The sequence below is a fragment of the Deltaproteobacteria bacterium genome (assembly GCA_026712905.1).
In the GTDB taxonomy this organism is placed as follows: Bacteria; Desulfobacterota; Binatia; order UBA9968; family JAJDTQ01; genus JAJDTQ01.
In genome coordinates, this window is the sequence record JAPOPM010000218.1 from 1 (window position 1) to 41,698 (window position 41,698).

Below are 41,698 nucleotides of genomic sequence, written 5' to 3' on the forward strand. Positions count from 1 at the left end.
AGGTGAACCTCAAGGGCGTGTTCATGTGCTGCCGCGCCGTCATCCCGGTCATGAAGGAGCAGAAGTCCGGGAAGATCATCAACATCGCGTCGGGGACCTTCCTGAACGGCACCAGCAACATGCCGCACTACACCAGCTCCAAGGGTGGCGTGGTGGCGCTGACCCGGGTCATGTCCCGCCAACTCGGCGACTGGAACATCAACGTGAACTGCATGACTCCCGGCTCCACCATGAGCGAGGACGTCATCACCGACGAGATCCGCAAACGCCGGTCGGACAGCGCCGGCCGCCGGGCCTTCAAGCGCATCCAGGTGCCCGAGGACGTCACCGGCACCGCGCTGTTCCTGGCCAGCGCCGACAGCGACTTCATGACCGGGCAACTGCTGGTGGTGGAGGGCGGCGGGATCATCCACTGACCAGGTGAATTCCCCGCGATTCGGCCGGTCAATGGGCGAATCCTGATGCGGCACAGGCAGGGGGCGTCAGCCGCCCTCAAGCTCCGTGTCCCACAACAGCTTGAGAGTCTCGCACGACTCACCGATCTCGCCGCGGGCCCGCTCCGGCGGATAGCCCAGGCAGTTCGAGACGTAGCGCACGCCGTCGATGAGCCGGTCACGGTTGCGGTGCTGGTGGCCGTGGACGTGGAGAACGGAGCCCAGCGCGCGGAGCTGGGCCTCGATCCGCGTGCAGCCGGCTACCCGGCTGAAATTGAACCGGACGGCGCGCGCAGGAAGCGCGGGGGGCGTGGTCGGCGAGCGGAACATCACCTCCTGTCTGGGGAGAAAGTGGCTGAAGGACAGGACCGGCGCGTCGTATTCACGGCCGAGATGCGGCTCGTTCATGTCGAGAAAATGATCGGCGACGGACAGACCCTCCGGCCATCGGGTCAGAACTTCATCGGCCCACATGGAGAGGCCCGCGTCGTCGCCGTCCCTGGGGACGTAAAGGCTGGCGGGGCCTTGCTCCGGCTTCACGTACCACGAGAACAGCGGCACCACCCAGGCTCCGGGGTCGGCCGGGCCACGGGACACCTTGGCAGGTTTCGTCTCCACCCCGAGCTCCGCGCACAACCTCAGGATCTTCTCGAACTTGGCCACCGAGTTGCCGGACTCGCCGCGCCGCACCCATAGCTCGTGGTTTCCCGGCACGAAGAACACGTGAGCGAACTTTTCGCGCACGCCCCCGAGCACCCGTGCCAGCCGGGAAAGATCGTCGGTCACGTCTCCGGGCAGCAGCAACGTGTCACGCTCATGGCCGTGGGCGCACAGCGCCTGGATCAGGGCCATGTTCTGCGGGTAGTCCGCGTGCACGTCGGATATGGCGAAAATGCGCATGGTGTGTCACGACCGCCCCCTCGTCCGACGGCCGTCCCTCGAAGCTCCCCGTAAAATATCGCACACCGGCGCTAAAGTCTCCCGCCTCCCGGACGATTCCTTCTTACAGGAGCCGGGAACGTGGTGGACCCGGCATGGTCGGACGGTTTGCGCGAAGGAGGTGCAATCATGCGCAAAGGTTTGGAAATCAGTTGGCGCCGCGTATTCGCCGCGATGGTATTCGGTCTGGTGCTGGGCACGGGATATCCCGCATGGGGACAGAGCGTGTTCATCAACGAGGTCCACTATGACAACGCCGGCACCGACGCGGAGGAAAGCCTGGAGATCGCTGGCCCGGCGGGCACGGACATGAACGGGTGGAAGCTGGTGCTCTACAACGGCAAGAACGGCCGGCCGTACCGCACCGTTTCCCTGGAGGGAGCCATCCCGGAACAACAGGGCGGCTACGGCGCCCTTTCGTTCCCGGTAAGTCGCATCGAGAACGGCTCCCCGGACGGAGTCGCCCTGGTCAACCCGGGCGGCGAAGTCATCCACTTCATGAGCTACGAGGGGGGCTTTACCGCTACCGCCGGACCAGCCGAGGGCCTCGCGGCCGCGGACATCGGTGTGCGCGAGTCCAATACCACGCGGATGGGCTATTCGCTTCAGCTCAAGGGCTCGGGCCATTCCCTGGCGGACTTCACCTGGCAGGGACCCGGACAGGCCACTCCCGGCGTCGTCAACGCCGAACAGACATTCGTCGCTCCGCCCGGGGAAACCACCGACGGCGGCCGCAACGGCGCCGCGCCGGTGGAGGTAGTGAAGGAGAGCCGCTGAGTCCCCGGCTTCTCCTCGCATAGCCGGAGGTCGGGCTTTCCCCACGACGGCGGACACGCCCGACCTCCGTGGCTTCCAACCCCCCGAAGCGGCATCGGGCGGGAGCCCCCGGTGTTCGGAAGCGCGTCGGTCGGACCGGAAAACGGTTTGACTCCACGAAGGACCGCGGTTAAGTGTTTCTTGACGGGTCGTGGAGACAGAGCCACGAAATCGAACGCAGGAGGTGATCAAGGGACATGGCCAAATTTCGCATACAGCCGCACGGCAGGCTCCAGGAATGGGTCGCGGAGGAGTTGGACTACTTCACGGACGAGGGACTCGACTACGAGTTTGTCTTCGGTATCGTTTCCCAGCAGTCCGACAAGCCCAAGGAAGTTCGTCACGGCGCCCTCGAGGACATGAAGGACGGACGATCCTGCGAAGTCAGCTCGGCTTGTCACTGGATGGTCAACGTGGCGGCCACGGGACAACACGGACGCATGTGGGGACACGCCTACTCGGTGACGCCCTCGGGCATCTTCGTGCCGCCGGAGTCCGAGATCCGCAAGCCCCGGGACCTCGCCAACGTCGACATCGCCGTGGGCTATCACTCGGGCAGCCATTTCTCGGCGCTGCAGGCGCTCGAACCGATCCTCGACGACTCCGAGGTCAAGCTGCAGTTCGCCGGCCGTCCGCTGGACCGCATGGCACGGTTGCTGGAACGCGACGTTCCCGCGGGCAACGTCTTCGGCGCACCGATGTACGTGCTGGAGCAGCAAGGGTTCCGCAGGATCGTCGATACCACGTTCATGATCGGTTTCCTGCTGGAGCCGGACGCGGACGAGGAGAACGCGAAGAAGTACTTCAACGCGCTGCAGCGCGCACAACGCGCCATCGACCTGGAGCCGGAGCGCTACCGGCACTACCTCTTGAAGGAGATTCCCGAACGCTACCACGAACTGGTGGACGTCCGTGCGATGGGCGTGGGCGAGCGCATGGTGTTCGAGCCCTACACGCAGGAAGTGTACGAGAAGACGCACCGCTGGATGGCCACGCGGAACCTCTTCGGCGCGGACACGCCTCTCGACGAGCCCTACGAGTCGGCGGTGGCGCTGTAGCGCACCGATTCCCGCCAACGGACGGCAGGCCGCGCCCGCGGGGCCTGCCGTCCACCGATCTCCTAGCAGTTGAAACCGTAAAACGTCTGCGGGTTCTGGGCCAGAATCTGCTTCTTGTCCGCGTCGCTCACATCTTCCCTCTCGGTGAAGGTGGCGACGCTGTTGGGCCAGCTCGTGTCCCAATGCGGATAGTCCGACGCGTACAGCAGCTTGTCGGTGCCCACGCGCTCCATCACGTAGGGAAGCGTGGTTTCTTCCAGCTCGAAGGCATAGTAGAACGCTCCGCTCTTCATGTATTCGCTGGGTTTCCCCTGGAGCAGCGGCGCTTCGCGCGAACCGCGGATCTCGAACTCCTCGTCCATCCGGTCCATGAGGAACGGCACCCATCCGCAGGAGGCCTCCATGGCCGCGACGCGCAGCTTGGGAAACATCGTCGGCACGCCCGCGAAGATGAGCCCGGTAAGGGCTGCCATGCACTCGAACGGGAAGGCCAGCGTGTGCACCGCGATGAACTGTCCGAAACGCCCGTGCATGCGCTGTGACGCGCGGATGCCGCCGTGGATGGCGAGGCCCACGCCCAGCCGCTCCACCTCCTCGTAGAACGGCCAGTAGCGCCGGTGGCCGATGTCCTCGTCCAGCACGTTGGTGGGCAGCATCACGCCCACGTGCCCCAACTCCTCCACCGCCCGGCGCGCCTCCTTGACCGCTTCGTCCACGTCCTGGAGCGCGACCAACGCGACGGGCTTCAGGCGCGCCGCGTCGGAGGAGCAGAAATCGCTGAGCCAGTCATTGTAGGCGCGGGCGATGTCCACGGCCAGGTCCACCTCGCGCATGGCGCTCAGCGAGATGCCGCGGGTGCTGAAAACCGCCTGCACGTCGATGCCGTCGGCGTCCATGTCGGCCAACTGGACCTTGGGGTCGTTGTTGTCCTTGCCCAGGGTGCCGCCGAAGCTCCGGTCCCACGCGTCCCGGCTCCACAAGAGGCGCCCGCGGTTCTCCGGCCTCAGGTACGGCTGCAGCATGTCCTGGGTCTCGGTCACGTGACCGTCGGAATCGATGACGAAATAGCCTTCTGCCATGTGTTCGCTCCTTTGATGCGATGTGCCAGAGCGGATGTTATTGCACCGTTCCACCCGATGCAACACGGCGGCTTCTCCTCTTGCACCGCATGATCGGGACGCAGTAGAGTCGCGTTCTCGGACCGTGCCTGCATCCGAGGGACACGACGGGCTTTTGGGAGGATCTCATGGCCATCAACGCCGACGCGATCGCCGTGCCGGACACGGACTACAGCCTTATCGACTCCGACGCACACGTGGTGGAGACGGAACGGACCTGGGAGTTCATGGACCCGGAGGATGAGAAGTACCGCCCGGTGCTGGCGCCCCATCCCACCGACCCGCACGTCCAGTGGTGGATCATCGACGGACAGGCCCGCGGCTTGCGGTTCGTCACCCTCACCGAGGAGGAGATGGCCGAGCGCTCCCGCGAGCAGGGTCGGGACCTCGTCACCCCCATGGGCTCGCGCGAGGACGACGTGGAGCGGCGCCTGCGGCACATGGACCGCCTGGGCATCGACGTCCAGGTGGTGTTCCACACCCTGTGGACGGTGCCCACCACCGACCGGCCCGAGGTGGAGCTGGCGCTGTGCAAGAGCTGGAACCGTTGGGTCGCGGACATGTGGGAACGGGGCAACGGACGGCTCCGGTGGTGCGCGGTGCTGCCCTTGATGAGCATGGACGCCTCGCTGGAGCTGCTCCACTGGGCCCACGAACACGGCGCCGTGGGCGTAGCCATCCCGCCCATCCTCGGCCGCCGGCTGCCCATCGATCCCTACTTCCACCCGCTCTACGAGGAGGCCCAGGGCCTCGGCATGGTCATTGCCACGCACATCGGCAACGGCAACCAGGACATCGTCGACATCACGCGGCCGGCCTACGACCCCAACGCCTTCGGCCTCATGCGCTTCCGCCTCCTGACGGCCGGCTCTTGCGAGGGCCTGCTGGAGAGCCAACTGCCGCTCAAGTTCCCCGACCTGCGCTGGGCCTTCATCGAGGCCGGTTCCATGTGGTTGCCCTGGATGCTCCACGAGGCCAAGCGCCGCAGCCTCCAGCGCGGGACGCCCCTGCCCGACGACGTGCTGAAGGAGTTCAACATCTTCGTCACCTGCCAGAACGACGATCAACTCGCCTACACGTACGACTGCGGGCCGGACAACATCGTCATCGGCAGCGACTACGGCCACTACGACGGCTCGAGCCAGATGGACGCCCTCCGCGTCATGCGCGCGCGCACGGACGTCGACGAGGAGGTGAAGCGCAAGATCCTGAACGAGAACCCCAGGAGGCTTTGGCGGTTGTAGGGAAGACCGAGTGCACGGCGATCAGAGGCGCGTCGTCTCGATCTCCAGTCCCAGGACGTGCTTGCCGGCCAGCTCGTAGTTGGTCAGGCGCACCTGCTGGTGCTGGCTGATGACGTGGAGGTCCTGGAAGATGCGCTGGATGGCGTTGCCCTCGAATACGGCGGTGGTACCGGAGAGATTGTAGAGGGTTTCCACCGCCTGGATCGCCTGCCGGATGCAATGGGTGGCGGCCAGGCGCAGGCCGAGGCGCCGGTCCAGGGTGAGGGGGTTCGGCGACACGGCCTCCGACCAGAGGGCGCCGGCGGCTTCCCTGATGTAGGCCCGCCCCGCCGCGAGCGACGCCTGGATCTGCCCCACCGCCACCTGTACCGGCGACTGGTCCCGCAGCATCGCCTGCATGGCGTGGGGCGTCTTGGCCCCGGCCAGTTCCAGGAACGCGTCCAGGCACGCCTGAGCCGCGCCCAGGGAGAGCGCGGCGTCACCCGAGGCGAACAGCAGCACCAAAGCGATCTTGTACAGCGGACCCGACTCGCGCACGGGACTTCCGAGCTGCCGGATCACCCGCTCCTCCGGGACGAAGGCGCCGTCCACGATGAAGTCGTTGGTGCCGGTGCCGCGCATGCCGCGCACGTTCCAGATGTCCACCACCTCCACTTCCGCGGCCGGCACGAACAGGAACTTCTGCACCCGCTCGCCGTTCGGCTCCGGAAGCCACGCGCGCGCGGCGAACCACGACGCGTGCAGGGAGCCGGAGCTGAAGCGATGGCGGCCGGTGACCCGGTACCCACCCGGCACCGGCACCGCCTCGGCCGTGGGCATGGACGTGTTGGCGACCACGCAGCGCGGCGTGTCGGTCCAGATTTGCCGGGCCACCTCGTGCTCCATGCGCGCCGCATAGGTGGCGAAGATCGAGCACTGGTTCACCAGCCACGCGGTGCTGGCGTCGGCCCTGCCCACCTCCTCCATCACGTCCACGTAGGCCGGCAGGTCGATCTCGACCCCCTCCAGGGACCGCGGCAGGCCGAGCTTGAACAGGCCGGCGTCCGACAGCGCGTCGAACAGCTCCCGCGGCAGTTCGCGCTCGGTCTCGATCCGGTCCGCACAGGCGCGGATTTGCGGCGCCAGCGACCTGGCCGCCTCCAGCATGGAATGGTTCCTGGATGACATCAGCGGTTGCCCTGCCCTGCAACTTGTTCCACCCGCGCACGGGTGTCAACTGAGCATGAGCCGGGGCAGGGTCAGCACCAGCGCGGGAAAGGCGATCATGACCGCCAGGTTCAGCATGTCGAGCAGCACGAAGGGAAAGCAGCTCTTGTAGATCTCCACCATGGAAGCGTCCGGCACCACCCCCTTGAGGACGAAGAGCTGCAGCCCGAAGGGCGGCGTCGTGTTGGCCACCTCCATGTTGAGCAGCATCAGTATGCCGAACCAGATGGGATCGAAGCCGAGCTGCGCGGCCAGCGGGAAATAGATGGGCACCGTGATCATCATGATGGAGATCTGGTCCACGAACATGCCCAGGACGAGCACGATGAACATCATGAACACCAGGATGACGACGGGCGACGCCTGAAACCCCGCCACCATCTCCACCAGTCCCCGGCTGGCCCCGGTGAACGCCAGCACCTGACTGAAGGCATTGGAGGCGAGGATGATCATGAGCACGATCACGGACACCCGCACGGTACTCATCACCGACTCCGCCAAGACCTTGAAGGTCAGGCTCCGGTACATGGCCGCCACCATGGCCGTCCCCAGCGTGCCCAGTGCCGCCGCCTCGGTGGGCGTGGCCACGCCGATGAAGATGACCCCCAGGACCATGAACACGATGATGCTCAGGGGCAGGAGGTGCAGCACACTGATGAGCTTCTCACGGGTGGACACGCGCGCGACGTCATAGACCGGCGCCGATTCGGGGCGCAGCTTGGCACGGACGACGATGTAGACCGCGTAGAGTCCCGCCATGAAGAGGCCGGGGGCGATACCGGCGATCAGGAGCTTGCCGATGGAGATCTCCGCGAGGCTGCCCAGCAGCACGCCCATGGCCGTGGGCGGAACGATGGCGGCGAGACCGCCGGCCGCGGATATCGGCCCCACCGACATCAGGTAGCTGTAGCCCCGGCGCCGCATCTCCGGCACCAGCGTCGTTCCCAGCATGGCGGTGGTGGCCATGCTCGAGCCGCTGAGGGTGGAGAACAGGGTGCCGCCGCTCACCGCCAGAAGACTCAGCCGTCCGGGGATGCCGCCGATCCACTTGTCCAGGGCATCGAGGGTGCGCACCGCGACCCCTGACCGGAACATGATCTCGCCCATGAGGATGAACAGCAGCACCGGCGCCAGCACGAAAGTGGCGAGGGTGGCGAAGGCGCTGGTCACGATGAGGCGCAACGCCGGAAAGCCGCCCATGAACAGGTACAGCCCGCCGATGTTGATCAGGAGGAAGGCGAACGCCACGGGCGTGCCGGCCACGAACAGGACCATCAGCACGCCGAGCATCAAGGCGAGGACTTCGTACCACTCCATGGCGCGCTCAAAGGGAATCCTGGCCCAGGGGACCCGATTCGTCCGGAACCGGCTCGCCGCGTCGCAGCACCCCGACGTTGTGCCACGCCTGACGCAGGAACTCGATCACGAGCATGAGGCTCCCGACGCAGATGGGAAGAATGAGCGGCCAGCGATAGACACGCCAGGCCCTCAACTCGGCGTGGCCGCCCAGATAGGAGTCCCAGGTCTCCAGCGCGCCTTCCCACGCCATCACGGCGGCCGTGGCGGCCGCCACCAGCGACACTAGAATGCCCAGTATCACGCGCACCCTGGGCCGGAGCCTTTCCACCACGATCTCCACGCGCGTGTGAGCGCGGTCGCGCAGCACCCAGGGCGCCCCCAGGAAGGTGATGTAAACCAAGGAATATTCGGTGAGATCCACCGCCCAAATGGTAGGGCTGTTAAAGAAGTAGCGCGCCACCACCTCGTACAGCACCGAGAAGGTCACCGTCGCCACCAAGAGCCCCGCCAGGTAGGCCGTGCCGTCCAGCAGCGAGTCCCAGGCCCGCTCCAGTGTCACTCCCGCACCTTCCTGCCGGCGCGCGCGTTACCGGTCTTCCAGGCCGCGGGCCAGTTCCCGGATCTGCTTGCCGTACTCCGGCGAGTTGGGCAGGTACTTCTTCCAGGAGGACTCGTACGCCATCGTGCGGAAGCGCTTGGCCTCGTCGCCCTTGAGCTCCGTGACCTTCATGCCGTGCTTGTTTACCAGCGCGTCGAGCTCGTTGTCGATGAGCTTCTGGAAGTATCCCGGCGTCCATTTCTCCACCGCGACGATGGAGTCCGTAATGACCTTCTGCTGGTCCGGCGCAAGCTTGTTCCAGGAGTCCAGGCTCATGTACAGCCACGTGCGCACCGTCCAGAAGTACGGCTTGAGCATGCAGCAGACTTGCTCGTAGAGCTTGTTTCCGAGGGTGCCGATGACCGGCGAGAAATACCCGTCCACGACCCCGCGTTCAAGCGCGTTGTAGACCTCCGGCCAAGGCACCTGGATCATGGTGGCGCCCAGGGCCTGTCCCAACGGCAGATAGGTCGGGGTGCTGCGCATCTTCTTGCCCTTGAAATCGTTGATGCTGCTCACGGGCTTCTTGGTGAAGATGGCGAAACCAACGGGTCCGGAGGTCAGCCCCAGGAACTTGACCCCCGCCCTTTTCTGGACGATGCCGTCGAAGAACTTGGTGACGCCCGCAGCGCGCAGCTCGGCCGTCTTGCCGACAAAGTATTCGAGAAAGACCCCTTCCGGAATCTTGGCCGAATCGTATGCGCCGGCACCGTTCAGGATGTCCAGCACCCCGCGCTGCACCAGACCCAGCATCTCGAAGGGTGAGGAGATCTCGGGACCGCCCTTCCAGTCCACGCGCATCTTGCCACCGGACCTCTTCACGACCTCCTTCTGAAACTGCCAGAAGCCATTGTTGAAGTCGTTGTGCTTCTTCCAGGCGGTGGCGCCCTTCAGCACGAGATCCGCCGCCGGAGCAGCCGTCGCAACGAAAAGACCGAGGGTGAGCAATACAACGGTACCGCCAAGTGCCCTTCTCATGGATATTACCTTCCTTTCGTCGAGTCCCAGGATACGTGCCTGGTGCGCGGCCAGACTAGTATCCCTGTCGAAAGGCTGTCAAGGCAAAATTGTGGTTGGTTGTACGGCGTCCCCGCCGGGACTCGGCGGCGGCGTGAGCCTTCCGGAGAGATCCGAGACGCCGCGGCACGGGACAAATCGATGAAAACGGGAAGGCCCGTGAAGGAAGGGAATGGTGGCCAGGGACAGAATCGAACTGCCGACACGAGGATTTTCAGTCCTCTGCTCTACCGACTGAGCTACCTGGCCAACGTAAGAAAATATGGCCGAAATCGCGGGAGGCGTCAACCGAGGCGGCGCCGGACGGGGGTTTGCGAGGCCGGGCGGGCATCAGCGGCAATTCATGGTCGGCGCCGAGTCTTTTGTCCAGGCGCATCATGGGCTAACCTGCCACTCTGGACATCCCGCGCCTTGCCGCGCCCAACAACGAACCGCACCTCAGGAGGTTTCACGTATGACACTGCTGCTCAGCAACGAGGAAATCGACCAGATACTGACCATGGAAATGGCTCTCGACTGCGTTGAGCGCTCACAGCGGTCCCTGGAGGCACGGGAAGCGGTCAACAGCCCGCGGGTGGACACCCTCGCCCCCACCGTCGTGGGCGAGACCAAGGGAGTCTACAGCCTGAAGGCCATGAGCGGGCTATGGCCCGACGAAGGCATGGCGGCGCTGCGCATCAACAGTGACGTGCTGGTATGGCCGGAGGTGGCGGGCAACGTCCGGCGCGACCGGCTGCCGTCGGCGGACGGGCGCTGGAACGGGCTGATGCTGCTGTTCAGCATGGAGACCGGAGCGCCGGTGATGATCTGTCCGGACGGCTACATCTCGCGCATGCGCGTGGGCGCTGCCAACGGCCTGGGCGCTCGCTATCTGGCGCGGGAGGACGCCTCGGTCATGGCGCTGCTGGGGACCGGGTGGCAGGCGGGCGGGCAGTTGATGGCGCACTGCGCGGTCCGCTCCATCACCGACGTGAAGGTGTACAGCACCAACCCGGCGAACCGCGAGCGCTTCTGCCGGGAGCTGGCATCCCGGGTCGAAGCGCGCCTCACTCCCGTGGACTCCGCGGACGAGGCGGTGGAGGGGGCCGACCTGGTGGTGGCCGGGACCAACTCCATGGAGCCGGTGCACCAGCGAAAATGGCTGCGGCCCGGCGTGCACTACAGCGCGGTCAAGGTGCAGGAGATGGACTACGATTTCCTGGATGCCATGGACCGGGTCTTCCTGTTCTCCAAGAACCCCGCCAACATCCGCCCGCAGGTGTACCGGACCCCGGCCGTGGACACGCCGGAGGGTAGCGGAGGCTGGTGGGCGGAGCGGGACACACCGCTGTGGGAGCGGATCGAGGAGCTGCCCCAGGCCCTCATCGGCTCCGTCCCCGGGCGGCGGACGCCGGAAGAGACCACGGCATTCGTCAACAACGTCGGCCAGGGCCTCCAGTTCGCCGCCGTGGCCCAGCGGGTCTACCGCGAGGCGGTGGCCAAGGGCGTCGGGCGGGATATGCCCACGGAATGGTTCACCCAGGACGTGCACCCGTAGTCGCACGGACGCCGCCAATACAACATTCCCGCGGCAACGGGAACGACGTGGTCCCTGTCAGCGTTCGTCCTCGTACCAGTCGTCGATGGAGAATTCGGCGCCCATCCCGCGTTCCCTGGCCAGGGCCACGGCCTTGCCGCCGAGGGCCGCGAACTGGGCGCCGAAGCCCACGTTGTTGCAGAAGAAGGTGCTCTCCTCCTCGCTCTCCCGCGAGCGCGCCTTTCCGGTGATCACCTCCCCCAGCTCGGCATAGTCATCCCACGGCACGTCCTTCTCGAACGGCGCGAAACGCGGCGCCAGGGTCTCGCGCAGCACCGGCGGGGCGAAGTTCAGGCCCTCGTTGCAGCGCCCTTCCCGCATGCTCAGCACGGTGTAGTCGGCGCGCGCGAAGCTCGCCTCGTCCACGTCGCGGCCCGAGATGGCGTCGAGGTGCACCCCCTTGCCGAGCCACTCGCCGAAGAAGACCGGATCGATGGTGTTGGTGCACACGACGATGATGTCCACGTCGCGGGTGACCGCCTCCGGCGCATCCACCGCGACGGCGTCGAGCCCGAGGTTCTCCCGCGCGTTCCGGGCGAACCGCTCCCGGTTGGCCGCGGTCGGGCTGAACACCCGGATGGACTCGATGGGCCGGACGACGCCGAGCCCCATGAGCACCCCTTCGGCGAGCCATCCGGAGCCGATGATGCCGACACGGGACGCTCGCGCCGGCGCCAGGTATTGGGCGGCGACGCCATGGGCGCCGGCGATGCGCAGCTTCTGCAGGCAGGCGTCCTGGACCACCGCCTGGAGGTCGGCGGTCTCGAGGTCGAAGATCAGGTCGAAGGCGAGGAACTTGCCGTTCTTCTTGGGCACCTTGTCGTAGCGCTGGTTGTCGCCGATGCGCGGCCAGCGGTGCAGGTCGGGAAGAATGCGCATGCCCACGGAATCGAAGGCCGGGACGATGCCGTCCATGGTGCGCAGCTCGACGAAGGTCCCGGGTTCCGCGGTCTCCGCGAAGGTCTGGCTCCGGGTCCGGGTCACCGCCGTCCCCTCGGCGAGGCTGCGATAGGTCTCCCGCATGACCTCTACCGCCGTAGCCGGCGAGATGAGGTCCCTGACGTCATTGTTGGTCAAGAGAATGGGCATGAGCACCTCCAGGTCCGTTGTTGCGCCCCGTTTCGGAATTGCGGTATGGGTGCGAACGTCTCCCCGCAATGTCCATCCGCGCGGGGGCACTCGTCAATCAAGGAGGACCTCCGAATGATCGTAATCGATGCCGACGCCCACGTGGAAGAGTCTCCGGCCACTTTCGCCGACGCCTACCTGGATCCTGCCTTCCGCAAACGCAGGCCGCAGGTGGTCAACTCCGAGGGGCGGCTCTACTGGCGCGTGGAGGACCAGATCTACCCGCGCCTGTTCGGCCGCGGCTGCCACAACATGGGGACGCCGGCCCACTACGAGGGGCAACGTTCCTTCTATACGGCATCCAAGCCGGAAAGCATCGAGAGCATCGAGATCAGCCGACCGGAGGCGCGCCTCAAGGACATGGCCGACGAGGACCTGGGCGTGCAGGTCATCTACCCGAGCTTTTTCCTGGTCCATCCGCTGGTGGACGATCCCGATCTCGGTGCGGCCCTGTGCGGCTCCTACAACCGCTGGCTGGCGGACACCACGGGCTCCACGGACCAACTCCACTGGGCCGCGGTGGTGGATCTCGACAACGTTCCGGCCTCGGTGGCGCAGGTGCGCGAGGCCAAGCGGCTCGGGGCGGTGGCGGTGATGATCCTGGGCACCGTGGGCGAGCGCACCCTGGACCACGCGAGCCTCTTCCCCTTCTACGAGGCCCTGGCGGAGGAGGACCTGACGCTGGCCGTCCACGTGGGCTGGTCGTGTCCGCCCCTGAGCAACATGTACGACCACCTCTACCCGGGCACCATCATCCCGTTCCTGGTGCCGCTTCTCATGGGCTTCACCGCCATGATCACCGGCGGCGTGCTCGACCGGTTCCCGACGCTCCGGGTGGCATTCCTGGAAGCCGGTTGCCTCTGGGTCCACTTCCTCATGGACCGGCTGGAGCACCGCTTCGGCTTTACCACGCGATTCGGCAAGTCGATTCCCGAGGCCGCGCCCCGGGCCGCCGTATCCGCCGCGGAATACATGAGCCGGGGCAACCTCTTCCTCAGCACCGAGGTGGAGGACCCGTTGCTGCCGCAGGTGCTCGACCTCGTGGGCGACGACCGCATCGTGTTCGGCTCGGACATGCCCCACGGCGACCGCGACCGCTTCGCGGTGCGGGCCTTCCGGGACCGGCCGGACATCAGCGAAGCGGCCAAGGAAAAGATCCTCAACGCGAATCCCAAGCGACTGTACGGGATCTGATCGCGGCGCCCGTGTGAAGACGCCAACGCTCCCCCGAATCGTCATTCCCGCGGGACAGGCTGTATCAAAACGCCATCTGAGAGAGGCAACAACCCCCTGAATCGTCATTCCCGCGAAAGCGGGAATCCAGGGGTGGCGAGGCGGGGAGACACCGCTGTAGTGCCCCACCACCGCCCCTGGATTCCCGCTTTCGCGGGAATGACGATTCGGGGTGGCGCTGCCGGTTCGTGGCCAGGTGGAGTTTTGACACAGCCGCTTTCGCCGGAATGACGTGTCGGGGTGGCGCTGCCGGTTCGTGGCCAAGTGGAGCTTTGACACAGCCGCTTTCGCGGGAATGACGATTCGGGGTAGCGCTGCCGGTTCGTGGCCAGGTGGAGCTTTGACACAGCCGCTTTCGCAGGAATGACGATTCGGAGTGGCGCTGCCGGTTCGTGGCCAGGTGGAGCTTTGACACAGCCGCTTTCGCGGGAATGACGTGTCGGGACCGTTCGCCGTGTCGGGGCCTCACCAGTCTTGGAGCCGTGTCCGGTTACGGCTGGAATACCACGCCACGGTACAGCGGGAGATAGAGGTACGCCACGGCGACGTGGAGGAACGCCGCGCACACGAGCGCGGCGGCTACGGCCACCAACCAACCCACGCGCGCTTCCACGCGGTAGTAGGCCAGAACGGCGAGCGGCAGGCCCGCGCGGAAACCCATCAGCAGCACCAGCGCGAAGAACACCGCGATCCACGCGAACGCCGCTCGCGCTCTCGTCTTGTCCTCCGCGGTCCCGGCAACCCGCGCCGATGCCGACCGACTGCGCAGCGCGTCGCCCGCCACCGCCCAGAGCGCCAGTCCGAGCCCGACCACGCCGATAAGCAGGGGGAACGTGGCGGTTTCGGGCTCCCACCGCGTGGCGGCGAGCACGACGTAGGCGAACAGCGCCGCGAAGGCGCTCCCCAGGGCGATCTCGCGCGCCGCCCTCATGTCCGACCCACCCCCCGGCGCACCGCCACGAAGACCACCAGCCCCATGACCGCCATGCACGCCAGCGGAATGGGCCGGACGAGAAACGCCACGCCGTAGCTGGCCAGGGAGATGGCGAGGTTGTTCTCCGCCAGGGGTCCGAGGATGAAACCCACCAGCAGCGGCGCGCGTGCCCAGTCGAGGCGCATCATGAAGTAGCCGAGTACGCCGAACGCCAGGGTCAGCACCAGCGTCAAAGGGTGGGGATAGGCGACGTACGAACCGAACAGGACGAACAGCAACAGCGCCGGTATCAACAGGTTGCTCTTGAGGAAGGCGATGCGCGCGGCCGGGCGGGTAATGGCGATGCACACGCCCGTGGCCAGCAGGTTCGACAGCACGAGCACGATGACCATGGAGAAGCTCAAGGACAGCTTCTCGCCCAGCATCTCGGGGCCGGGGTTGATTCCCAGGATCAGGAACGCCGCCAGCAGGATGGCCGAGGTCGCGCCGCCGGGCACGCCGAAGGCCAGCAACGGCACCAGTTCCCCGCCCGCGGACGCGTTGTTGGCGCTCTCGGGCGCGATGACCCCCTTGATCTCACCCTTGCCGAAGCGCTCGCGCTCCGCGGTGTCGGCCCCCTGTACCGCCATGCCGTAGGCGTAGAACGCCGCGGCGGTGCCGCCGATGCCCGGGATCGCGCCGCCCACCACTCCCACGACGGCGCTCCGGACCACTAGCCAGCGGTTGGCGATGCATGCGCGAATGCCGGGCCAGAACCCCTCGCCCATGTCCACGTGGGTGCGCTCCGCGATGCTCCCGCGCATGGCCAGGGACACCACCTCGGGCAAGGCGAACAGACCCATGATGATGGGGACGGTGTGAAGCCCGTCCAGCAGGTAGTCCGAGTCGAAGGTGAACCGGGGCACTCCCAGTTGCGGGTCCTGGCCGACGGTGCCGAGCCACAGTCCCATAGCGCCCGCCAGCAGTCCCTTCACCGGCTTGGTACCGCTCAGAAAACTGATCATGAGGATGCCCAGCACCACCAGCATGAAGCGCTCCGGGGCCGCGAAGGCCAGCACCACGGGTTGCAGCGCGGGCAGGGCCACCAACAGCACCAGCGCGCCGATGATGCCGCCCACGGCCGACACCGCGAAGGCCGCCGTCAGGCCGCGGGCGGCATCGCCGTTGCGCGCCATGGGATAGCCGTCCAGGATGGTGGCGGCCGCGCTGGGGCTGCCGGGCACGTTGAAGAAGAAGGCCGGAAACGTGTTGGAGGTGTGCACCGCCGACACCAGCGACAGCATGATGGCGAAGGCCACGAACGGTGACAGCGTCCACACGAACGGGAGCAGCAGCACGATGCCGAGCACCGCGTTCAGACCCGGCACCGCGCCGAAGACGAGGCCCAGCACCAACCCCAGCAGAACCCCTCCGAACACAGGGAGCGTGAAGGTGATGCCGAGGGCCTCGTAGAACGCCTCAAGCGCCATGACGCGCTAGGACACGAGTTCGGACCGGACTATTTCAACAGCGTCTTCAACCGGTCCTGGATGTCCGCGGGCAGGTTGAAAACCGACAGGATGAGCTTCTCCGCGTCCGCGGCGTTCAGCGTATTGAGCACGAAGCCCTGGTCCGTGGCGGTCTTGCGGAACTCGGGATCGGCCATCATGTCCGCCATGCCCTTCTTGAGGATGGCGGCGCGCTCCGCCGGCAGACCCGGCGTGGCCGCGAACGGGCGGCTCGCGCTCAGAAGCCCGGAGAACGCCACCCAGGCGTCCCTGTCCTTGGGATCGTCGATCCCGTCGACGAACTTCGGCAGGGCCGCGACCTCCGCCTTCAGAGGCTCCGGAGGCGGCGCGCCGCCCATGGACAGCACCAGCTTGATGGTCCCGTCCTTGTGCATCTCGCGTGTGGCCGAGTTGACCATCACCGCCGAACCCGCCGTGGACACCGCGTCCACCTCATCCTGCTTCATGGCCAGCGCCATGGGGTTGTACCCCTTGTACCCCGGCACCAGCCGGATATTGAACTTGCCGGCGCGCTGGAGGAATTTGGGGGCCTGGGTCAGGAGCGAACTTGGTCCCGACGCGCCGACGCGGATGGGCGTCTTGGCGTTCTTGAAGTCCGCGATGGTGCGCTCGGGCCGGTTCGACCGCAGCGCGAAGATGTAGTGCGCCCCGCCCACGCTGCCCAGCCATGTGAGCGTCTTGAAGTCGATGTCCTTGATGCCTCCGGTGAGGCTGCGCACGACCATGGGGCTGGTGAAGTGGATCAGCGACAGGCCGTCGGGTTCAGCCTTGTAAACGGACCGCAGTCCGATGACGCCGCCGGCGCCCGGCCGGTTGTTCACGATGGCCGCCGGGTTGCCGGGTATGTGTTTGGGGAGGAACCGGGCCACGAGCCGCGACATGCGGTCGTAGGTGCCGCCGGTGGAATAGGGACAGACGATGGTGATGGTCTTGCCGGCGTAGAAGTCCGCCGCTCCGACCGTCAGGCCCGTGGATAGCAAGGCAACAAGGGCAACGAGCACCATGGTCCCACGAATACGCAGATGTGTCTTCATCATGACCTCCTGTCTGATTGGGAGCCGGCTCGGGACGGCCAACGTTGGCACACCAGTATCGCACCCCGCGGCCGACTTCAAGCGCCCGGACTACCTTGTTCGATGAACGGAAAATCGAGGAATGGCGTCAGCGCCGTGGCGCCTCAAAGAAACGGGCGGGTGGACGGACGCGGTCCATCTGGACATAGCGGGGCCAGCCTCCGGACACGACGGTCTTCAGCGAGTGCGTCGCTTGGCCGAACCGGATGCGGTAGATCCACATGTTGGTGAGCACGCGCTCGATGAAGATGCGGGTCTCACGGCTGGGTATGCTCTCGATGAACAGCAAGGGATCGTCCCGGTAGTCGACCCGGCGTTTCCAACGCCGCAACTTGGCCGGACCGCTGTTGTAGGCGGCCAACGCGAAAAAGAGGTTGCCACGAACATCCTCTTGGGAAAGCAGGTAACCGAGGTACTTCTGGCCCAGGGTGAGGTTGAGCACCGGATCCAGCAACTCGTGACGGCGCGCGCCGCGATATGTCTCTCCGGCCATGACACTGGCGGTACGCGGCATGAGTTGCATCAGGCCGCGCGCCCCGCGCGGGCTGCGGACACGCGCCCGGAAATTCGACTCCTGGCGCATCACGGCGAGCACCACGGCACGATCGACACTGTAGCCGCCATCGGGCTTCCATACCGGCAATGGATACAGCGCCGCGTCCACGGGCACTCCGGTGCGCAGCAGCAGACTCTCGGCCGTGCGGTACGACAAGTCCGCCAGACCCGATTCGGAGGCGAGAGCCAACATCACCTGCGCCATCCGCGGGGACAGCCGGTGCGCGAAGCGCCGCAGCTCGGTGCCCGCGCGCACGTGCTGGCCCACCTGGATCAAGGCCATGGCGCGGCGCACCGGCTGCATGCTCAGCATGGCCTCCAGGTCCGCGGCATTGAGCCGGCGCATGCCGAAATCCAAGGAGGGTTGCCGGCGTAGCGCGGTGAGGGCCAGGAGCCCGTAGAAGGTGCGCGGGTGGCGCGCCGCCGCGCGCAGCATGGGAACCACGCGACCCGACTTGCCGGCCGCCCGATAGGAGCGGCTGGCCCAGTAACCGCCGGCCGACGCCAGCCACGGCGTGACAGACCGCGACTCGGCCAGATCCCGGAAGTAGTCGGCGGCAACCGAGGGTCTCCCCAAGCGCCAGGAAGCCAGCCCGGCCCACCAGTACGCCAGGGGAACGCGGTCGCCGGACCGCATCAGCGCTCGGTGCGCCACGGCCAGAGCCTCGCGGTCCTTCCCGAAGAAGAAGTAACCGCGGGCGATCCAGACCAGATTCTCATCGAAGCTCAGCGCGTCCAAGGAGCCGTCGCGGCTCCGGTCCTCCAGGAAACGACGGGCCTTGGAAACCTCGCCCTTGGAAACCCACCGCCCGACCTGTCGCCGGATTTCCCGCGCCTCGGGCGTAAGCGCCCGCGAACGTCCGCCGGTTTCCCGGGTGACCTCGCGGCGGTCCGCGCCACGCGCCCACCCTCCCGCCGGTTCCGGATCGGACTTGAGCTCGGGAACCAGCATCGCCCGTGCCGGAGACCGGGGCGACTTCCAGCCCTTGGGCTGCCGGCGCTTGGCCAGCCTGTAGACGCGCCGGGCGCCCGGATGGTCCGCGTACGCCTCCATCCAGGTCCACAGCTCCCCATAGGACGAGCGGTAGAGCGTCGGATGCATCAACCGCTGAAAGCGCACGTGACCCATGAGCATGCGATCCTGAATGCGCCTGATCAGGACATCCGCCTCCCGCCAGCGCCCATCTTCCTGCAGCGCGAACACCCTTCGATAGAGCGTGGCGTCGCGTCCGGACAGGAGCTTCGGTAGCTCCGCGACCCGGCGCTCATCCACGGCGGGCGCCCGCAACGAGGCGGTCTTGAGCGGCGGCGACGCCTGCGCGGACGCGTCCGCGGCGACGAGCCCATAGCTCATCCCCAGCGCCAGCGCGATGATCGCTGCCCCTTTTCTCATGGATCCCACGATGTCCTTTTCGATGGGTTCAATTCGGCGGAAACGGTGACCGGACACCCTACCTATTTCATTTGACGACGGGTTGCAAGTCTTTTTTCCGGTTTTCTTTGTCGTCCGGTCACAATCTCCTCACCCCCGGGCGTTACTCCAGGACCTGCAACCGACCCTCCACCCGCGGCGCGATGACGCCCCGCGCGGTGATGTAGTCGGTCACCTGCGTGGTCATGAGCGTACCCGCGCGGGCCTCGATGAGCGGCGTCTTTCCGGCGAAGACCGCGTAGCCGTCGCCGCCGCGGGCCATGAAGTCGTTGGTGGCCAGGGTGTACGTGCGGTCGGGGTCCAGGGCGGCACGCTTGTGGCGCACCGCGACCACGCGGGAACCGGCCGGCCGCCGGGGATCAAAGTCCACCTCGATACCCGAGACCTGCGGGAACCGGCCCGACCGCTTCTCGATGCCGCTGAAGCCGTTCTCCAGGGCCGCGCGCAGTTCCCGGCCGGTCAACTCCAGCAACACGGTCTTGTTGCCGAACGGTAGCTCGCTCAGAATGTCCCGGCGCGTCAGCCGGGTCCCCGCCGGATACACCCTGTCCGCGCGGATGCCGCCGCCGTTGGTCAACGCGACGTCGGCACCCACGGCCACGCGCATGGCGTCGGCCACGAGGTTGCCGATGGCCGTCTCACGGGTCCGCACCATGGCCCTGCGGCTGTCCAGCTCCGTCTCGGTCACGCCGACCTCGACGTCGAGTTCCCGGGACAACCGGTCCCGGTACGCCTGAACCGCCTTCGCCAGAACGGGATCGGGGTCCACGCGGCCGGTGTGGACGGCCCGGAAGGCCGGGCTCCACACGAACTTCTTCCTCCCGCGGGACTCCACCTCGTCCAGGGTGAGGTCGATGACCGTCACCCAGTCCGCCTGCTGGCCCGATTCGGCGAACAGCACGTCGCCGTCGTAGTCCAGCCGCAGCCGGTGGTCGTCGCCGCTCAGGAGCACGTCCACCGCCCCTTGGCGCAGCAACGCATCGTCCTCGGCGACGTCGGTATGAGCCAGCGCCACCACCAGGTGCGCCCCGGCCGAGCGCAGAGCCTCGGCCTGTGCCCGGGCCACTTCGACGACCGGCGCGAAGGTGACGCTGCCCGGGCTCGACTTCACCGCCGTGCCCTCAGTGGTGAGGCCGAAAATCCCCACCTTGTAGCCGTCCACCTCCACCATCAGCGACGCTTGCGCTCCCTTCACGACCTTGCCGTCCGCGTCGATGTTGTTGGCGCCCAGGATCGGGAAGGTCGCCTCGGAGAAACGCTGTTTGGCGACCTCCGGGCCGAAGTCGTACTCGTGGTTGCCGATGGCCATGGCCGTCAGACCGATCCGGTTCAGCAGGTCGATCATGTGCGCGCCCTTGTCGATGCCGGACATCAGCGAGGGCGAGATGGCGTCGCCGGCGAAGGTCACGAGCACGTGCGGCCGGCGCGCGCGTTCCGTCCGCACCACCGCCGCCAGGCGCGCGATGCCGCCCTGGCCGTCCTTCTCCTCCATGCGGTCGAGGTCGTTGAAATGGACGATGGTGAGGGCCACGGGCTTGGCGAAGCCAGGACTTCCGAGCAGCACCAAGACGGCCAACGCCAACCCGGCGCAAATCAGGCCACGCCACTTCGGAGCGGTTTTCATGGAACGGTCCCCTCCAACCGGCCCTACGGACCCGGCAGTTCGTCGAATGCGTGCGACTCGTGCCAGCGCCGGCTGACGATCAGCTTGCCTTCACGGGATTGCCGCTTGCGAAAGCCCAGCAGGTGGAACAGTTCCACCACGAACCAGCGGGCGACTCGAGGGTCCACCACGAGTGTCCCAGGTGTATCCCGGTATCTTCGAACTCCCGGCAAGGCCGGCAGAAGGCGCTCGATGCGCAGCCGGCGCAGCCACTTGGCGACCCGCAGCCAGAACGGCCGCACGCGCCGGACCAGGAAGAACCCGTCGGTGCCCTGCCCCTGGTAGAGCGGCATGAGGATCTGGCCGGACTCGCTTGCGCGGATGGGACCGCGGCGGTCGCGCGCCAGGAGCCGGCCGCGCTCCACCGGCTGGAAGTTCGTGAACCCGGGCTCCATGACGAATTCGTCGCCGTCCCGGATCACGTGGTGATGGCGGACCTCCACCACCGGCGGAAATCCGTCCGTTTCCTCCTCGTACGGAACGAGGCCGTCATCGGGGAGCGGAAAGTCCTGCGCGCGGATACACCCCGCGGTGGCGAGCACCGTCCGGATGGCCGCCAGATGGATGGCCACCGCCGTCGGCGACTCGTGCTGCCCGCCCTCGAAACCCACGGCGACGTACCCCTCTTCTCCCAGGTAGTTGAGGATGGTGCTCTCCAGACGCTCCTCCAGCCCGAGCACCACCGGAGCGCGCAGCCGGAAACCGAAACGGCGGTTGAGCAGGGTGTCGCCGATGACCACGAAGGGGGTGCCCGCGGCCGAGGTCGTGTGAAGGTCCAGGCACACCACCGGCCCGCGGCGCTGCGCGAGTTGGTCGTCGAGGCCTGCCAGCAGCTCGCGTTGCTCGCGTTGTTCGGCGGTCATGTCCGTCGACGACACGCCCGCCCGGACCCGGCGCACGCGCTCCTGCGACCAGGCGCGGTTGAAGTCCTCGTCGACGTAGCGGGCGCCCCGGGCCAGTGCGGCGCGGTTGCCGGCGAAGCCCACCAGCGCGCCCCGGAAGGGAACGTCGTGTGCGCGCAGGATTTCCAGCGCCCGTTGCAACGCCACCGCGCCGGCGGGCTCGTTGCCGTGCATGCCGCCGATGCCGATGATCAGCGGTCCGGCGCTGTCGCCGCCGTAGCTGCCCAGGAGCCGCGGGAAGATGCGCCCGGGGGCCGGAGAATCAACCATCCGCCGCGTCTCCACCGCCGAGTTGCTCCAGGAGACGCGCCGTGAGCTGGAGGATGTCGCTTTCGGTGACGATCCCCACCAATCGCTCCTCCTTCACCACCAGCAGGTAGTCGCTCCGGGCCTCGCGCATGCGCGCCACGGCTTCGGAAACCGTGGCCTCCGGCGCGATGGTCACCGGATCCGGCTGCATGACCTCGCGCACCGGCACCGGCTCGCCGCCCTCCCTGGGCGCCGCCGGAGCCCATTGCCGCAGAGCCTCGAAACAGGAAAGCAGGCCCGCCACCTTGCCGTCCTCGTGCTCCACGGGCACGTGGCGGATGCGCCGCCAGTCCATGAGGCGGATCACCAGGTCCATGGGTTCGTCCGGGTGGACCGTGATCAGGTCCGTGGTCATGAACTCCTCGATGCGCAGGGCCTGGGGCTTGCCGCCGCGGCCCTCCTCGACCTTCGCCAATGGCCATTCGTGCACGGGCGTTCCCTCCCATTGCCGCGCGACGGTCGCCGCCGTAAGGGCGCTCAGGAGCGCGTCCTGCGTATCCGCGCCGTGCATGTCCGCGAGCGAGCGCAGCAGCCACGAGGCGCCGTTCCGGCGCGACGCCACCCGCTGTTCGATGACCCCCAGATAGCGGTCCACGTCCGCGGAGTCGAGGCCGGCGGCGCGCAGCCCCTGCCACGCCAGCGGCAGCAACTCCCGGCGGATGAGCTCGTCCGCGGGCGCCGTGGCGCCGTCCACCCAGGTGAACTGGGCACTCAACCCGCGCTGCGCCGCCGCCAGGAAATTGGCTTCGGCGTCGTGGAACGGCATGGTTCCGGACACGTCGCCGTACGCCTCCTGGCCGCCCCGCAGCATCCCCAAGAAGAACGCGGCGTTGGCCACCTCGTCCAGGACCGTGGGACCCGAAGGCAACACACGGTTCTCGATGCGTATGTGCGCCTTGCCCTCGCCCGTACCGAAGCAGGCGCGGTTCCAGCGGTAGACCGTACCTGTATGGGTGCGCAGGGCCGGGAGCGTCGGCAGTCCTCCCTGTGCCAGCACATCGAGAGAGTCCTCGTCCAGGGGCGCCCCCAACAACACCCGGAAGCGCGCCAGGTCTTCCTGGATCAGCTCCAGGATGGACTCCCGCACCCACTTCTGGCCGAAGCTCACGCGGGCGGCGCGCTCGCGCATGTGATGGCCCGCCCGGCGCGTGTCGATGGACTGCTGGAACAGCGGAATGCGCGTCTCGCGCCACAGCCGGCGGCCGAAGAGCAACGGCGAGTTGGCCGCCGCCGCCAGCAGCGGAGCGGTCACGAGCTGCGCCAGGTTGTAGCACTGGGCGAACTCCGCCGGCTCCACCTGGTAGTGCACCTGGAAGCTGGTGCAGCCGGATTCCAGCATCACGGAGTCGTGCCGGATGCTCAACTCGTCGGCGCCCTTGAGGCGGAACTCGTAGTCGCCGCCGCGAAGCTGCGTCAGCATCGCGTTGAGAGCCCGGTAGCGCGGCCGGGGGGTCATGTGCGCCATGGCCAGGTCGGACTTGCGCAGGGTCGGCAGGATGCCCACCAGAACCACCTCGGCGCCGTGCTCGTGGGCCGCCTCCCTGAGCCGCCTCAGCGCGGAATCGAGCTGCCCCTCGAGCCGGCTCAGACAGTCGCCGCGGAACAACAGCGGATCGAGGTTGATCTCCAGGTTGAAGAGCCCCAGCTCCGTGGTGTAGTGAGGGTCGCCCACCCGCTCCAGCAGCTCCATGGCCAGCATGGCCGGGCGCCGCGCCGCATCCACCAGGAAGAGCTCCTGCTCCGCGCCGATGCGGTGCACCCCGGTCTCGATCATGCCCCCGTCGAGCATCCGCTCCAGCGCCTGCACGTCGCGCAGGAGGTGCGCGATGAAGGAACGCAGCTCGGCCGCGTCCTCGTCGGGTTGTACGTCCTGGCTACCCATGGGTGGTTCCTGTTTGCGGGTTGGTGGACGGGTCCGCGCGATGAAACGTTCCCGCGCCCGCCACTACAACCTTCGCAGCATAGCACCCGCGCGTAATGATTTGCAGGTTTCGCGGATCCATGGACTCAAACGGGGCCTCCGCTGTCCGAGTCTGGCTTGTGTATCCTGGAGGACACCCTGCTCGCCCGCCGGCTTCCCGCCTACCGCAGGCGCCGCAAGCGTCGCGTCATCAGGGCTCCCAAGTTCTACTTCTACGACGTCGGCGTCGTGAACCGGCTTGCCCGGCGGGGTGAGTTGACGCCCGGCTCCGAGTTGTACGGCAAGGCGTTCGAGAACTGGATCTTCCACGAGCTGTCGGCGTTCGTCTCCTATCGCGAACTCGACGAAGATCTCTCGTATTGGCGACTCCCCAGCGGTATCGAAGTGGACTTTATCCTCGGCGACGTGCGCCTCGCGGTGGAGGCCAAGGCCAGCCGCAGGATCACCCGCGACCACCTGAAGGGGCTGCGTACCCTCAAGGAGGAACATCCGGACGTCCAGCACCGCATCGTGGTGTCGCTGGAACCGCGCGCCCGCCGAACGGATGACGGCATCGACATCCTCCCGGCGGCCACGTTCGCCCAGCGCCTTTGGCGCGGCGAGTTCGCGCAATAGAGAGGTCGCGGAACGGATTCCGTACGGCCGCAAGAGGCCGCTTCCGCTGCATCGGCACACGCCGTCCGACGTCACCCCTTCCCCGCACCCCCCGGAAAGAGCAGCCGGCGCGTGTGCCGCGCGATCATCAGGTCCTCGTCGGTGGGGATGACGCGTACGGCGCAGCGGCTCCGGGGAGTGCTGATGGTGCCGGAGTGGCCCTGGTTGCGTTCGGGGTCGATCTCGATGCCGAGGTGGGCGAGTCCTTCGCAGATTTGTTGGCGGACCGGGGCGGCGCGCTCGCCGATGCCGCCGGTGAAGACCAGGGTGTCGAGGCCGCCGAGGGCGGCGGCCAGGGCGCCGATGTGCTTGCGCGCCTGGTAGCAGAAGAGATCCACGGCCAGGGCCGCTTGCGGGTTCTGCGCGCGCGCCTCCAGCAGGGTCTTCATGTCGGGGCTCAGGCCGGAGACGCCCAGCAGGCCGGCGTCGCGGCTCACCAATCGCTCGACCTCGGCCGCGCTCCAGCCGCGCTCGCGCATCAGGTGGATGAGGACCCCGGGGTCGAGGTCGCCGCTACGCGTTCCCATCATGAGGCCGCCGGCCGGGGTAAAGCCCATGGTGGTATCCACCGGTATGCCGTCGCGCACCGCCGCCATGCTGGCGCCGTTCCCCAGATGCGCGATGACGACCCGGCCGCGCGCCGCGTCCCCCAGTGCCTCCAGGACGTACTCGTAGGACAGGCCGTGGAAACCGTAGCGGCGCACGCCTGCCTGCCACAGGGCGGCGGGCAGCGCGAAACGCTGGGCCAGTTCCGGCAGGCGCCGGTGGAAGGCCGTATCGAAGCACGCCGCCTGCGGGAGATCCGGGAAACGCGCGGCCACGGCCTCGATGCCCGCGACGGCGCCGGGCAGATGCAGTGGCGCCAAGGGGACGAGGGCGCGAAGATCCGCCAGCAGGCGCGCGTCCACGCGCTCGGGAGCCGTGTGGTCCGCTCCACCGTGCACCACCCGGTGCCCGACGGCGCCGGGCTCCGGCAGGCGCAATCGGGCGGCCACGCCGAAGACCGCGTCCACCGCGGCCTCATGGTCGGGGAAATCTTCCTTCCGCTCCAGGAGAAGGGACCGGCCTCGATCCGCGCCGCGCACCCACAGGAGCCCCTCCGCCAAGCCGATGCGCTCAACCGCGCCGGACACCAGCAACGTCTCGCCCGCGGGTTCCAACTTGTAGAGCGCGAACTTGAGGGAAGAGGAGCCGCTGTTGAGTGACAGAATGGAGATCGCCGGATCCACTCCCATCAGCGGGACCACGTCCAGTGGCGAATCTCCGGCAGGTCCTCGCCGTAGCGGACGATGTGCTGCCGGTGGTCGACGAGCTTGTCGCGCACCGCCTGCTTGGCGTAGGCGGCGATGTTTCCCAGCCTTGGGACCCGGTCGATGACCGCCTCCATTAGGTGGAAGCGGTCCAGCTCGTTGAGCACGGTCATGTCGAACGGCGTCGTGGTGGCGCCTTCCTCCTTGTAGCCATGCACGTGGAGGTTGGCGTGGTTGGTGCGCCGGTACGTGAGGCGATGGATCAGGTAGGGATAGCCGTGATAGGCGAAGATCACGGGCCGGTCCTTGGTGAAGAGCACGTCGAATTCATGGTGGTCGAGCCCGTGGGGGTGGTCCTCCGAGTGCTGCAGCTTCATCAGGTCCACCACGTTCACCACGCGGATCTTCAGGTCGGGAACGTGGTCGCGCAAGAGGTCCACCGCCGCCAGGGTCTCGATGGTGGGGACGTCGCCGCAGCAGGCCATGACCACGTCGGGCTCGGCACCCTCGTCGGTGCTCGCCCATTTCCAGATGCCGATGCCCGCGTTGCAGTGCTTGACCGCCGCGTCCATGTCCAGCCACTGAGGCTCGGGCTGCTTGCCCGCGACGATGACGTTGACGTAGTCGCGGCTGCGCAGGCAGTGGTCGGTGACCGAGAGCAGCGTGTTGGCGTCGGGCGGAAAGTACACCCGGATGACGTCGGCCTTCTTGTCGGCCACGTGATCGCCGAAGCCCGGCTCCTGGTGGCTGAAGCCGTTGTGGTCCTGGCGCCACCCGTGGGACGTCAGCAGGTAGTTCAGGGAGGCGATGGGGCGCCGCCAGGGGATGTGGCTCCGGGTGGTCTTGAGCCACTTGGCGTGCTGGTTGAACATGGAATCCACCACGTGCACGAAGGCCTCGTAGGTGGAGAAAAAGCCGTGCCGCCCGGTGAGCAGGTACCCTTCGAGCCACCCTTGGCAGGTGTGTTCGCTCAGGATCTCCATCACCCGGCCGTCGGGGGCCAGGTGGTCGTCCTCGGGGAGGGTCTCCGCCATCCACACGCGGTCGGTGACCTCGAACACGGCGCCGAGGCGGTTGGACGCGGTCTCGTCGGGGCCGAACACGCGGAAGTTGCGGCTCTCCAGGTTGCGCTTCATGACGTCCCGCAGGAAGCGCCCCATGACACGGGTGCTCTCGCCCACGGTGCCGCCGGGCCGCGGCACCGCCACGGCGTAGTCCCGGAAGTCCGGCATCCTCAAGTCCTTGAGCAGCAGGCCGCCGTTGGCGTGGGGGTTGGCGCCCATGCGCCGCGTCCCCTCGGGCGCCAGCGCCGCCAGCTCCGGCGCGAACCGCCCGGTCTCGTCGAAGAGCTCCTCCGGGCGGTAGCTCTTCATCCACTCCTCCAGGAGGCGCACGTGGTCCGGCTTGGCCGCCAACTCGGCAAGCGGTACCTGGTGGGAGCGCCAATAGCCCTCGGCCTTGAGCCCGTCCACCTCCTTGGGGCCGGTCCACCCCTTGGGGGTGCGCAGGACGATCATGGGCCAGCGCGGGCGTGTGGTCACGCCGCCGGCGCGCGCCTCCTCCTGGATGGCGCGGATCCGGTCCGCGACCGTGTCCAGGGTCCCGGCCATGAGCCGGTGCATCTCGGAGGGATCCGAGCCTTCCACGAAATACGGCTCGTAGCCGTAGCCCACGAACAGGCTCTCCAGCTCGTCGCGGCCGATGCGTGCGAGGATCGTGGGATTGGCGATCTTGTACCCATTCAGATGGAGGACGGGCAGCACGGCGCCGTCCCGCGCGGGGTTGAGGAACTTGTTGGAGTGCCACGCCGCCGCCAGCGGCCCGGTCTCGGCCTCGCCGTCGCCCACCACGCAGGCGACGATCAGGTCCGGGTTGTCCAGCGCCGCGCCGTAGGCGTGGGAAACCGCGTAGCCCAGCTCACCCCCCTCGTGGATGGAACCGGGGGTCTCCGGGGCCACGTGGCTGGGGATGCCGCCGGGAAACGAGAACTGCTTGAAGAGCAGGCGCATCCCCGCCTCGTCCCGGGACACGTCCGGGTAGACCTCGCTGTAGGTCCCCTCCAGGTAGGTGTTGGCCACGAGCCCGGGGCCGCCGTGGCCCGGGCCGGCCACGTAGATGACGTCCAGATCACGCGCCCGGATCACGCGGTTCAGATGCGCGTAGATGAAGTTCAGCCCGGGGGTGGTACCCCAATGGCCCAGGAGCCGCGGCTTGATGTGGGCGGCGGCCAGCGGCTCCTTCAGCAACGGGTTGTCGAGCAGATAGATCTGCCCGACGGAAAGGTAGTTGGCGGCGCGCCAGTAGGCGTGGAGCGCCTGCAACTCGGCTTCGGAGACCGCGCCGAACATGGGCTACAGCACGCTCTTGCCGCCGAAGCGGCTCTTCCACTGCTCGATGACTTCCTTGTTGTAGACGTTGTCCGGGACCTCGCCGCGAAGCGCGGTGAGCACCGACTCCGTGGCCCAGACCACGCCGGGGTAGAGTCCGCTGCCCTTGTTGGACGACACCATGTGGGGCGACAGGATCACCTTGTCGCCGAGCTTCCGGAGCGGACTGTCCATGGACAGGGGCTCGTCCTCGAATACATCCAGGACCGCGCCCGAAATGACGTCGTCGCCCAGCGCCTCGGCCAGGTCCGGCTCGTTGACGCAGTAGCCGCGGGACGTGTTGATGAAGATGGCGTCCTTCTTCATCTGCGCGAACTGCTCCGTGCCCATCATGTGGCGGGTCTCCTTGGTGAGCACCACGTGGAGCGACACGACGTCCGACTCCCGCAGGAGCGTGGCCATGTCCACCTTCTCGACGCCGGCCTCGGCGAACTTCTCGTCGGCCACGTAGGGATCGCAGGCGATCATGCGCATGCCCCAGGGCTTCATGAGCTTGGCCACGCGGGTGCCGATGCGCCCGAGCCCGATGATGCCCAGGACGATGCCGGGGTAGCCGTCCATCTCGCGGGAGCCCACGTAGGTTCCCTGGTGCGCCGGGTCGCGCCATTCGCCGCCGGACTTCAGATGGCGGTCGCGCTCGCGCGAGCGCTTGAGCATGGTGAGCATGCCGGTGATGGTGCCCTCGGCGACGCCGCCCCAGTTGGACTCGGTGGGCGCGTGGCAAACCATGATGCCCATCTCCGTGGCCGCGTCCACGTCCACGTCGTCCACGCCGATAGTGTACTTGGCCACCACCCGGAGGTCCTTGGACGCCTGCATGACGGCCTGGGTGATGGGAGAGCTGCGGATGGACGTCCCCACGAGCGCGTGCGCTCCCTCCGCCATGCCGACCATCTCCGCCTCGTTGTCCCCCAGCGGGTTGTGCCAGCCGGCCCTTCCCAGCACCAGCTCGCAGCCGTTGTCCTGGAGCTTCTTGTGGGATTCGCCCTTCTCGTCGTTGGGCGCGAAAATGAACACTTTTGCCTTGGCCATGGAATTCCTCCTTCGGGGTCGCGGTGCGGCGATCCCCCTGGACTTGGCGGAAAGTATAATGGGGCCGCCTCGCAGGTCAATGCCCCTCTACAGGTACCGCCCCAGTGTCACGAAGATGGCGCCGGCCACCACCAGGAGCGTACCCACGACCACGGTGGGGGTGGTGCGTTCGACCTGCCGCAGGAGGATGCTCGCGAGGATCACGGTCCACACCGGCGAGGTGGCGGCGATGGGCGACACCACCACCACCGGACCCGCCGCCAGGGCGAAGAACAGCAGCAGGATCGCGCTGGTCTCGCACACTCCGGACAGCGTCAGAGGCACGATCGCCTTGGGGTGCCAGACCACCTTCTCCCGCGGCAGCGGCAGGGCCAGGTAGGTGCTGAAACAGCCCAGCGACACCACGCCCACCACGGCCGCGAAGAAAAGCGGCTCGTCGGCCAAGGTCATGACGTAGCGCCGCATCGGGTGCACGGTGGACGTGATGAGCGAGGTGGCCGCCGGCAGCACGAGGTACCAGCGGCGAAAGCCCGGTACCAGTTCGTCCATGCGCCAGGACGTGAGGCCCGTGCCGATGACGATGGAGGCCACGCCGAGGAGGTTGAGCGCGTTGGTCTCCTCCCCGAGGATCATGACGCCGATGAACACGGTGAGCATCGGGTACGTATTGCGGAGGGTCACCGCCCGGGAGACACCGACCTTGGAGATCGCCAGGTAATGGCAGAAGCGCAACAGCGTCTGCAGCACGCCGGTGATGATGACCAGATAGAGCGCCTCCGGCGGAACCGCCGGAATGCCACTGGTGAAGAGGACCACAACCGACAACCCCACCGCGTGCACGATGAGGGACAACAATACAGCGGTGTTGGGAGTGGAGTAGCGCAGCCCCAAACGGGCCGAAACATTGGCGGTGGCGTAGGAGAACGCGGTGAGCAGGGCGAGGAGTTCGGCGATCATCACATTTCGCGCGGCAGAGGCTGGGCACGTCGTGCGGGCGGGCCGGGGCGGACCGGTGGAGTGGAGCCCCGCGTCGTTCCTTGACGTAGCCCGGAACCCGCGGAAATGCGAACGCGGAAGTTGACAGCGCCCGACGGTCATGGCAAGTCAGCACTTCGCCTTCCAAGGCCATCGGACGATAGTTCAAGGGATTCAAGGGGTTTCTATGTGGGAAGCTGCCATAAGCGCGGCGGAAAGGCTTTTTTCCCTGGGCCCGATCCTGGCGATGCTGGTGATGCTGCCCATCGCGCTGGTGTCGGGGCTCATGCCCGGGGGGAACCTGCCCATCGCGGTGGTGCTGTTGGGCTTCGCGGGCTACGTGGACCCGTGGATCACGGTGACCGCGGTCGTGTTCTTCCTGGCGGCCAGCGACATCACCGAGCCCGTGCCTTCCATCCTCATGGGAATTCCCGGCGCGCGCTCGGCCCAGGCGACCATCCTCGACGGCTATCCCATGGCGCGCCAGGGACTGGCGGGCGTCGCCCTCGGGGCCAGCTACATGTGCACGCTCGTGGGCGGCATCATCGGCGCGGTCGCGCTGTTGCTGGCGCTGCCCGTCTCCCGTGAGCTGCTGCGGCTCTTCGGCGCCGCCGAGTTCTTCCTGTTGTCACTGCTCGGCCTCATGTGCGTGGCCATCGTCAGCTCGGGAGCCTTCGTCAAGGGCATGCTCACGGCCTGCTTCGGCCTCGCCATCTCCATGATCGGCTTCTCCGTCATCGGCGGCAACACCCGCACCACCTTCGGCTTCGACTACCTGTGGGACGGCATCCCCCTGGCTCCCGTGGTCATCGGACTGTTCGCCCTGCCCGAGGTCATCGACCTGGTGGTGTCCAACACCCCCATCGCGCGGGAACGTCTCGAGACCATGCTCAAGGAGGCGGACAAGGACGTCTACAAGGGCATGCGCGAGGCCCTCAACAACAAGTGGCTGCTGGTGCGCTCGTCGCTCATCGGCACCTTCGTGGGCATGATGCCGGGCATCGGCTCTTCCGGGGCGCACTGGATCGCCTACGCCCAGGCGCGCCACACCGAGAAGGGCGCCATGGAGACCTTCGGCAAGGGCGACGTGCGCGGCGTCATCGCGGCGGACTCGGCCAACAACTCGGTGGACGGGGGCGTGCTCATCCCGACGGTGGTGTTCGGCATACCGGGCAGCGGCGGCATGGCCATCATGCTGGCGATCCTGGTGTTGTCCGGGGTCCAGCCCGGTCCGGCCATGCTCACCGAGCACCTGGATCTCACCATCAGCCTCGTCTACACCATCGTGCTGGGCAACGTCATCGTCGTGCCCATCATGCTCTACTTCGCCCCTTACATGACGCGCATCGCCGCCGTCTCCCCCAACATCCTCGCGCCCATCATCATCGCGCTGGTGACCCTGGCCGCCTTCCAGTCCACCTATTCCATGGAAGACCTGGGCCTGGTGCTGGCCTTCGCCGTGCTGGGCCTGTTCATGAAGCGCTACGGCTGGCCGCGCCCGCCGATCCTCATCGCCGTGGTGCTGGCGGACATCGTGGAGAAGTACCTCTGGCTGTCGGCCAACAGCTACGGCTGGGCGATGTTCCAGCGCCCGCAGTTCCTGACCATCATCGCGGTGATGGTGTTCGTCATGGTGGTGAGCCTGCGCATGCAGCAGGGGGCCAAGAGGGCGGCGGAGGAATCCGCGAGGGAAACGGGCGATACCGCACCGGAGTAGGCATGATGGAAGAAGGCACCGAGATGAACGCCGGCAAGGGGACCGCGGGGACGCCGCGCGGCTTCTCCATGGAGGTGGTGGGAGAGATCATCCTGCTGGCCGTGGTCGGCTTTTTCTTCATCTACATGTTCGTCGAGTCCTTCTCCTGGCCCGAGGGCTCGGCCCTGATGCCGCGCATCGCCATCGGGATAGGAACGCCTTTCTGGTTCGCGCGGCTGTTCGTCCTGATACGCAGCGCCCGTGAGACATCATCCGAGCAGATCATGGACCTGGGCTTCCGCACCGGCGCCGACCCCCGGGGCGAACGACGGCGATTCGCGCGCATCTGCCTCTACATCCTGGCCCTCTACGGCGCCATCTGGCTCGTGGGATTCCACATCGCCATCCCGCTGGGCGTCTTTTTCTACGTGCTCGTCTACGGCCGCGCCGGGTGGATCTGGTCCACGGTCCTGGGGCTTCTCTTCCTGGCGCTGATCGTGGGGGTCTACGACCACTTCCTCCACGCCACGTGGCACGACCCGCCGCTCCTCAGGCTGTTCTGGGGGTGACCCGGACGCGAAAACGGCCATCCGCCAAGTGACGGATGGCCGTTTTCTTTGCCCCGAGGGGCGGTTGAAGCCGGCGGAGGGTCCGCCGCTTCCGAAGAGCCCGGACTACTTGATGCCCATGAGGTTCTTGAGCAGCTTCTCGCCGTTCGGCGTCAGCGTTTCGTAACGCTTGAGACCCGCCTGGAAGTCCTCGGCCGTGCCCAACGCGACATCCAGACCCGCCACCGCCGCGGCCTTCAGGAACCCGGCATCCTTGGTGGTGGCCTCGAAGGCCTTCTTCCACACGTTGTAGACGTCATCCGGTGCCCCGGGCTGCAGCACGAAGATCCGGCTGAACGTGTTGAACTGCTGCGCCACGAGGAAGGCGTTCTTCTGCTCTTCGGTGGGTTTCACGACGTCGAAGATGTGCGGCACCTTGGTGGCTCCGAGCTTCCCGATCCAGTCCTTGGAGGGCTCCTTCTCCCACCAGAAGATGGGCGCTACCTTCTTGTCGGTGATCCACTTCGGGAACAGCCGCGGCACGTTCTCCTTCACGCAACGGTCGACGCCTTCCATCTCGTCGCGGTCGAAGGCGGCCATGATCTCGGACGTACCGCCGTAGCCGTAGACCATCTTGATGGGACCGCCCAGCTCCTGCACGAACTGGGGTCCGATACCGAATGCCGCGCCCGGGGCGTTGCCGCCGCTGGTCACGGGTTGGCCGCGCTTGACCAGATCCGCGTAGCTGGCGCCGATGTTGCGGCGTACGCACCAGATGCGCGGCACCGCGCCGGCGCTCGGGCTTCCCAGCACGCGCACCGTCTTGAGATCGAAGTCGGGCACGTCCGTGCCGGCCAGCTCACGCTGAACGAAGCGGGGATGCAGCAACCCCAGTGTCAAGCCGTCCGGCTTGGCCTTCATGGCCCGGCGCAGCCCGCGAAGCTGGCCCGCTCCCGGAACGTTGCGGACGATGAAGGACGGGTCCCCCGGCAGATACGCTGTCACGAACCGTGCCACCATCCGGGAAAACGTGTCGTAGCCGCCGCCCGGGGCCGAGCCCACGATGATGGTCACCGGCTTCGACTCGAACAGCGTCTTCAGTTCCGCGTCCGAGCGCTGCGCCCACGCGCCCGCCGGGACCAGCAGCGAGGCCGCCAGCACCGCGGCGAAAACGCCGGCGACGATCCTTGGCGATCCGCTCTTTCCGTTGAACAACTTGGAAAACATGCATACCTCCTCTGAAAGTTTTGACCATGCGAGGCGCCATGCCACCAGGTCGGGGCAACAAGTTAACACAGGGCCGCTCCTATCGACAAACATCATTTCGCCAACGCCGCCCTCCGGCCCAAGGTCAGCAGCAGCCCGCACACCAGCACGCCGATGAGGCTCATGTACATGCCGCGGTAGCCCACGAGCGCGATGACGCCGCCGGCCACCGCGGCGCCGAGGCCCGAACCCAGCGGAAAGGCGATGGAGAAGGTGGCCATGGCGACGCCGCGGCGGCGCGGGTCGGCGCGCTCCATGGCGAGGGCGAGGGTGGTGGAGACGCCCATGGCGTAGCCGAGGAAGAAGAGCACCCCGGCGGTCATCATCATGGTCACGTCTCGCGCCAGCAAGACCAGCCCGACCCCGGCCATCTCCAGGAGGTAGGCGCCGACCACCGCGGGCACGCGGCCGATGCGGTCGGAGACCCGGCCCAAAAGCGGGCGGCCCACGAGGCTCGCGCAGCCGATGGCCACGAAGTACCAGCCCAGGCTGTCGATGCCCACCTCCCGGGCGTAGAGGACGATGAAGGAGGTCAGGCCGGACCAGGGCAGGTTCAGGCAAAAGAGCAGCAGCGCCACGAACACGATGGAGCGGTCGAACCAGGTACGGTCACGGAACGGCACCCTGGCGGCGCGCGCGGGCGGGCCTCCCGCCTGTCGCTGAACGCCCCGCCCGCACACGTGGGCGAGCAAGGCCCCAAGGAGCGCCACGGCGCTCGACAGCACGAAGACGCTCGCGTAGCCGCCCGCCGGCAGCTCGATCATCCACAGGGCCACGGTGGGGAAGAACACCGAGGAGCTGGCCTGGATGCCCGAGTAGTAGCCGCTGGCCTCGCCGCGCCGGTCGCCGGGCACGGCGGCCGCCAGGAACGCGTAGCCGCTGGTGTTGATGCCGGCCCAGGAAAAGCCCCGGAGGATGTTGGCCGTGAACGCCCCCTCGACGTAGGGGACGATGAAGATGAGCACCGTCAGGCACAGCCCGACGCAGCTCAGGCTGAGGACGAAGGTCTCGCCGCGGGTATCCACCCAGGTGCCCAGCAGAGGACGGATGAGGATGCTGCTGGCGCTGAAGACCGCCAGCAGCAGGCCCACCGTAAGGGGCGAGCCGCCAAGATGGTCCACGTAGAGCGGCAGCGTGGGCGTCAGCAGCGCGTGATGGCCGTAGGCCAGGAACTGCGACACGCACAGCAGGAGGAACGTGCGCGTCCAGAAGGAAGGCCTCGCCGCCTCACCGGGCATGGGCGGTGCGGCACCGGGTTTTCCGGACGGCGCGGCTTGCTCAGCTATGGCGCTTCACCCAGGAGAGGATGACGTCGTTGGTGCCCTCCGGGTCCTCCCAGAAGAATCCGTGGGTCTGCCCTTCCAGGACCTTCAGCTCCGCGCCCGGAATCCGGTCCTTGAGCACCTGGGCCTGCGCCACGTGGTTGCTTCCCAGGGTGTCGCCGTCGCCGATCAGCACCATGGTCGGGCAGCGCACGTCGCCCAGCCGGTGCGTGCCCTCGAAGCTGTGCCGCGCCATGACCAGTTGGATGAACTCCGGCAGCTTGGCGTGGGTCTCCCAGGCGAGCTTGAAGAAGGCTTCCACGTCGGCGCGGTGCGACTTCCGGTAGGCGTCGGTGAAGAAGGTATCGGTCTCCACGATCTCGTCGTAGACGAACTTCTCGAAACCCATCCGCACCATGTCGTGGACCCACTCGAAGGGCAGCCCCGGCACGCAGTCGGGGCCGGCGCGGCCCGCGGTGCCCGAGCCGGCCGCGGCCATTATCAGGCTCTTGATCCGCCCGGGAAAGTTCTGCGCCAGGGACAGGGCGATGCGCCCGCCCATGGAATGGCCGATGAAGTGGGCCGACGGGCAGCCGATATGGTCCATCAGCGCCACGATGTCCATGGCCATGAGCTCGATGGTGTAGACGCTCTGCTGCGCCACCGAGCGCCCGCAACCGCGCGGGTCATGAAAGATCAGGTTCAGGGAGTCCTCCAGCGGCATCTGCGAGGGCTTCCACACCGCGCCGGAATAGGCCGTGGAGGGCACGAAGATGAGCGGTTCTCCCTGGCCGTGGGTCTCGTAGTAGAGGTCGACGCCGGTGGGCAGCTTGACGTTGGGCATGGGTGCGGTCCTCCTATGGACAGGCGAAGAACGGGCGGCCGCGGAACGCCGCGGCCACGGCCGGGAGGCCGTCACGCTCCACGGAATCCACTGCCCCCCCTTATGACACGGATCGACCCCCTACCGCTAACGGCTTGCTCCCGCGCGCTTGACAGGTATACCTGTATTAGACATATGCACTGTTCACGGTGGACGCGCGGAGGGGCGCACACCGTGGATTCCCTGCCGTCGTCCGGACAACAGTGCGGAAAGCAACATGGGTAAAGCGCTCATCATCGCGGAGAAGCCGTCCGTGGCCGCCGACGTGGCCAGGGCCCTGGGCGGCTTCAAGAGACACCAGGACTACTACGAGAGCGACGACTACGTGTTGTCGTCCGCCGTGGGTCACCTGCTGGAGCAGACCCCGCCGGAAGGGGTCGAGGCGAAGAAGGGCAAATGGAGCTTCGCCAACCTGCCGGTGATTCCGCCCTACTTCGATCTCAAGCCCATTCAAAAGAACGCGTCCCGGCTGAAGACGCTCGTCAAACTGATCAAGCGCAGGGACGTGGATGCCTTGGTCAACGCCTGCGACGCCGGGCGCGAGGGCGAGCTGATCTTCCGCAACATCGTGCGCCACGCCAAGGCCAAGAAGCCCGTCAAGCGGCTGTGGCTCCAATCCATGACCCCGGCCGCCATCCGCAACGGCTTCGTCGAGTTGCGCGAGGACGAGGACATGCAGCCCCTGGCGGATGCCGCCCTGAGCCGCTCCGAGGCCGACTGGCTCGTGGGCATCAACGGCACCCGCGCCATGACCGCGTTCAACTCCAAGCCCGGCGGGTTCTACAAGACCACCGTCGGGCGGGTGCAGACCCCCACCCTGGCCATCGTCGCGGAGCGCGAGGCCGCCATCCGCGACTTCAGACCCGAGCCCTACTGGGAGGTGACGGCCAGTTTCCAGGCGGAAGGCGGCGAGTACCAGGGACGCTGGTTCGACGAGAAGTTCAGGAAGAAGGACAGCGAGCCCCACGCCCGTCCCGAGCGTATCTGGGAAGAGGCCGCGGCCGAGGCCATTCGCGACAGGTGCCTGGGCCAGGCCGGAAGCGCCACCGAGGAAAGCAAGCCCACGCGGCAGGCGCCGCCGCCGCTGTTCGACCTCACGAGCCTCCAGCGGGAGGCCAACGCGCGCTTCGGCCTGAGCGCGAACCGCACGGTGCAGATCGCCCAGGCGCTGTACGAGCGCCACAAGGTGCTGACCTACCCGCGTACCGACTCGCGCGCGCTGCCCGAGGACTACGTGGGCACCGTCAAGGACTCGCTGCGGATGCTCAAGGACACGAGCTACGCGCCCTTCGCGGACAACATCCTGGAACAGGACTGGGTCAAGCCCAACAAACGCATCTTCAACAACGCCAAGGTATCGGACCACTTCGCCATCATTCCCACCACCGAGGCGCCCAAGCGCCTCAACGACATCGAACAGAGGATCTACGACCTCGTCACCCGGCGCTTCCTGGCGATCTTCTACCCCGCCGCCGAATACCTGGAGACCACCCGGATCACGCGCGTGGAGGGCGAACCCTTCCGCACCAACGGCAAGGTCCTGGTCAAGGCCGGCTGGCTCGAGGTGCACGGCCGGGACAACGCGCAGAAGGGCGAGGAGCCCACGCTGGCGCCCCTGCGGGCCGTGTCCGCGGACGCGGGCGCGGCGGATGGCGTCTCCAGGGACGTTCCCGGCAACGGCGGTGCCGCCGGCGCGGACCCCACGGGCGCGACCGCCGGGGCCGTGCCGGTGGACACCACCGGCGTCGAGGTCAAGCAGAACCAGACGCGGCCGCCCGCGCGCTTCACCGAGGCCACGCTGCTCGGGGCCATGGAGGGCGCCGGCCGGCTTGTGACCGACGAAGACCTGCGCGCGGCCATGGCGGGCAAGGGGCTGGGCACCTCGGCCACCCGCGCGTCCATCATCGAAGGGCTCATCGACGAGGACTACATCGTGCGCGACGGCAAGGAGCTGCAGGCCACGCCCAAGGCCTTCATGCTCATGGAGTTGCTCAACGGCCTGGGCGTGCGGGAGCTCACCAAGCCCGAGTTGACCGGCAACTGGGAGTACCAGCTCTTCCAGATGCAGGGCGGCAAGAAAAGCCGCGACGAGTTCATGGGCGAGATCGCCGAGATGACCCGGCAGATCGTCGACCGCGCGCGCCAGTACGAGCACGACACCATCCCGGGGGACTTCGGCTCCCTCGCGGCCCCGTGCCCCAAGTGCGAGGGCGAGGTGCACGAGCGCTACCGCAACTACCAGTGCGCCAACTGCGAATTCAGCCTGCCCAAGATCCTCGCCGGACGGCTGCTGAGCACCGAGGAGATCGAGACGCTCATCGGAAAGGGCCAGATCGGGCCGCTTCAGGGGTTCCGCAGCCGGCAGGGACGGCCCTTCGCCGCGGTGCTGAACCTGTCGCCCGAGCACAAGATCGCCTTCGACTTCGGCAACGACACGCGCAACGGCGCGGGCGAGGGGGAGCCGCAAGCGGACTTCAGCGACCAGGAGCCCCTGGGCAAGTGCTCGCGCTGCGTCGGCCGCGTGTTCGAGCTGCCCATGCGCTACGTGTGCGAGAACGCGGTGGGCGACACGCGCACCTGCGAATTCAGCTCCGGCAAGATCATCCTGCGCCAGGAGGTGCCGCGGGAGCAGATGATGAAGCTCCTGGCCGAGGGCAGGACCGACCTCCTGACGGGCTTCGTCTCCGCGCGCACCGGCCGCTCCTTCAAGGCGTTCCTGGTGATCAAGGACGACAAGGTCGGTTTCGAGTTCGAGCCGCGGCCGCCGAGGAAGACCGCCGGAACCGCCGCCGACAAACCCGCCGCCAAGGCCGACTTCTCGGGTCAGGAGCCCGTGGGCAAGTGCCCCCGTTGCGGCGGCCGGGTCTTCGAGTGGCAGTCGCAGTACCTGTGCGAGAAGTCCCAGGCGGACCAGAAACCCTGCCGCTTCAAGTCCGGCACGGTCATTCTGGAGCAGCCCGTAGATCGCGTCCAGATGGCCAAGCTCCTGACCGACGGCAAGACCGACCTTCTGCCGGAGTTCGTCTCCTCCAAGTCCGGCCGGCAGTTCGCCGCCTGGCTCGTCCTCGACGACAAGGGCAAGGTCGGTTTCGAGTTTCCGCCGAGGGAGTGAGCGCCCGCCGCGGCCGCCCCGTTTATCCTTGCAGAAATTCCCGGATGGCTTTGAACGATGCCTCCGGGTTGGCGAAGAAGTAGCTGTGGCGCTCCCCGGGAAGAATCGCCAGGCGAGCGCCGGGGATGCCGTCGGCCAGGATGTCCGCCGAGGTCCGGTGGTCCATGTCGCTGGTGACGCTGCGGTCGTCCTCCCCCACCAGGATCAGGGTGGGAACGGTGATGTCCTTCAGCCGGTAGCTGGTGTCGTGCTCCTGGCGCGCGATGACGTGGCGCAGGTAAAACTCAGGCGGGCACGGGTTGGACATGCGCACGTCCAGATAGGCCTGGATGCGGTCCGGGTTCTGCCGGGCGAATGCCTCGGTGAAACCCACCGCCACGGAGCTGTCGCTCACGTAGCGCTCGTAGCCCATCTCCACCATCTGCGTGGCCAGCTTGAGGGGTATCCCCTTGGTGTCGGGGAACGACGCTCCGCTGGACGCCAGGATCAGTTTGCTCACCTTCCCCGGATGGTCCAGGGCCAGGAGTTGCGCCACCCGGCCGCCCATGGAGTGGCCGCATACGACCGCATCGCCGGCACCCACGTGGTCCATGATGGCGGCGACGTCATCGGCGAACATGTCCGTGCTGTACTTGATGGACGGCTTGCCGGAGCGGCCGGTGCCGCGGTAGTCGAAGGTGATGCACCGGTGGTCCCTGGAGAACTCCGGCACCGGGTACATCTTCCACACGTCGCCGTCGCACGCCGTCTCGCTGATGAAGACGAAAGGACGGCCCTCGCCCGTCACTTCGTAGTAGAGTTCCACGTCATCGCGTTGCAGAATCGGCACGGCTGGAACCTCCTGTGTATCTCGTTGCAGAGCCCGGATGTTGTTCGGCCAGGTAACGCCTACGAAAGACCATACAGAGCGGCCGGGTTGTCCCCCAGGATCTTGTCGGCCTGGCGGGGGGTGATGACGCCCTCCTCCCCCATCTCCCGCAACACGCTCAGGGTGCGAATCTCGGCGGACTGGTCCGCGTGGCTGTAGTCGGTTCCCGCCACGAGGTTGTCCTCGCCGCAGTGCTGGATGAGGTACGGCAGGTCCTCCACCGTCTGGCACGCCACGTAGAACCGCGACTCCTTGAGCAGGTTCGTGCTCAGGTCGAACGAAAACAACCAGCGGGAACGCTCGTGACGCGCGCGCAGCTCCGCCAGCGCAAACGGCACCCACGAGGCCATGGCCTCGATGAAACCCACCCGCAGCTTGGGAAACTTCGCCGGCACCTCGGCCATGACCAGCGAGTTGAAAGCGTCGATGACCGGCGTGGTGATGTTGTGAAGGCTCAGGATCGTGGCGTCGGCGTCGGTGAGCGTCGGGTCGCCCGTACCGGTGTGGACGCACACGGCCATGTCGAGGGCCTCCGACTCCCGGTACAGCGGAAAGAAGTAGGAGTCCCCCGCGCGCCGGTTGCCGCATTCGAGCCCCTTCTTCATCCACCCGCAGGCGCCGTTCTCCCGGGCGAAGCGCATTTCCTTGACGGCCTCGTCCATGTCGCCCATGGGCAGGAGAGCCACCCAGCGGAGGCGGTTGTCGCTGAGCTTCCAGCGGTCAGCCATCCAGCGATTGTAGGCCCTGCGCAGCGCGTGCTCGATGTCGTCCCGCGGCCTCCAGCGCAGCAGGAACGTGGTCGGATAGCACACCTGGACGTCGATGCCGAGTTCGTCCATGTGGCGCAGGCGCGCCGCCACGTCCAGCAGCTCGCGCGTCTCCACGGTGGTCTCCGTGCGCTTGTCGTCCCGGACGCGCCGCACCAGGAAGCGCCCGTCCACGCACCAGTAGCGATTGTAGCCCTGGGGCTGCGTGCCGCCGGAGCTGGCGGGATCCTGCATCACCGTGACCGGGGTGTGCCGCTTGTAGGCCTCGTCGATATAGGCCCAGGTTTCCTCGGTCTCGTCCACGTGCGCGTCTGCGTCGATGACTGGCATGGCGCCCAAGATAGGACCGGGGAAGGACAGGTGTCAAGCATCTCCGGCGGGTTCCAGTTAATGGCGCCACAGACGCCTTTTTCGGGCGAGAACCCCCTCAAGCCGCCGCTGTCCCCGCTTCTGATCCCCATCCCCGTCGGCGCCGCGTCGCTGTGCATCCAGTTCATGCGCCGGACCTGCGGCTACTACCGGCGCTGGCAGGACGCCCGAACCGCTTCCACTCGGGCATGGGCAACACCATGCTCCAGGTGCTGGGCGACTGGCTCGGCAGCATACCGGGACGGCTGTCGATCCTGGGCATCGCCTTCGCCACCCTGTTCGCCACCATGAGCGGCTCCTCCCTCGCCAGCTCCACGGTCATGGCCACCGTGCTCACCCCTGAGATGGAGAAGCAGGGCTACAAGAAGCCCATGAGCCTCGGACGCATCCTCGGCGGCGGCGGACTCGCCATGATGATCCCGCCCAGCGGGCTCGCCATCATCCTCGCCGCCATCGCCAAGATCTCGGTGGCCAAGATTCTCATCGGCGGAGCGATTCCGGGGCTCACGCTGGCGGCCCATTGCGTCGGGAATGGAGCAAGGACCCGGAGTACCGGGAAGCCTATGATCGTCTTGAGCCGGAATTCGCGTTGTCGCGCATGCTGATCGAGGCCCGCACGCGTGCCGCACTGACGCAGGCGGAGTTGGCCGAACGCATGGAGACGAC

At 67.2% G+C, this 41,698-nt stretch carries 34 protein-coding genes and 1 tRNA gene; 11 read left to right on the top strand and 24 right to left on the bottom strand.

The window, feature by feature from the left end; translation table 11 throughout:
• Window positions 1-416: SDR family NAD(P)-dependent oxidoreductase (locus OXF11_17935; GenBank protein ID MCY4488979.1), on the top strand; the 416-nt coding region annotated here is incomplete at its 5' end.
• Between the two features lie 66 nt (window positions 417-482).
• Here the strand turns inward: OXF11_17935 and OXF11_17940 are convergent.
• Window positions 483-1,334: a metallophosphoesterase family protein gene (locus OXF11_17940; GenBank protein ID MCY4488980.1), complete on the bottom strand. Its 852-nt coding sequence runs from the start codon at window positions 1,332-1,334 to the stop codon at window positions 483-485.
• 168 nt (window positions 1,335-1,502) lie between these two features.
• On the opposite strand from OXF11_17940, the gene OXF11_17945 reads away from it, so the two are divergent.
• Window positions 1,503-2,150 carry a lamin tail domain-containing protein gene (locus OXF11_17945; protein MCY4488981.1) on the top strand — a complete coding sequence of 216 codons (648 nt, stop codon included), beginning with the start codon at window positions 1,503-1,505 and terminating at the stop codon, window positions 2,148-2,150.
• Window positions 2,151-2,386: 236 nt separating this feature from the next.
• Window positions 2,387-3,247, top strand: a complete 861-nt coding sequence (locus OXF11_17950; protein MCY4488982.1) for a hypothetical protein — start codon at window positions 2,387-2,389, stop codon at window positions 3,245-3,247.
• 62 nt (window positions 3,248-3,309) lie between these two features.
• On the opposite strand, the gene OXF11_17955 is transcribed toward OXF11_17950, so the two are convergent.
• Window positions 3,310-4,326, bottom strand: coding sequence for an amidohydrolase family protein (locus OXF11_17955; protein ID MCY4488983.1), 1,017 nt, complete (start codon window positions 4,324-4,326; stop codon window positions 3,310-3,312).
• Between the two features lie 167 nt (window positions 4,327-4,493).
• On the opposite strand from OXF11_17955, the gene OXF11_17960 reads away from it, so the two are divergent.
• A complete protein-coding gene (locus OXF11_17960; protein MCY4488984.1) occupies window positions 4,494-5,609 on the top strand; it encodes an amidohydrolase family protein in 1,116 nt (371 codons plus the stop codon).
• A 21-nt stretch (window positions 5,610-5,630) separates the two neighbouring features.
• Here OXF11_17960 and OXF11_17965 read toward each other — a convergent pair whose 3' ends face one another.
• From OXF11_17965 to OXF11_17985, 5 genes are all read right to left on the bottom strand, one after another.
• Window positions 5,631-6,755: an acyl-CoA dehydrogenase family protein gene (locus OXF11_17965; GenBank protein ID MCY4488985.1), complete on the bottom strand. Its 1,125-nt coding sequence runs from the start codon at window positions 6,753-6,755 to the stop codon at window positions 5,631-5,633.
• A gap of 66 nt (window positions 6,756-6,821) precedes the next feature.
• Complete coding sequence (locus OXF11_17970) at window positions 6,822-8,132, bottom strand: TRAP transporter large permease subunit (protein MCY4488986.1); 1,311 nt, start codon at window positions 8,130-8,132, stop codon at window positions 6,822-6,824.
• A 7-nt stretch (window positions 8,133-8,139) separates the two neighbouring features.
• Window positions 8,140-8,673, bottom strand: a complete 534-nt coding sequence (locus OXF11_17975) for a TRAP transporter small permease (protein MCY4488987.1) — start codon at window positions 8,671-8,673, stop codon at window positions 8,140-8,142.
• A 27-nt stretch (window positions 8,674-8,700) separates the two neighbouring features.
• Entirely contained in the window at window positions 8,701-9,690 is a 990-nt protein-coding gene (gene dctP, locus OXF11_17980) for a TRAP transporter substrate-binding protein DctP (protein ID MCY4488988.1), read from the bottom strand.
• 212 nt (window positions 9,691-9,902) lie between these two features.
• Window positions 9,903-9,978, bottom strand: a tRNA-Phe gene (locus tag OXF11_17985).
• A gap of 205 nt (window positions 9,979-10,183) precedes the next feature.
• Between OXF11_17985 and OXF11_17990 the strand changes: the two genes are divergently transcribed.
• Window positions 10,184-11,266 carry an ornithine cyclodeaminase family protein gene (locus OXF11_17990; protein ID MCY4488989.1) on the top strand — a complete coding sequence of 361 codons (1,083 nt, stop codon included), beginning with the start codon at window positions 10,184-10,186 and terminating at the stop codon, window positions 11,264-11,266.
• A 57-nt stretch (window positions 11,267-11,323) separates the two neighbouring features.
• On the opposite strand, the gene OXF11_17995 is transcribed toward OXF11_17990, so the two are convergent.
• Window positions 11,324-12,394 carry a hypothetical protein gene (locus tag OXF11_17995; protein MCY4488990.1) on the bottom strand — a complete coding sequence of 357 codons (1,071 nt, stop codon included), beginning with the start codon at window positions 12,392-12,394 and terminating at the stop codon, window positions 11,324-11,326.
• Between the two features lie 114 nt (window positions 12,395-12,508).
• On the opposite strand from OXF11_17995, the gene OXF11_18000 reads away from it, so the two are divergent.
• Complete coding sequence (locus tag OXF11_18000; protein MCY4488991.1) at window positions 12,509-13,627, top strand: amidohydrolase family protein; 1,119 nt, start codon at window positions 12,509-12,511, stop codon at window positions 13,625-13,627.
• Window positions 13,628-14,156: 529 nt separating this feature from the next.
• Here the strand turns inward: OXF11_18000 and OXF11_18005 are convergent.
• The 7 genes from OXF11_18005 to OXF11_18035 all read right to left on the bottom strand — a co-directional run bounded on the left by OXF11_18005 (window position 14,157) and on the right by OXF11_18035 (window position 23,924).
• On the bottom strand, window positions 14,157-14,597 hold the full coding sequence (locus tag OXF11_18005) for a hypothetical protein (protein MCY4488992.1): 441 nt from the start codon (window positions 14,595-14,597) through the stop codon (window positions 14,157-14,159).
• Window positions 14,594-16,069, bottom strand: coding sequence for a tripartite tricarboxylate transporter permease (locus OXF11_18010; GenBank protein MCY4488993.1), 1,476 nt, complete (start codon window positions 16,067-16,069; stop codon window positions 14,594-14,596). Before OXF11_18010 ends, OXF11_18005 begins: the two co-directional genes overlap by 4 nt.
• Before the next feature lie 29 nt (window positions 16,070-16,098).
• Window positions 16,099-17,145 carry a tripartite tricarboxylate transporter substrate-binding protein gene (locus tag OXF11_18015; protein ID MCY4488994.1) on the bottom strand — a complete coding sequence of 349 codons (1,047 nt, stop codon included), beginning with the start codon at window positions 17,143-17,145 and terminating at the stop codon, window positions 16,099-16,101.
• 124 nt (window positions 17,146-17,269) lie between these two features.
• Window positions 17,270-19,129 carry a lytic transglycosylase domain-containing protein gene (locus tag OXF11_18020; protein MCY4488995.1) on the bottom strand — a complete coding sequence of 620 codons (1,860 nt, stop codon included), beginning with the start codon at window positions 19,127-19,129 and terminating at the stop codon, window positions 17,270-17,272.
• Window positions 19,130-19,271: 142 nt separating this feature from the next.
• Window positions 19,272-20,792 (bottom strand): bifunctional UDP-sugar hydrolase/5'-nucleotidase, encoded by a 1,521-nt coding sequence (locus OXF11_18025; protein MCY4488996.1) that lies wholly within the window; start codon window positions 20,790-20,792, stop codon window positions 19,272-19,274.
• A 23-nt stretch (window positions 20,793-20,815) separates the two neighbouring features.
• Window positions 20,816-22,003 (bottom strand): succinylglutamate desuccinylase/aspartoacylase family protein, encoded by a 1,188-nt coding sequence (locus OXF11_18030; GenBank protein ID MCY4488997.1) that lies wholly within the window; start codon window positions 22,001-22,003, stop codon window positions 20,816-20,818.
• Complete coding sequence (locus tag OXF11_18035) at window positions 21,996-23,924, bottom strand: glutamate-cysteine ligase family protein (GenBank protein MCY4488998.1); 1,929 nt, start codon at window positions 23,922-23,924, stop codon at window positions 21,996-21,998. Before OXF11_18035 ends, OXF11_18030 begins: the two co-directional genes overlap by 8 nt.
• Before the next feature lie 156 nt (window positions 23,925-24,080).
• Here OXF11_18035 and OXF11_18040 point away from each other — a divergent pair, with 156 nt between their 5' ends.
• A complete protein-coding gene (locus tag OXF11_18040; GenBank protein ID MCY4488999.1) occupies window positions 24,081-24,578 on the top strand; it encodes a DUF4143 domain-containing protein in 498 nt (165 codons plus the stop codon).
• Window positions 24,579-24,649: 71 nt separating this feature from the next.
• On the opposite strand, the gene OXF11_18045 is transcribed toward OXF11_18040, so the two are convergent.
• The 4 genes from OXF11_18045 to OXF11_18060 all read right to left on the bottom strand — a co-directional run bounded on the left by OXF11_18045 (window position 24,650) and on the right by OXF11_18060 (window position 30,243).
• Window positions 24,650-25,852 (bottom strand): acetate/propionate family kinase, encoded by a 1,203-nt coding sequence (locus OXF11_18045; protein ID MCY4489000.1) that lies wholly within the window; start codon window positions 25,850-25,852, stop codon window positions 24,650-24,652.
• Window positions 25,852-28,215: a phosphoketolase family protein gene (locus tag OXF11_18050; protein MCY4489001.1), complete on the bottom strand. Its 2,364-nt coding sequence runs from the start codon at window positions 28,213-28,215 to the stop codon at window positions 25,852-25,854. Before OXF11_18050 ends, OXF11_18045 begins: the two co-directional genes overlap by 1 nt.
• Before the next feature lie 3 nt (window positions 28,216-28,218).
• Window positions 28,219-29,286, bottom strand: a complete 1,068-nt coding sequence (locus OXF11_18055; protein MCY4489002.1) for a hypothetical protein — start codon at window positions 29,284-29,286, stop codon at window positions 28,219-28,221.
• 87 nt (window positions 29,287-29,373) lie between these two features.
• Complete coding sequence (locus OXF11_18060; protein ID MCY4489003.1) at window positions 29,374-30,243, bottom strand: GRP family sugar transporter; 870 nt, start codon at window positions 30,241-30,243, stop codon at window positions 29,374-29,376.
• Window positions 30,244-30,448: 205 nt separating this feature from the next.
• Here OXF11_18060 and OXF11_18065 point away from each other — a divergent pair, with 205 nt between their 5' ends.
• Both OXF11_18065 and OXF11_18070 read left to right on the top strand, forming a co-directional pair.
• A complete protein-coding gene (locus OXF11_18065) occupies window positions 30,449-31,978 on the top strand; it encodes a tripartite tricarboxylate transporter permease (protein MCY4489004.1) in 1,530 nt (509 codons plus the stop codon).
• Between the two features lie 2 nt (window positions 31,979-31,980).
• The gene (locus tag OXF11_18070; protein ID MCY4489005.1) at window positions 31,981-32,526 is read left to right on the top strand and encodes a hypothetical protein; all 546 of its coding nucleotides are present in this window, start codon (window positions 31,981-31,983) and stop codon (window positions 32,524-32,526) included.
• Window positions 32,527-32,631: 105 nt separating this feature from the next.
• Here OXF11_18070 and OXF11_18075 read toward each other — a convergent pair whose 3' ends face one another.
• The 3 genes from OXF11_18075 to OXF11_18085 all read right to left on the bottom strand — a co-directional run bounded on the left by OXF11_18075 (window position 32,632) and on the right by OXF11_18085 (window position 35,877).
• Entirely contained in the window at window positions 32,632-33,732 is a 1,101-nt protein-coding gene (locus tag OXF11_18075; GenBank protein ID MCY4489006.1) for a hypothetical protein, read from the bottom strand.
• A 92-nt stretch (window positions 33,733-33,824) separates the two neighbouring features.
• On the bottom strand, window positions 33,825-35,009 hold the full coding sequence (locus OXF11_18080) for an MFS transporter (protein MCY4489007.1): 1,185 nt from the start codon (window positions 35,007-35,009) through the stop codon (window positions 33,825-33,827).
• A 40-nt stretch (window positions 35,010-35,049) separates the two neighbouring features.
• Window positions 35,050-35,877, bottom strand: a complete 828-nt coding sequence (locus OXF11_18085; GenBank protein ID MCY4489008.1) for an alpha/beta hydrolase — start codon at window positions 35,875-35,877, stop codon at window positions 35,050-35,052.
• A gap of 256 nt (window positions 35,878-36,133) precedes the next feature.
• On the opposite strand from OXF11_18085, the gene OXF11_18090 reads away from it, so the two are divergent.
• Window positions 36,134-39,028 carry a DNA topoisomerase III gene (locus OXF11_18090; GenBank protein MCY4489009.1) on the top strand — a complete coding sequence of 965 codons (2,895 nt, stop codon included), beginning with the start codon at window positions 36,134-36,136 and terminating at the stop codon, window positions 39,026-39,028.
• 22 nt (window positions 39,029-39,050) lie between these two features.
• On the opposite strand, the gene OXF11_18095 is transcribed toward OXF11_18090, so the two are convergent.
• Window positions 39,051-39,857 carry an alpha/beta fold hydrolase gene (locus OXF11_18095; protein ID MCY4489010.1) on the bottom strand — a complete coding sequence of 269 codons (807 nt, stop codon included), beginning with the start codon at window positions 39,855-39,857 and terminating at the stop codon, window positions 39,051-39,053.
• 59 nt (window positions 39,858-39,916) lie between these two features.
• On the bottom strand, window positions 39,917-40,993 hold the full coding sequence (locus OXF11_18100; protein MCY4489011.1) for an amidohydrolase family protein: 1,077 nt from the start codon (window positions 40,991-40,993) through the stop codon (window positions 39,917-39,919).
• Between the two features lie 152 nt (window positions 40,994-41,145).
• Here OXF11_18100 and OXF11_18105 point away from each other — a divergent pair, with 152 nt between their 5' ends.
• Window positions 41,146-41,637, top strand: coding sequence for a TRAP transporter large permease subunit (locus OXF11_18105; GenBank protein ID MCY4489012.1), 492 nt, complete (start codon window positions 41,146-41,148; stop codon window positions 41,635-41,637).
• Window positions 41,638-41,698 lie beyond the last annotated feature (61 nt).

Coding starts and splice junctions, on each gene's coding strand:
- OXF11_17940 (MCY4488980.1), bottom strand. CDS start 1,334: ATGCGCATTTTCGCCATATCCGACGTGCACGCGGACTACCCGCAGAAC.
- OXF11_17945 (MCY4488981.1), top strand. CDS start 1,503: ATGCGCAAAGGTTTGGAAATCAGTTGGCGCCGCGTATTCGCCGCGATG.
- OXF11_17950 (MCY4488982.1), top strand. CDS start 2,387: ATGGCCAAATTTCGCATACAGCCGCACGGCAGGCTCCAGGAATGGGTC.
- OXF11_17955 (MCY4488983.1), bottom strand. CDS start 4,326: ATGGCAGAAGGCTATTTCGTCATCGATTCCGACGGTCACGTGACCGAG.
- OXF11_17960 (MCY4488984.1), top strand. CDS start 4,494: ATGGCCATCAACGCCGACGCGATCGCCGTGCCGGACACGGACTACAGC.
- OXF11_17965 (MCY4488985.1), bottom strand. CDS start 6,755: ATGCTGGAGGCGGCCAGGTCGCTGGCGCCGCAAATCCGCGCCTGTGCG.
- OXF11_17970 (MCY4488986.1), bottom strand. CDS start 8,132: ATGGAGTGGTACGAAGTCCTCGCCTTGATGCTCGGCGTGCTGATGGTC.
- dctP (MCY4488988.1), bottom strand. CDS start 9,690: ATGAGAAGGGCACTTGGCGGTACCGTTGTATTGCTCACCCTCGGTCTT.
- OXF11_17990 (MCY4488989.1), top strand. CDS start 10,184: ATGACACTGCTGCTCAGCAACGAGGAAATCGACCAGATACTGACCATG.
- OXF11_17995 (MCY4488990.1), bottom strand. CDS start 12,394: ATGCCCATTCTCTTGACCAACAATGACGTCAGGGACCTCATCTCGCCG.
- OXF11_18000 (MCY4488991.1), top strand. CDS start 12,509: ATGATCGTAATCGATGCCGACGCCCACGTGGAAGAGTCTCCGGCCACT.
- OXF11_18005 (MCY4488992.1), bottom strand. CDS start 14,597: ATGAGGGCGGCGCGCGAGATCGCCCTGGGGAGCGCCTTCGCGGCGCTG.
- OXF11_18010 (MCY4488993.1), bottom strand. CDS start 16,069: ATGGCGCTTGAGGCGTTCTACGAGGCCCTCGGCATCACCTTCACGCTC.
- OXF11_18015 (MCY4488994.1), bottom strand. CDS start 17,145: ATGATGAAGACACATCTGCGTATTCGTGGGACCATGGTGCTCGTTGCC.
- OXF11_18020 (MCY4488995.1), bottom strand. CDS start 19,129: ATGAGAAAAGGGGCAGCGATCATCGCGCTGGCGCTGGGGATGAGCTAT.
- OXF11_18025 (MCY4488996.1), bottom strand. CDS start 20,792: ATGAAAACCGCTCCGAAGTGGCGTGGCCTGATTTGCGCCGGGTTGGCG.
- OXF11_18030 (MCY4488997.1), bottom strand. CDS start 22,003: ATGGTTGATTCTCCGGCCCCCGGGCGCATCTTCCCGCGGCTCCTGGGC.
- OXF11_18035 (MCY4488998.1), bottom strand. CDS start 23,924: ATGGGTAGCCAGGACGTACAACCCGACGAGGACGCGGCCGAGCTGCGT.
- OXF11_18045 (MCY4489000.1), bottom strand. CDS start 25,852: ATGGGAGTGGATCCGGCGATCTCCATTCTGTCACTCAACAGCGGCTCC.
- OXF11_18050 (MCY4489001.1), bottom strand. CDS start 28,215: ATGTTCGGCGCGGTCTCCGAAGCCGAGTTGCAGGCGCTCCACGCCTAC.
- OXF11_18055 (MCY4489002.1), bottom strand. CDS start 29,286: ATGGCCAAGGCAAAAGTGTTCATTTTCGCGCCCAACGACGAGAAGGGC.
- OXF11_18060 (MCY4489003.1), bottom strand. CDS start 30,243: ATGATCGCCGAACTCCTCGCCCTGCTCACCGCGTTCTCCTACGCCACC.
- OXF11_18065 (MCY4489004.1), top strand. CDS start 30,449: ATGTGGGAAGCTGCCATAAGCGCGGCGGAAAGGCTTTTTTCCCTGGGC.
- OXF11_18070 (MCY4489005.1), top strand. CDS start 31,981: ATGATGGAAGAAGGCACCGAGATGAACGCCGGCAAGGGGACCGCGGGG.
- OXF11_18075 (MCY4489006.1), bottom strand. CDS start 33,732: ATGTTTTCCAAGTTGTTCAACGGAAAGAGCGGATCGCCAAGGATCGTC.
- OXF11_18080 (MCY4489007.1), bottom strand. CDS start 35,009: ATGCCCGGTGAGGCGGCGAGGCCTTCCTTCTGGACGCGCACGTTCCTC.
- OXF11_18085 (MCY4489008.1), bottom strand. CDS start 35,877: ATGCCCAACGTCAAGCTGCCCACCGGCGTCGACCTCTACTACGAGACC.
- OXF11_18090 (MCY4489009.1), top strand. CDS start 36,134: ATGGGTAAAGCGCTCATCATCGCGGAGAAGCCGTCCGTGGCCGCCGAC.
- OXF11_18100 (MCY4489011.1), bottom strand. CDS start 40,993: ATGCCAGTCATCGACGCAGACGCGCACGTGGACGAGACCGAGGAAACC.